Consider the following 56,990-nt stretch of genomic DNA (forward strand, 5'->3'; position numbering starts at 1 on the left):
GACCGTGCCGGCGGGGAACGGTCGCGAACCCGCGAAGCGGGCGCGACCGTTCACGGGCCCCGCCGGGCAGGGGTGGGGCCCCAGCAGCTCCCGCGGAGTGGTTGGACCGGGCCAATCGCCGAGGGAGGGCCCCGCCGAGCAGGGGTGGGGCGGGGACGCAGTCCCCGTCAGATCAGAACGCCCGTTCGGTCAGCGACCCCGCCGCCTCGAGCAGCGCCCGGCGGTGCACGCCGTCGGGCACCTCCTCGAGCGCGGCGAGCGCGGCGCGGGTGTGCTCGCGGGCGAGCGCGCGCGCGTCGTCGACGCCGCCGACGCGCTTCACCACCTCGACGACGTCCGCGGCCACGGCGTCGCCGTCGTCCTCGCCCTCGACGAGGGCGGCGAGCCGCTCGCGCAGCCGGGGCTCGGCCTCGCAGGCGCGGATGAGCGGGAGCGTCGCCTTGCCCTCGATGAGATCGGTGCCGAGGCGCTTGCCGAGGAGCTGCGGATCGGCGGCGTAGTCGAGCGCGTCGTCCACGAGCTGGAACGCGATGCCGATGCCCTCGCCGAAGCGGACGAGCGCGTCCGGGACGTGCCCGACCTGTCCCGCCGCCCACGCGCCGGCCGCGGCCGCCCAGCCGAAGAGCGAGGCGGTCTTGCCGATCACGACGTCGAGGTAGTCCTTCTCGGTCGCGGAGAAGGAGCTGCGCAGCGAGAGCTGGAGCACCTCGCCCTCGACGAGCCGGCGCATCGTGGCGAGCAGCGTCGGGAGCGCCGCCGAGCGGGCCGGCTCGGCCGAGACGATCTCGAGCGCGCGCGTGAGGAGCCAGTCGCCGGACAGGACCGAGACGGCGTTGCCCCAGATGACCCGCGACGCGGGCTGGCCGCGCCGCAGCGGGCCGTCGTCGATCACGTCGTCGTGGAGCAGCGTCGCGGAGTGGGTCAGCTCGGCCGCGACCGCGTACGGCACCGCGGCGCGCATCTCGCCGCCGCAGGCGCCGCAGGCGAGGAGCGTCACCATGGGCCGGATGCGCTTGCCGCCCGCCGAGACGAGGTGGCGCGCGGCGGCGCGGAGCTTCTCCTCGGCGTCCTCGGTCGCGCGGGTGAGCTGCTCCTCGAGCGCGACGAGGCTCTCCGGGAGGGCCGGGACGTCGGCGAGGGCGGCCTGCGCACGCTCGGGGCGGACGCCGCGCTGCGCGCTCGCGTCGAGCTGGGACAGGATGGCCTGCTCACTCGCTGCCACGGGAGCCTCCGGGGACCGGCACTTTCAACGAAAGTTGAACGGCATATAACGCGGGCGGCGCCGCGCGGTCAACGAATGCTGGACCCTATTGGTAGTGGCGCACCGTCGGCCAGACGTCCGCGAGGGGGCGCGTCGCGCCGCGGCAGATCCAGATCCAGCGCGCGTCCTCGTAGGGCATCACCCACGGGCTCGACGGCAGCCTCGCGGCGAGGGTGCGCTCGCGGTACAGGTCGCCGCCGCAGTCCTCCTGCGCGTCCGAGACGACGATGACGGGATCTCCGCGGCCTTCGGGAGGGCCCCACAGAAAGTACTGGTTGTGGCCCGAGACGACCGGCACGCCGAGCCCGGCGGCGTGGACCTCGATCGCCGCCGCCTCGCCGTAGTTCTGCGCGAACACCGCCGCGTGGGTGCGTTCCTCGGGCGGCAGGCTCCGCACCACGGCCGCCACCGCGGCGGCGAGCGCCTCCCATCCGTGCTGGTCCGCGAAGATCTGCGGCAGCACCCCGTACGCGTGCCGCTCGAGCGGCTCGGAGCTCACTCCGAGGGCGGCCTGGTAGCGGACGAAGATCTCGACCGGCAGGAGCGGGATCGCGAGCGGGAGCCCCACCGCGCCGGTGACCACGACGCTCGAGAGCGCCGCGAGGCGGAGCGCGCCGGGCCGGAGCGCCCGCTCGATCGCGACGCCGCCCGCGGCGAGCAGCATCGGCAGCGCGGGCGCGGCGTAGTACGCCTTCCCGCGCGTCGCGACGAGGAGCGCGAGGTACAGGGATCCCCCGAGCGCGAGGAAGCGGAAGGGGCGCGCGCGCTCCGCGAGGAGGAGCCAGGCGAGCCCGCCGAGCCAGACGGGCGCGGCGAGCGGGCCGAACTCGAGGAGGAGCGCGCGCGCGAAGCCTCCGAGCGAGAAGGGCGCGTTCTTCTCGAGCTGCCCGTTCCGGACGAGCTCGAGGAACGGGAGGCCGTGCGCGGCCTGCCAGAGGACGTTCGGCAGGACGAGGGCCGCGGCGAGCGCGGCGCCGGCGAGCGTCCAGCGCGTCCAGAGCGCGCGCCGCGCCGGCGTGGCGACGAGGCCGGCGAGGAGCGCGAGGGCGAGTAGCACGGAGGTGTACTTGAGGAGCGCGCCGGCCGCGGCGAGCGCGCCGGCGAGGAGCCAGAGCCGCGGCGTGTCGCCCTGCACGAGCCGCGCGAGGACGCACGCGAGCGCGACGATCGCGAGCGGCTCGAACGCGTTCATCGTGAGGTAGTGGCCGAGGCCGGCGAGGAGCGGCGAGGCCGCGAGGACGAGGCCGGCGAGCGCAGCCGCGAACGCGCCGCCGCCGAGGCGCCGCGCGAGCCGCGCAGCGAGGAAGACCGTCGCGGCCGAGGCGAGCCACGCGGGGAGGCGCAGGCCGGGGACCCAGGTGCCGAAGAGCGCGTGCGCGCCCCGGGCGATGAGCGCGATCCCGGGCGGCTGATCGACGTAACCCCACCCGAGCCGCTCGCCGCAGACGATGAAGTAGAGCTCGTCGCGGAAGATGCCGTAGCGGCCGCCGGCCGCGGCGTGGAGCGCGAAGGTCGCGACGGCGAGCGCGGCGGGGAGGAGGCGCGCCGCGTGGCCGCCCTCGGGTGCGGGGACGGCGGAGAACTCGGAGGGAGGGACCACCGCGGGCGAGCTCACGCGCGCGAGCCTACGGTGGCACCCTCACTCCCGCCACTCCTCGAGCACCACGTCGTCGTAGAAGACCTGACCCTCGTAGTAGTTCACGTGCGGGTCCCCGAACATGAACCAGTCCGGCCAGGTGCCACCTGCCGGCCAGCGCGGGAACTCCGGGCCGACGAAGGAGCCCGTGTCCACGCAGCCCGAGGCGCCGGCGGCCTCGGCGGCGTCCACGGGGTAGTGCCACAGGCACGTCTGAGCGGCGTCCACGCTCGCGCGGTAGGTCTGCTCGCCGCCGTAGCGGAAGCGGCCCGAGACCTCGAGCGTGTAGCGCGGGCCGTCGCGCTCGATCGTCACGCGGTACCAGGTGTCCGGCAGGTACGCGTCGACGGCGCGGATCGCGCCGGACGGCTGCCACGCGCCGTTCGAGAAGGAGAGGAACGCGTTGCCGGTCTTCGCGTCGCCCGGGCGCGAGCCGTCGAGCGCGATCATCATGATCGGGTGCTCGCCCGACGCGACGAAGCCGCTCCCCGTCCAGACCTCCATCCACGGTGGGTAATGGTTGTCCGAATCCACCACGACCTTGCGGTGGTGATGGATCCAGGTGTTGTTGTGCGGCCGCGGCTGCGCGTCGAGGATGGTGAGCCAGTAGAATCCGTTCTGGCTCGTCGCGCTCTCCGCGGGCCACCACGGGCCGGCGGTCTCGTCGCCGCTGTCGTAGCCGTTCAGGCCCGGCTTCCCGTCGCCGAACACGGCGTAGCCCACGCGCAGCGAGATCCGGTAGCGCGCCGGGAGCGGCTGCGTCGGGCGCACCACCGTGCCGTCCGTGTGCTCGGGCGAGCGGAGGCGCAGGACGTGGTTGGTGCCGCCGGCGGGATCGGCCACCACCGCGGCGCGGTCGGCGAGCGCTGCGTCGCCGTGGCGCGAGTACGACTCGAGCGTGAGCCAGCCGTCCGTCCCGAACGGCTGCGTGGCGCGGAACGCGGTGGGCGGGGTCACGCCGCGCGCCACGAAGAAGGCGCCGCCGTCCGCGAACGGCCCGTCATCGGGGACGGGGTCGGGAGAGAACGCGGCCGCGGGAAGCGCGCCGCCCTCGAAGTCCTCGCGCCCGACGACCACCCAGCCCGGCGTCGTCGGGCTGCCGCCGCCCCCGCCTCCTCCACCCCCGCCGCCTCCCCCTCCGCCGCCCGTGCCGCCCCCCGAGGGCTCGCCGGTCGAGCCACCGTTCCGGCAGGCGGCGGCGGAGAGGGCGAGGAGGAGCGTCGCGCAGAGCAGGCGGAGGACCGGCATGGCCGTGGTAGGTTGCGCACGTGCCGGTCGTGAAGCTCGTCCTCGAGTACGACGGGACCCGCTACGTCGGCTGGCAGGTCCAGCCGAACGGCCCGTCGATCCAGGCCGAGGTCGAGCGGGCCCTCGCGACGCTCCACAAGGAGCCGCGGCGCGTGACGGCGGCGGGCCGCACCGACGCCGGCGTGCACGCCCGAGGTCAGGTCGTCTCCTTCCCGGAGGCGCGGCCGCTGCCGCTCTCCGCCTACGTGAAGGGGATGAACGCGCTCCTCCCCGACGACGTCGCCGTCCGGACGGCGAGCGTCGAGCCGGACGGCTTCGACGCGCGCCGGAGCGCGCGTGGCAAGCGCTACCGCTACGTCGTCGAGAACCTCGAGACGCGCGCGCCGCTGTCGCGCCTCCAGGCCTGGCAGCTCTTCGGCGCGCTCGACGTCGGCGCGATGCGCGCGGCGGCGCGCCACCTCCTCGGCCGTCAGGACTTCGCGGCGTTCCAGGCCTCGGACTGCGCCTGCGAGCACGCCGTCCGCGAGGTGCACCGGCTCGACGTGCTCGGCGAGGCGGGAGGGCGGGTCGAGCTCGTGGTGGAGGCGACCGCCTTCGTGAAGCACATGGTGCGGAACTTCGTCGGCACGCTCGTGGAGGTCGGGAAGGGCAGGCGGAGCCCGGACTCGATCCCGGCGCTCGTCGAGAGCCGCGACCGCACGCGCGCCGGCAGGACCGCGCCGCCGCAGGGGCTCTTCCTCGACGAGGTCTTCTATTGAGCGGCGCCGCGTCGGCGGCCCGCGGCGCGCGTTGACTCGCGAGTCGGCGCCTGCCGGGCCCGCCGCCTCGACCGGCCCGTTCCGTGTGCTACGCTTCCCCGCTCATTTCTAAGCGAGGAGTCATGAGCCAGAAGAAGCTGAAGGTGGGCGTGCTCGGCGCGACCGGCATGGTCGGCCAGCGGTTCGTCGCGCTGCTCGAGAACCACCCCTGGTACGAGGTGACGCTCGTCGCCGCGAGCGCGAACTCCGCGGGCCAGAAGTACGCGGAGGCCGTGAAGGGCCGCTGGACGCTCAAGACGGCGATCCCGGCCGCGACCGCCGCCCTCACCGTGAAGAACGCCTCCGCGGTGGACGAGATCGCCCGCGAGGTGGACTTCGTCTTCTGCGCCGTCGACATGTCGAAGGAGGAGACGGCGAAGCTCGAGGAGGACTACGCGCGGCGGGAGACGCCCGTCGTCTCGAACAACTCCGCGCACCGCGGCACGCCCGACGTGCCGATGATGGTCCCCGAGGTGAACCCCGAGCACGCGGCGGTGATCGAGGCGCAGCGCAGGCGGCTCGGCACCGCGCGCGGCTTCATCGCCGTGAAGCCGAACTGCTCGATCCAGAGCTACGTGCCGGCGCTCCACCCGCTCATGAAGTTCGGGCCGAAGCGCGTGGCGGTCTGCACCTACCAGGCGATCAGCGGCGCCGGGAAGACCTTCGAGAGCTGGCCGGAGATGGTCGACAACCTCATCCCCTTCATCAAGGGCGAGGAGGAGAAGTCCGAGCAGGAGCCCATGAAGATCTGGGGCCGGCTCGAGGGCGGCCGGATCGAGAAGGCGAAGGACCCGATCATCACCGCGCAGTGCATCCGCGTGCCCGCCTCCGACGGCCACATGGCGGCGGCGTTCGTGGCGTTCGACCGGAAGCCCGACCGCGCCGAGGTGATCGAGCTGTGGCGGAGCTGGGAGCCGAAGCCCCAGAAGATGGGGCTCCCCTCGGCGCCGAAGCCGTTCCTCACCTACTTCGAGGAGGACGCGCGGCCGCAGACGAAGCTCGACCGCGACATCGGCGGCGGGATGGGCGTCGCCGTCGGCCGCCTCCGCCCCGACGCGCTCTTCGACTACCGGTTCGTGTCGCTCTCGCACAACACCGTGCGCGGCGCCGCGGGCGGCGCGGTGCTCACGGCGGAGCTCCTCACCGCCGAGGGCTGGATCCAGGCGAAGTAGTCGCCGCGGGTCGCACGCGCGGCGCCGTGTCGTCCCGCTCGCGGGGCGCGCGGCGCCGCGGCGCGTTCAGCGCGCCATCAAGCGTGCGCGGCGTGGTGCCTGAGCCACGGCACCTGCAGCCGGCTCTCGGGCTTCATGAGCCGCTCGTCCACCGAGAGCGGCCCGGCCCCACCGATGAGGAGCGCGAGCAGCCCGGCCAGGAAGAGGAGGTTCACCTCGATGCCCGGCATCCCGAACACCGGGCCCTTGTCGGTCATCCCGGTGATCTGGATGTAGCCGAAGCCGAACGGTGCGTGAACCCGGAGCATCGCGACGAGCATCTCGAGCGAGAGCAGGATCGTGACGAGCCAGGTCGCCGCGCCGACGATGAGCGCGATCCCGCCGAAGAACTCGACGATGCCCCCCGCCCACGCCATGAGCGCGGGCAGCGGGATCCCGAGCTGGGCGAGCATGCCCTGGAACTGCGCGTGCCCCGCCGCGGTGAGCTTCGGGGCGCCGTGGTACATGAACGAGATCCCGAGCAGGATGCGGAGCGGAAGCGGCCAGTAGTGTTCGAGGTGGCGATTCATCGCAGCGACCTCCGGGCGGCGAGGGAGTTGCCTCCCACCCGATCCATAGCGGCGCCGGTCTCCGCAGCAACCCCGAGTCAACGCGGTCGGCGCGCTCCGCTCGCCCTGCGCCGGGGCGCGGGACCGCGTGAGGGGCGCGCGGCGGGCCGCTCCCCGGTCTCCCGATCGACGAGCCGTGCGCCCACAGCCGATCGCCGAGTTGCCGTGCGGACGCCGCGTCGGTAGAGAAGGACGGCCCGTCCCCCGGAGACCCCCATGCGCCTCGACCCCGCCCGCGAGATCGCCCCCGGCGTCGTCCTCCTCGACTCGGGCTACGTCCGCCCGAAGCTCGCCGCCTGCTACGTCGTCCGGGGCGGCGCGTCCGCCGCCGTGATCGAGACCGCCGCCTCCTCGTCCGTGCCGCGCATCCTCGAGGCGCTCGCGGCGTTCCGCATCGCGCCCGCGGACGTCTCGCACGTCGTCGTCACGCACGTGCACCTCGACCACGCGGGCGGCGCGGGGAAGCTCATGGAGGCGCTCCCGCGCGCGACGCTCGTCGCGCACCCGCGCGGCGCGCGCCACCTCGTCGACCCGTCGAAGCTCATCGCCGGCACCGCCGAGGTCTACGGCGAGGCGCGCTTCCGGGAGCTCTACGGCGACATCCCGCCCATCCCGGCGGCGCGGGTCGTCGAGGCGCCGGACGGCTACGAGGTGGATCTCGGCGGCCGCGTGCTGCGCATGCTCGACGCGCCCGGTCACGCGAAGCACCACCTCGTGGTGCACGATCCGACGACGCGCGGCTTCTTCACCGGGGACGCGTTCGGCCTCTCCTACCGCGAGGCCGACTCGGCGAAGGGGCCGCTCGTCTTCCCGACCACGACCCCGGTGCAGCTCGATCCGGCCGCGCTGCGCCGGACGGTGGAGCGCATGCTCGCCGAGAATCCCGAGCGCATGTACCTCACCCACTTCGGCATGCTCGAGGGGGAGATCCCGCGCGCCGCCGCCCAGCTTCTCGAGGGCCTCGACGAGCACCTGCGGCTCGCGCGCGCCGCGCCCTCCGGGCCGGGGCGTCACGCCGCCCTGCGCGAGGCGCTCGCGGGCCAGCTCCTCCGCGGCCTCGCCGCGCACGGCGCGCCGCTCGGCCGCGAGGAGGCGCTCGCGGTGTACGGGGTCGATCTCGACCTCAACGCGCAGGGGCTCGAGGTCTGGCTGGACGCGGGCGGGAACGCCTAGCACTCCGGGCCGCGAGCAAACGGACGTCTCTCGTTCGCGCGCGTCGCGTCGGATTCTCGCGCACATCGAGCGACGTGGTGCGCTCTCGAGTACCTGGCCGCACGTCTCCCCACGGTGCGTTGGAGGGTTTTGACGCCTCCTGACCCTGGGTACAGTGTCACCCGGTCAAGGTTCACGGGCGGCCGCCAGGGCGATCCTCCGATCGGTCGAGCTTCCCGCGCAGTGGGGACCGCTCCTTGTCTCGTGCGGTCCTCGAACGCTCCACCGATGGGCAGCCCCGCGCTGCAGGAGGCAACACGATGACGAAGCCGTGCCCCGGTCCGATGCGGAGCGCGCTGCTCCTCGCCGGGATCGTCGCCCTCGCCGCGTGCGGCGGGGAGGCCGCCGCTCCCGCCCAGCAGACGAGCGAGGTCCGTGCCTGCAACGGGCGCAACAAGGACTGCGTCGCGCCCTCGCTGTCGGTCACGAGCCCGAACGCGGACGCATCGGTGAGCGGCACGGTAGCCGTCGCGGGCACGGCCGCGGACGACGTGGCGGTGAGCAAGGTCGAGGTCGCGGTGGACGCCGGCGCGTTCCAGGTCGCCTCCGGGACCACGAGCTGGTCGTTCCCGCTCGACACGCGCGCCCTTCCCGACGGTGCCCACGCGCTCGCGGTCCGCGCGACGGATGGGGCTGGCAACCGGACGACGACGAGCGTTCCGTTCACGTCCACCAACGCGGTGTCGTCGCCCACGACGCCGCCCCCGAACGCGCCGCCGAGCGTCTGGATCGACGCGCCGGCGAGCGGGGCCACCGTCTCCGGCTCCATCGCGGTCTCCGGTCGGGCGTCGGACGACGCCGGCGTCGCGCGCGTGGAGCTGAGCGTGGACGGCGGCGCGTGGACGCTGGCGAGCGGCACGAGCGCGTGGAGCTCCTCCGTCGACACGCTGACGCTCGCGAACGGGACGCACACGATCGCGGCGCGCGCCACGGACTCCGCGGGGGCCCAGACGACCACGAGCGTGTCGCTGTCGGTGTCGAACGCGCCGCCGCCCGCCGGGCTCGCGGTGGCGATCACCGCGCCCTCGAACGGCGCCACCGTGAGCGGGAAGGTGACGGTGACCGGGACGTCGGCCGGCGCGAGCCGCGTCCAGGTCCGGTTCGACGCGATGGCCTACCTCGACGTTCCTCCCGGCCCGACGTGGAGCTACACCTTCGACTCGGTGGCGCTCGCCAACGGCGCGCACACGCTCGTCGCGCGGGCGCTCGACGCGTCGGGCACCGCGGTGACGACGCAGATCGGCTTCACGACCTCCAACGTGAACACGCCGCCGAACGTGGTGTTCGCAGCGCCCGCGGCCGGCTCGAACGTGTCCGGCCTGGTCGAGGTGAGTGGCTTCATGAGCGACCTGAACGGCGCCGGCCAGGTGCAGCTCTCGGTCGACGGCGGCGCGTACGTGTACACGACGGGATTCGGACGCTTCACGTACGACCTCGACACCTCGAAGCTGACGAACGGAACGCACACCCTCGTGGCCCTCGCCACGGATGACCTCGGGGCGACCTCGACCGCGACGCGTTCGTTCGTGGTCTCCAACTCGGACGTCGTCGCGCCCAGGGTGACCGTCACCTCGCCTGCATCGGCGGCGACCGTCTCGGGGACGCTCACCGTCACCGGGACGGCCTCGGACAACATCGGGCTGGCGCGGGTCGAGGTGAAGGAGAGCAACGCCGCGTACAGCGCCGCGACGGGGACGTCCGGGTGGAGCTTGTCCCTCGACACGCGTGGCCTCTCGAACGGGTCCCACACGTTCGTCGCGCGCGCCGTGGACACGACCGGGAACGTCGCGACCACGTCCTTCACGGTGACCGTCGCGAACGGCTACTCGAAGGAGTCGCTCGTGACTCCGGAGGGCATCCACATCTACGTCGACAGCGCGTCCGGCTTCAGCGCGGCGGAGGTGTACCGCATCCTGAAGGACAACGCGCGTGATCTGGCGCTCGTCGGCCCCACGCTCACGGTGCGCGTCGGCGATGGAACGGGCAGCAGCGAGCAGACGAGCTGCTCCTCGACGAACGGATGCAGCGCGATCATCAATCTCGACGGAGGACCGACGTCCGGGTTCAGCAGGCGCCCCGACGAGGTGATCGCGCACGAGTACGGACACGCCTGGTCGCTCTACCACCTCAACGTCACGCACGCGGGCGATTGGTCTGCGTACCTCGTGGCCCGCGGCCTCGACGCGGATCCCAGGCTCGACAGCGTCTACCCGACGTTCGACCGCAGGGAGGACATCGCCGAGGACTACCGCGAGCTGTTCGGCAGCGCCTCGGCCCGTGGCTGGGCAAACCGCATGCTCGCGCACCCGCTCACGGTGCCGGGCCTGCAGCAGTTCCTCGCGACCGGCTGGTGACGGACTCGCGCGGAAGAGAAAGGGGGCGGCGTGCCGGCCGCCCCCTCTTTTCAGCCACGTCGCGCGCCGCCGCCTACTTCTTCTGGAGCGCGAGCCCGTTCTCGTTCGAGTCGGTCAGCGTCCCGTTCGCGAACGTCTGGAACTTGTAGTTGACGGTCGTCGGGGCCGGAACCGGCAGGCCGACGATGCCGTCGGACGTCCCGTACTTCACGCCGACCACGTACCTCTGGTCCTTGACCGCGCCCGCGTACGTGAACGTCGCGTTCGCGGGGTTCGTGCTCACGATGGTGATCGGGAGGATGTTGCAGTTCAGATCGTACAGGCGGATCTGCGCCTGCTGGATCTGGAACAGCGGAGGCGTCGACGAGTTCCACGGTGCGTTCGTGTGGGTGCTCGTCATGAACTCCGTGATCTGCCCCGTCAGCGTCCCCGTGGCGGGGGCGGTGACGTAGCTGTAGTAGAAGAAGACGCCCGGAGCAGTGTTGTTGATCTTGTTCCCCTTGACCCCGTACAGGATGGAGTCGAGCGTGTAGAGATCGGGCGTGGTCACGAAGTTCTGGCACGTCGTCTGGGTGGGCGCGATGCGGCCCGTGACTGCCATGTTCGTGTAGGTGCAGGAGAACGTCTTGTCCGCATCGGCCGGGTAGTTGACGGTGAAGCTGCACCCGCTGCTGCTCACGAACTCCCAGCCGCTCTTCAGCGTCTCCTCGATCGTGTAGCTCCCCTCCTCGAGGTCGGTGGTGAACGAGACGTAGCTCGCATCCGTCGTGGTCTTCGTCTCGATCGTCGCGGTGCCCTTCTTGAGCGTGAACGTCCAGTTCCCCTCCGACCCGGCAGGCTGCGTCACCTTGCGAGCCTGAGCGTGCGCAGGCGCGAAGGTGTTGGTGAAGGTGACGGACCCCGAGCAGCTCGGGAGCGTGATCGTGACGGTCTGGTCCGCCTGGGCCTTCCACTTGCCGCTGGTCGACCCGGTCTCCCTCACGACGAAGCTGCCGGTGCCGTTCGTGATCGAGAGCCCGCTGACCGTCGCCGACTTCGTCGTGTCACCCGCGGCGAAGGCGATCGACTTGGTCGCGAGCGGCGTCGCGTCGGGATCCGCGTCCAGCGCCGCCTTGTCGAAGATCGAGAAGTCGAACGTATCGGACTCGCCCGTCTGCAGGACGTTCGGGATGGTCTTGTTGATCGTGATGCTGACCAGCGCGTCGGCGTGGATCTTGACGTCCAGCGGAGCATTGTCGGGCGCGAAGCCGTCCGACCCGAGGAGGCTCGCCACGTCGTGCAGCTTGCCGTCGCCCTGCGTCGGGCCGTTCAGCGTCACCGTCTTGTAGAAGGTGGCGGATCCGCTGTCACCCTGCGAGCCGGACACCCACTTCACGGCGTCGGTCGTGAGCGTACCGAACGTGTACGAGCTGCCGAAGTTGAGGCCGGTCGTGTAGGTCCCGGCGGCGCTCGAGAGCAGCCCGTCGGGGCTCTTCGCGTTGACGGAGTACTTGAAGAAGTCGCCCGACGTGATGCTCTCGATGTCCGTGATCGTCGCGCTGTCGTTCCCGGTCGTCCCGTCGAGGTAGGTCGCGGGGACGTTCAACGTGGTCGTGCCCGGCACCGGGATGTTGGTCACCTTGTCGATGTAGGTCGCCGTCACGGTGTCGTTCAGGTTGGTCGTGCCCTGGGGGACGGTGAACTGGAGCGTGCAGAGGTTCTGGGTCGCTCCCGCAGCCACGTCCACGGGGCCGCACGCGAGGCTCCCGTTCGTGCAGGTGCCGGAGACGCAGGTCACGTTCGACGGCGTGAGCGCCGTCGTCCCGGTGAACACGGCGTCCGTCGTGCTCACGGTGATGACCCGCGACGCGGGGTTCTTGGCGCTGACGACGACCTGGACGTTGAGATCACCCGTGGGCGTGGCGGTGAACTTCGTCCAGTTCACCTTGATGCTCACGTTCTTCGAGAGCGCGCCCGTCGCGGTGCTGCACGTGTCGTTGAAGTTGAGCTCCGCGGGCGTCGCCTCCTTGCTGATCGTCCACGGGTGCGAGAGGTCCTGCGTCGCCTGCATCGTCTTGAAGATCTCCTGCGGGGCGATCTGGTTCACGGGTAGCGGCACGGTCTTCTTCGAGCCGCTCAGCCCGGCCTGCGTGAAGAGGTACGCCTGGAGCGACGAGCCCGGGTACAGGTGCGAGCCGAGCGCGAGCCGCTGGTTGAAGTCGAAGACGCAGGTCGTACCCTTCGCCTGGTGGATGGTGAGCTGCCGGTACGCGACCGTGTCCGTACCGCTGCCGAACGGGTCGGTCGCGGTGCCTTGGGTCATCTGCGAACCCGCGACGATGGTGCAGGAGGCGTCCGACTCGTCCAGGTTGACGACGGGCGCGGAGATCACGTCGTAGCCGAGGTGGCCGCTCGTCATGTAGTCTTCCGCGATGTAGACGTCGTAGTCGGTCGTGGCCCCGGTCTGGTTGCCGAGATCGCTGGACAGCCGGAACGGCACGAGGTCGAGCTCGTTCCAGCCCTTGCCGAGGTTACCGGTCGTGTAGGCTGCATCCGGACAGACGAACTTGTTGTTGATGGGGAGGATGATGCTGCCGTCGTTGCGGCAACCCTCGAGCGTCAGCGTGACCGAGGCACCCTCCGTGAACGCAACGAGCGCCGTTACAGGCTGTGCCTGCTTCACCGGCGCTCCGTCGGCGCGCTCTCCGGTACCGCAGCCCGCCATCGCGACGACGGCGAGGATCAGTCCCATTGACGACACGGCAACTGCACGTGCGGCATGACGCATGTGACCCCCCATGAATTTGTGCGCTGCGAGACGCACGGTACGGCCGGCCGCGTTTGCGACGACATGGGCATTTTGTCGAGACGAGCGGCGGCGACCTCCGGGGCTCCCGCGGCGTCCGGGGTGCGAGGAGGGGACGACGGGCGGGCTTCCCGCTCTCACGGGACGCACGGACGGAGCGCGGAACCCTCGCGCACGGCGCGGCGGCGAGGATGGACCGGGGCGAGCGCCCCGCCTCGCGCTCCGGTCGGTCCCGCGGGGAAGTGAGCTTCAAGAGGACGACGGGGCGCTGCGCGGCGCCCGGTCACGCGCGGCGGCGAAGAGCTCGATGAGCGAGCGCCGGCTCGGCGCGCGAAGCTTCTCGCCCGCCGCCCGGAGGTGGGTCGCGACGGTCGTCACCCCGATCCCGAGCGCGTACGCGATCTCCTTGTTCGAGAGCCCCCGGACCGCATGGGCGACGACGTCGCGCTCGCGGGGCGTGAGGGCCAGCGGATCGTGCTCCGGCGCGCGCCGGAGGAGGAGCGTGCGCCGAGCCCCGTCCTGTCGCTGATCGACCACCGACCACCGCCCGGCGAGGAAGGCGTCCCAGAGGGCGTGGGCGTCGAGCGCTTCCACCGGACGGGGCGCAGCCCACCCCTCGCCGCGCATCGCCGCGGCGAGCCCACCCGAGGCGCCTCTCGTGGCGCCGAGCGCCGCCGGGAGAGAGCGGCGGAGGCGCAATGCACAGGAGAGGTGCGCGACGACGGGGCGCACGGTTCGAGGCGCCAGCTCGCCATGCTTCAGGGTGGGGACGGCGATCGCGAGGGTCGTCGCCGCGCCGTCGTCGCCGCGGATGAGCAGCATGTCCGCGGCGCCGAACGCCGCGCACAGCGCACGCAGCGCGGAAGCGATCGCACGCGGCGTCCTTGCGATCCGGGCCGACACCAGCTCGGCCCCTCGGCCGCCGGTGAAGATCCCCTGTACGAGCGGCGCACCCACCGGCGCGCCTCCGATGAGGGCGGTGACCGCGATGGGAAGCGCGATGCTGCTCGCGACCGCGCGGCACGAGCTGCCCGCGGGGTCGCGGTCGAGCCGCAGCGCGTGGACCCCGAGCGCCGGGCCGAGCGGGGCGAGCGCCTCCACAACGCCACGGGCCCAGGACTCGTCGGTGCCCGCGGAGTAGCACGCGTGGACGACGCGCGGCAGGCTCACCGTCATGGCGCGGCCGTACCCCGGGGAGCGCCCCCGGATGCCAGCTTCGCGTAGAGCTCGCTCCGCGAGCGGACGCCGAGCTTGCGAAAGGCGCTCGAGACCTGCTTCGCGACGGTCCCGAGGTCGCGCCCGCGACCGGCGGCGATGGCCGCGTTGGATGCGCCACCCAGCACGAGGCGCGCCACCTCCGCCTCCGCCCGGGACAGGGGCGAGGCGCTCGACGAGAACGCCGTCGTCCACTCGAGGAGTACGAGCTCCTCCCCGTCGATCTCCAGCCGCGTGGCGGAGAGTCGCCACGGTGGCCGGAGCGCCATGCCGTCGCTGTCACCGCCGCCGCCGCCGCCTTCGCGCGTCCTCATGGGACGAGCCCCCCGCCCTCACGCGGTGCATCGTTCGCCTCACCGCACGTCACCCGCCGTGCACCGAAGCGACACCGTCCCCCTGATCGTGCGACCGCACGATAGCGCGTTCAACGTGCGATCGACTGGGCATGTGTGGCCCTCCAGAGCGAGTGACACGAGCGCCCGCTCGTGCGGCCGGCATGCAGGCGCCACCCCGTGGCGACGCCGTGCTTGCGTACGCTCGGGCTGCCGTCCGCACCGCCGAGGCTCCGGGTGACCTCGCCGAGGGGCGTCCGGAGCCGCCAAGGCTTCACCCGTCGCGCGCCCTCCCCCGGCCCGCGGCCCGTCGCCACCGGGCGCACCCGGGAGGCCTAGTGCACCACCACCTCGCCCTCGACGGCGCGGGCACCCTTCGCGAACGTGATGTTCCCGTCCGGCCCCTCGTCCACCACGACGTGGTCGCCGGCCTTGAACTCACCGCGCAGGAGCTTCGTCGCGAGCGGGTCCTGGATCATCCGCTGGATGGCGCGCTTCAGCGGGCGCGCCCCGTAGACCGGGTCGTAGCCCGCGTCGGCGATCGCCTCGCGCGCGGCGGGCGAGAGCTCGATCGTGATCCGCCGCTCCTCGAGCAGCTTGCGCAGGCGCGCGAGCTGGATCTCCACGATGCGCCCCACGTGCTCGCGGCTGAGCGGGCGGAACACGACGATCTCGTCCACCCGGTTCAGGAACTCCGGCCGGAACTCGGCGCGCAGGTTCTCGAGCGCCGCCTCGCGGATCGCCGAGACGTCGGCGCCGGGGCGGCCGGCGAGGCGCTGGATCTCCTGCGAGCCGATGTTGGACGTCATGATGACGACCGCGTTCCGGAAGTCGACGGTGCGCCCCTGGCCGTCGGTGAGCCGGCCGTCGTCGAGGATCTGGAGGAGCACGTTGAAGACGTCGTGATGCGCCTTCTCGATCTCGTCGAAGAGGATCACCGCGTACGGCCGGCGGCGGACCGCCTCGGTGAGCTGGCCGCCCTCCTCGTAGCCGACGTAGCCCGGGGGCGCGCCGATGAGCCGCGACACGGCGTGCTTCTCCATGTACTCGCTCATGTCGAGCCGGACCATCGCGCTCTCGTCGTCGAACAGGAACTCGGCGAGCGCGCGGGCGGTCTCCGTCTTCCCGACGCCGGTGGGTCCAAGGAAGATGAACGAGCCGATCGGCCGGTTCGGATCCTGCAGCCCGGAGCGCGCGCGGCGCACCGCCGCCGAGACCGCCTGCACTGCCTCGTCCTGGCCGACGACGCGCTCCCGCAGCCGGTCCTCCATGCCGAGGAGCTTCTCGATCTCGCCCTCCATGAGCTTCGAGACCGGGATGCCGGTCCACTTGGAGACCACCTCGGCGATCTCCTCGGGCGTGACCTCCTCCTTCAGCATCGCGCCCTCGCGCTGCAGGCCCGCGAGCCGCTCCTGGAGGCCCGCCACGCGCCGCTCCACCTCCGGGAGCCGGCCGAACTTGATCTCGGCCGCCTTCTGGAAGTTCGCCTCGCGCTCCGCCTTGGTCTGCTCCTGCTTCAGCGCGTCGATCTCCTGCTTCGCCTGCGCGAGCTCCTGGATGACCGACTTCTCCGCGTCCCAGCGGCTCTTCAGGCGCGCGAACTCCTCGTTGAGCGCGGCGAGCTCCTTCTCCACCTGCCCGAGCCGGTGGCGCGAGGCCTCGTCCTGCTCCTTCTGCAGCCCCTGCCGCTCGATCTCGAGCTGGGCGATGCGGCGCCGCACCTCGTCCACCTCGGTGGGCATCGAGTCGATCTCGATGCGCAGCCGGCTGGCCGCCTCGTCCACGAGGTCGATCGCCTTGTCGGGGAGGAAGCGATCGGTGATGTAGCGGTGGCTGAGCCGCGCCGCCTCCACGAGCGCCGCGTCCTGGATGCGGACCTTGTGGTGCAGCTCGTAGCGATCCTTGAGGCCGCGCAGGATCGAGATGGTGTCGGCGACCGACGGCTCGCCCACGAACACCGGCTGGAAGCGCCGCTCGAGGGCGGGATCCTTCTCGACGTGCTTGCGGTACTCGTTGACGGTGGTCGCGCCGATGGCGTGCAGCTCGCCGCGCGCGAGGGCGGGCTTCAGCATGTTGCCCGCGTCCATCGCGCCCTCGGCGGCGCCGGCGCCCACGAGCGTGTGCATCTCGTCGATGAAGAGGACGATCTCGCCCTCGGAGTCGACGACCTCCTTGAGGACGCCCTTCAGCCGCTCCTCGAACTCGCCGCGGTACTTCGCGCCGGCCACCATCGCGCCGAGGTCGAGGGCCAGGAGCCGCTTGCCCTTGAGCCCCTCCGGCACGTCGCCGTCCACGATGCGGCGAGCGAGCCCCTCGACGATGGCGGTCTTGCCGACGCCCGGGTCGCCGACGAGCACGGGGTTGTTCTTCGTGCGGCGGGAGAGGATCTGGATGACGCGGCGGATCTCGTCGTCGCGCCCCACCACCGGGTCGAGCTTGCCCGCCTTCGCGAGCGCGGTGAGATCCTTCGTGTACTTCTCGAGCGCGCGGTACTGGCTCTCGGCCTCGGGCGACGTCACGCGCGCCCCGCCGCGCACGTCCTGGAGCGCGGCGCGGATCCGGTCGGCGCTCGCCCCGGAGGCGCGCAGCGCCTCGCCCGCGCCGGTCTTCTCCTCGGCGGCGGCGAGCAGGAGGTGCTCGGTCGAGACGTACTCGTCCTTGAGCCTCTTCGCGGCGTCCTCGGCCCGGTCGACGAGCTTCGCGAGCCGGTTCGCGAGGTAGGGCTCCGCGCCGGAGACCTTGGGGACCGTGCGCAGCTCGTCCTCGACGCGCGAGGCGACGAGCGAGGGCTCCGCGCCGATCTTCTCGAGGATCGGCGCCGCGGTCCCCTCCGGCTGGGAGAGGAGGGCGAGCACGAGGTGCTCGACGTCGATGGCCTGGTGGTCGCGGCGGCGCGCCTCGCTCTGCGCGGCGGCGAGCGCCTCCTGGGCCTTCACGGTGAGCTTTTCCATTCGCATTGCGCGAACGTAAGACCGCGGGGGGGCTTGGCAAGCAGCGCGCCAGCCCGCCTGAAAGGCGGAATGGCCGCACCGGCGCTCGTGTAGATTGAAGGCTCGCCCGGGGAGGGGGGCCCTGTCTTGAACGAGCTGACCCTGCGCGCGACCTCGCGATCGCCCACCGCCTCGTCCGGGCTGCGGCTCGCGTGGCTCGGCGCGCTCGCAGCGCCGCTCGCCGTCCTCCTCGCGCTCCCGGCGCTGCACGAGCCGCTCCTCGCGAACCAGTACCTCCCCGTCCACACCATCCTCGAGCTGCTCGTGGTGGGCGTGGCGTTCGCCATCTTCGGCGTGCAGTGGTTCGCGGCGCGCGAGTTCCCTGAGGCGCGCGCGCAGGTGATCGGCCCGGCGTTCCTGGCGGTGGGGCTCTTCGAGGCGCTGCACCTGCTCACCTTTCCGGGCCTCCCCGGCTTCGCGGGCCCGGGAACGACCGAGCGGGGGATCTACTACTGGTTCCTGGCGCGGCTCTGGACGGTCGGCACGCTCGTCTGGGTGGCCCGCGTCCCGCCGGGCGCGATGAGCGCGCAGCCGGGGAGGGTGCGCCTGCTCGCCCCCCACCTCATCGCGGTCGCGGCGTTCGTCGCGCTCGACGTGAGCCTGCCGGGCGACCGCGCCGTCTTCTACGTCGAGGGACGCGGGCTCACGTCCCTGAAGGTCGGGCTCGAGATCCTCGTCGCGGCGGTGGCGCTCGCGGGCGCTCTCCTCCATCACCGCGCCTCCCGCGCCGGCGACCGGGGCGCCCGTACGCTCGCGGCGGCGCTCGCGGTCACCGTCCTCTCGGAGCTCTCCCTCACCCTCTACGCGCGCCCCTTCGATCCCGTCCACGTGCTCGGGCACGCGTACCTCGTGCTCACCTTCTTCCTCATCTTCCGCGCGCTGTTCGTGGGCGCGGTCGTGGCGCCGCACCGCGAGCTCGTCGCGCTCCGGGGCCACATCGAGAACGAGCTCCAGGTCACGATCGCCGAGCTCCGCGCGACACAGGAGAGCCGCGAGGACCTGCTCCGCGCCGTCTCGCACGACCTGCGCAACCCGCTCCAGATCGTGCTGCTCAAGGCGCAGCTCCTCGGGCGCCACGGGGAAAAGCCTGGGACCGCCGAGAAGGCCGCGCGCGACATCGCCGTCGCGGGCCGGCGCATGGAGCGGATGCTGCGCGACCTCGCGGACTCGGCGCGGCTCGAGAGCGGCGCCATGCTCGCGCTCCAGCTCGCCCCCGTCGACGTGCGCGCGTTCGTGGCGGAGGCGATCGATCTCACCCGCGGCGTGTTCGACCCCGCCCGCCTCGAGCTCGCCGTGCCGGACGGGCTGCCGCCGGTGCACGCCGATCCCGACCGGCTCGACCGGATCCTGGTGAACCTCGTCGGCAACGCGCTCAAGCACACGGCCGGTCGCGTCGTCGTGAGCGCTGCGCGGGACGGCGGGCTCGTGCGGATCTCCGTCGCGGACGAGGGGCCCGGGCTCGCCCCGGATGACCACGAGCGGATCTTCCAGCGCTACGTGCGAGGCCCTGGGCGCGAATCCGACGGGCTCGGCCTCGGGCTCTACATCGTGCGGCGGCTCGTGGAGGCACACGGCGGCAGGGTCGAGCTCGTGAGCGCTCCCGGAGAGGGCAGCACCTTCAGCTTCACGCTGCCCGTCGCGACGCCCGGCTGACGGCGCTGCGTCCGGGCGCCACGGCCCCCGGCCGGACCTTGCGGCCGTGCGCGCGGGGTCACATGCCTGCCGCTGGCACCCCGGAACCACATGACGAGCACGCCCCCCGCGATCCTCTCCGTCGGCCGTGCGCTGCCCCCGAACTTCGTGGACCAGGAGACGCTCATCGCGGCCCTGTCCGCGTTCTGGGGCGCGCGCCACTTCAACATCGAGCGGCTCGCCGACCTGCACCGCGCCGCGCGGGTGGGCGGCCGCCACCTCGCCCTACCGCTCACCGAGTACCCGGCGCTCGACTCGTTCCAGAAGACGAACGACGCGTTCATCCGGGTGGGGAGCGAGCTCGGCGCGGCGGCCGTGTCGGAGGCGCTCTCGCGCGCGGGCGTCACCCCTCGCGAGGTCGATCATCTCTACTTCGTGACCGTCACCGGCGTCTCCACGCCCTCGCTCGACGCGAAGCTCGTGAACCGGCTGGGGATCTCGCCCGCGGTGAAGCGAACCCCGATCTTCGGCCTGGGCTGCATGGCGGGCGCGGCGGGGCTCGCCCGGGCCTCCGACGCGCTGCGCGCGTTCCCCGGAGAGGTCGCGGTGCTCGTCTCGGTCGAGCTCTGCTCGCTCACCCTCCAGCGCGAGGACACCTCCATCGCGAACGTCATCGCGACCGGTCTGTTCGGCGACGGCGCGGCGGCGGTGGTGCTCCAGGGCGGTGAGCGCGCTCCGGCGCCCGGCCACGCGCCGCGCGTCCTCGCGACCCGCTCGGTCTTCTACCCGGACACGGAGTGGGTGATGGGGTGGGACGTCGGCGACAGCGGCTTCAAGGTGGTGCTCTCGGCGAAGGTGCCGGAGGTGATCCAGGCGAACGTGGGCGGAGACGTCGATCGCTTCCTCGCGGCGAACGGGCTCGCGCGCGGCGACGTTCGGCACTTCATCGCCCACACCGGCGGGCCGAAGGTGCTCGAGGCGTTCCGCCGCGCGCTCGACCTGCCCGAGGCGGCGCTCGCCCGTTCCTTCCGCTCGCTCCAGGAGGTCGGCAACCTCTCCTCCGCGTCGGTGCTCTTCGTCCTCGGCGACCTGCTCGACTCGGGGGAGGCCCGCCCGGGAGACCTCGGCCTCCTCGCCGCGATGGGCCCGGGCTTCTCGGCCGAGCTCGTCCTCCTCCGGTGGTGACCATGACGGAACGTGAAGCCCTGGTGGCGTACGAGATCCTCCGCATCGCGCGCGACGAGCTCCGGCTGGGCGACGCCACCCCCGCGCCCGACGCCTCGCTCGCGGGCGCGCTCGACTCGCTCCAGCTCCTCTCGCTCGTCGTCGCGGTGGAGGACCGCTTCCGGATCGTCCTCGAGGACGACGACGCGGCCGGGACCCGCACGCTCGCGGACCTGGCCCGCCTCGTGGCGGCGCGCGCGGACGCGGCGCTCATCCCCTCCACCGCGCCGGAGCCGGCCCGGTGAGGCTCGTGGGTCCCCCGGCGCCCGCGCCGCGCTTCCGGACGCTCGCGCACGCGCTGCGCGCGGCGGTGGGCCACCCGAGCGGCGTCACGTTCGTCGATCTCCACGAGCGGGAGCGCACGCTCTCCTGGGCCGACGTCGTCGCCCGCGCGGAGCGGGCCGCCGCCGGGCTCGCGGCGCGCGGCGTCGCCCCGGGCGACCGGGTCGCGATCGTGCTCCGCACCGAGCCCGCCTTCCTGGACGTGTTCTTCGGGGCGTGGCTCGCGGGGGCGGTGCCGGTGCCGCTCTATCCGCCGGTGCGGCTCGGCCGCATGGAGGAGTACCTCGCGCAGACCGCGCGGATGCTGGAGGTGTCGGGCGCGCGGCTCGTCGTCTCCTCGGGCGCGGTGCGGCGCCTCCTCGGCGGCGCGATCGCCCGGGCCGCGCCGCCGCTCGGCTGTGCCGACGCGGCGGAGTGCCTGCGCGAGACCGGTCGGCTCGCGCGCGCGCCCCCGCCCGACGCGCTCGCGCTCGTGCAGTTCTCGTCCGGCTCGACGGTGGATCCGAAGCCCGTCGCGCTCACCCACGCCGCGCTCGAGGCCCAGATCGACGCGCTCTTCGAGCGGGTCCGGCCCGACGCGAACGACGCGCTCGTCTCCTGGTTGCCGCTCTACCACGACATGGGGCTCATCGGCTGCCTGCTCGCCGCGATGAGCTACCCGGGCCGGCTCGTGCTCATCGCGCCCGAGCACTTCCTCGCGCGGCCCGCGCTCTGGCTCCGCGCCATCGCGCGTCACCGCGGCACGATCTCGGTCGCGCCGAGCTTCGCCTACGCGTACTGCGCGGACCGCGTGAAGGACGCCGACCTCGCCGGCCTGTCCCTCGGGAGCTGGCGCCTCGCGCTCGACGGCGCCGAGCCGGTCTCGGCGGACGCGATGCGAAGGTTCGCGGCGCGCTTCGCGCCGCACGGCCTCGACCCCGCCGCGCTCGTCCCCGTCTACGGGCTCTCCGAGGCGGCGCTCGCGGTGGCGTGGAGCCCGCGCGGGCGGCCGCTCGAGGGGCACCGGATCGATCCCGCGCGCCTCGCGCGCGACGGCACCGTCGCGGACGGTCCGCGCGAGCTCGTCTCGGTCGGCTCGCCCATCGCCGGCGTCGAGGTGGAGATCCGCGGCGAGGACGGCGCGCTCGCCGGGGAGGGACGGCTCGGGCGCGTGTTCGTGCGCGGGCCGTCGCTCATGCAGGGATACCTCGGCGATCCGGCCGCGACGCGGCGCGCGCTCGCGGGCGGCTGGCTCGACACGGGCGACCTCGGGTTCTCGCTCGGGGGCGAGCTGTACGTGCACGGGCGGGCGAAGGACGTGGTCATCGTGCGCGGCGCGAACCACGCCCCCGACGAGTTCGAGGCGGCGCTCCTCGGCGTCGGAGCGGTCCGGCCGGGCTGCGCCGTGGCGGTCGGCTTCGTCCCCGGCGGCGAGGAGAATGGCGACGGCGGTGAGGCGCTCGCCATCCTCGCCGAGCGCGCGCGCGGCGCTCCGGACGACGCGGCGACCGAGACGGAGATCAGGCGCGCGGTGCTCGAGCGGACGGGGATCGCGCCGCACACGGTGCGCCTCCTCGAGCCCGGCACGCTCCCGCGCACCTCCTCCGGCAAGCTGCGGCGCCAGGAGGCCCTGCGGCGCTTCCTCGCGGGCGCGCTCGCGCCGCCACGCCGGGTGACTGCGCTCCGGCTCGCGCTCGAGCTCGTGCGCGGAGAGCTCGCCCTCGTCCAGGCCCGCGCGCGGCGGCGGCCCGCGTGAGCGGTTCCCTGCGCGACGCGGTGGTGGTCGGCGGCGGCCCGGCGGGGCTCGCCTTCGCCATCGCGGCGGCGCGGAGGGGGCTCTCGGTGACGGTGCTCGAGAAGCGCGAGGGGCCGGTGGACAAGGCGTGCGGGGAGGGGATCCTCCCGGCCGGCGTGCGGGCGCTCGCGACCCTGGGGGTCACCGGCCGGCTCGACCCGGAGCACGCCGCGGCGATCCGCGAGATCCGGTGGATCGAGCGGCGCGACGCGGCGCGGCTCAGGCTCCCGGAGCCGGGCGGGCTCGGCGTGCGCCGGACCGCGCTCTCGGCAGCGCTCTCTGCGCGGGCGCGCGAGGCGGGCGCGGAGCTCGTCCAGGCCGAGGTACACGGCCACCGGCGCGAGGGCGACCGGATGTGGGCGCTCTCCTCCGCGGGCGACGTCGCCGGCAAGGTGCTCGTCGCGGCCGACGGGCTCGCCTCCGCGGTGCGCCGTCGCGAGGGGCTCGAGCTCCCCGCGAGCGGTCCCGCCCGCTACGGCGTACGGCGCCACTTCGCCGTCCCGCCCTGGGCGGAGGCGGTGGAGGTGCACTTCGGCCCGGGCGCGGAGGCCTACGTGACGCCGGTGGGCGCCCAGCGGGTCTGCGTCGCCTTCCTGTTCGAGCGTCAGGGGCCGGTCGAGTTCGAGGCGCTCCTCGCCCGCTTCCCCGCCCTCGCGCACCTGCTCGAGGGGGCGTCCGCGATCACCGCGCCGCGTGGCGCGGGGCCGCTCGCGCGGCGGGCGCGCGCGCGGATCGCCGACCGGCTCGTGCTGCTCGGCGACGCCGCGGGCTACCTCGACGCGGTCACGGGGGAGGGGCTCTCCCTCGCGTTCGGCTGCGCGATCGAGCTCGCGGCGCTCCTGCCGGCCGCGCTCGGCGAGGGTGCGACGCGCGCGGCGCTCGCGCCGTACGAGCGCGCCTGGCGGCGCCGGTTCGTCCCGTACTGGGCGTGGACGCGGATCGTGCTCGGCCTGACGCGGCGCCCGGCGCTCCGGCACCGGATGCTCGCGCTGGCCGCCTCCCGCCCGGCGGCGTTCGAGCGGGCGGTCCGGCTGGCCGTGGGGTAGCCTCCGGCGGGCCTCGAGACGTGCACACCACGAGCGCCTGGTCGGGCGGCGGGAGTCCCCCGGCGCCGCGCCCACCCCGCGGCGCCCGGTCGCCACCTCGACGGTGCGCCGCGTTCGGGGTATGTCCCCCGTCCCCGCGGGCCCCGGAGTTCCCGGCGTCCGTCGGGCCACCCGCGGCATACCATCCGCCGCAAGGAGGGCTCATCATGCGCTGCACCGTCCTCGGCGCCGGCTCCTGGGGCACCGCGCTGGCCTCGCTCCTCGCGTCCAAGGGGTACACCGTCACGACGTGGGACAAGGACCACGCCATCATCGACGACATCGCCAAGAACCACCGCAACGACCGCTACCTCCCTGGCACGCCGCTGCCGCCCGCGCTCCTCGCCACCCCCGACATCGCCCGGGCGCTCGAGGGGGCTGAGCTGGTGGTCGTCGCCGTGCCCTCGCACGCGGTGCGCCAGGTGGCCATCGAGGCCAAGCGCCACGTGCACGCCGGCACGCCGGTGGTCTGCGTCGCGAAGGGCATCGAGCTCGACACGCTCATGACCATGAGCGAGGTGCTCGAGGACGTCCTGCCCGTGCCGCTCCACCCGTACATCGCGGTGCTCTCCGGCCCGTCCTTCGCGAAGGAGGTCGCGAAGGGGCTCCCCACGGCGGTGACCGTGGCGGCGCGCTGGGATCGGGTGGCGAAGCAGGTGCAGGACGCGTTCCACACGCGCACCTTCCGTCCGTACACCTCGAGCGACGTCGTCGGGGCCGAGATCGGCGGCTGCGTGAAGAACGTGGTCGCGATCGCCGCCGGCATCTCCGACGGCCTCGAGTTCGGCGCGAACGCCCTCGCGGCGCTCATCACCCGCGGCCTCGCCGAGATCACCCGCCTCGCGGTCCGCAAGGGGGCGAACCCGCTCACGCTCTCCGGGCTCTCCGGGCTCGGCGACCTCGTGCTCACCTGCTCGTCGGACCTGTCGCGCAACCGCACCGTGGGGCGCGGGCTCGCCGCCGGGAAGACCGCCGAGCAGATCCAGAAGGACCTCGGTCAGGTCGCCGAGGGCGTCCGCAACGCCAAGAGCGCGCGCGACCTCGCGCGGCGGCTCGGCGTCGACATGCCCATCACGGACACCGTGTACCGGGTCCTCTACGAGGGCGTCCCGCCGCGCGACGCGGTCACGGCGATCATGATGCGCGAGACGAAGCCGGAAATGTGACTGACCGGCCGGGCGCCGCCGCCCCGCCCTCGCCGCGGCCGCGGTGCGGGCGGGAGCGCCGCCTTCGTGCGTCCGGCCGGCGCCTCCCTTACCCTATGCCAATGAGCCCCGACGCCTCCCGCGCGCTGTGCGGGACCCCCGACGAGTTCGAGCGCGGCTGCCGCCGCGACATGGATCGCGCCCGCGCCGAGGCCGACCGGCTGAAGGCGATGTCCCCTCCGCGCGCCGCGCCGGCGGCGCTCGCCGCCTTCGACGCCGCCTTCGGCGCGCTCTCCGACGCCGCCTCGCGCGCGAGCCTCGCCCGCAACGTGCACCCGGACCCGCGCATGCGCGACGCCGCCGAGCGCTCGGAGCAGGAGATCGACGCGCTCTCGACCGAGCTCTCGCTCGACCGCGGACTCTACGACGCGCTCGCGGCGCTCGACGTCTCCGCGGAGGACGGGGCGACCCGCTACTACCTCCAGAAGAGCCTGCGCGACTTCCGCCGCGCGGGCGTCGATCGCGACGAGGCGACCCGCACGCGCGTCCGGGCCCTCCGCGAGGAGCTCGTCCGGATCGGCCAGGAGTTCGGGCGGAACATCAAGGACGACGTGCGGCGGATCGAGCTCGAGCCGACGGACCTCGACGGGCTGCCGGAGGACTGGCGGCGCGCGCACGCGCCCGGCCCGAGCGGCAAGGTCGTCGTCACGACCGACAACACCGACTACGTGCCGTTCATGACGTACGCGCGGAGCGAGCGGGCCCGCGAGGCGCTCTGGCGCCTCTACCGGCTGCGCGGCCACCCGAAGAACCTCGACGTCCTCGCGCGGATGCTCTCGCGCCGCGCCGAGCTCGCGCGGCTCCTCGGCTACGAGAGCTGGGCCGCGTACGTCACCGAGGACAAGATGATCGGCAGCGACCGCGCCGCCGCCGAGTTCGTCGAGAAGATCGCGCGCGCCGCCGAGCCGCGGATGCGCCGCGACTTCGGGCAGCTCCTCGCCCGCAAGCGCGAGGACGTCCCGGGCGCCGAGCGCGTCGAGCCGTGGGACAGCGCCTGGCTGCAGGAGCGCGTGAAGGCCGAGCAGTACGGCTTCGACTCTCAGTCGGTGCGGCCCTACCTCGACTACGCCCGCGTGAAGGAGGGCGTCCTCGACGTCACGGGGCGGCTGTTCGGCATCGAGTACCGCCGCGTGCCCGACGCGCAGGTCTGGCACGCGGAGGTCGAGGCGTACGACGTCGTCGAGGGCGAGAAGCCCCTCGGCCGCGTCTACCTCGACATGCACCCGCGCGACGGCAAGTACAAGCACTACGCGCAGTTCACGCTCGCCTCCGGCCAGGCCGGGCGGCAGCTGCCGGAGGGCGTCCTCGTCTGCAACTTCCCCCGCCCGCAGGGCGGCGCGCCCGCGCTCATGGAGCACGGGGACGTGAAGACGTTCTTCCACGAGTTCGGCCACCTGCTCCACCACGTCCTCGGCGGCCACACACGCTGGGCGGGGCAGTCGGGCGTCGCCACCGAGTGGGACTTCGTCGAGGCGCCCTCGCAGATGCTCGAGGAGTGGGTGTGGGATCCCGGCGTGCTCGCCGGCTTCGCGCGCCACGTCGAGACCGGCGCGACGCTCCCCGCCGAGGCCGTCCGGCGCATGAAGGCCGCCGACGAGTACGGCAAGGGGCTCATGGTGCGGCAGCAGATGTTCTACGCCGCGACGAGCCTCGAGCTGCACCGGCGGGATCCCGAGGGGCTCGACACGACCGCGCTCGTGGCGGAGCTGCAGGAGCGCTACACGCCGTTCCGTCACGTGGACGGGACCTACTTCCACGAGTCCTTCGGCCACCTCGACGGCTACTCCGCCATCTACTACACGTACATGTGGTCGCTCGTGATCGCGAAGGACCTGTTCGGCCCGTTCCGCGAGAAGGGCCTCATGGACCCGGGGCCGGCCCGCCGCTACCGCAGGGCGATCCTCGAGGCGGGCGGCTCGAAGCCGGCCGCCGAGCTCGTGAAGGACTTCCTCGGGAGGCCGCACGCGTTCGACGCATACGAGCAGTGGCTGAACGCCTGAACGGGGGCTGCGCCCCCGCCCCGCCGAGCAGAGCTCCGCGCGCTCGTGCGCGCATTCAGTCGACGCACCACCCCGCCAGCCGGGTCCCTTGCGCCAACGCGATCGGTTCGCCGATTCCGCGTCGGCGCCCCGGCGGGCTCGCTTCGCTCGCCTGTTCGCGAATCACGCTCCCCGTTCATGCGCCTCGGCTCGAAGACTGCGGCGCCCACGCGGTCGGGAGGGGGGACCGCGTGGGCGCCTTGCTGCGCCTGCGACGCTGCTGCCGCTAGAACCTCACGCTCACCGAGCCGAACAGCCCGAGGTCGTTGCGCGCGGTCGAGTCGGCCTCGCCGGCGAGGCCGTCGTACGCGGTGACGTAGTCCCGCGCGGTGAGGCCGACGGCGAGCATTCCGCGCTCGACGTTCGCGCCGGCCGAGACGTAGCCCGCGAAGTCGGTCTCGGCGTCCACGTCGAGGTCGCGGAAGTTGTAGGTCCGCGCGCCGGCGCCGACGCCCAGGAACGGCTTCAGCGTCCAGCCGTCAGCCAGCGCCACCGGGTACTGCCCCTGGAGGCCGAGGTCGTACTGGAAGAGGTCGAGGTCCTCGCCGAGCCCCTTCACCTGCGTGGGCGACCAACCGAACGCGCCGACGACCGCGACGTACCGGTGCAGCTCGTACGTGGCGGTGAGGCCGGTGAGCACGGAGTCGTCGAGCAGGTCACGCTGGTCGCCGGTCCCGACGAACGCGCCGACGAACGGCGCGACGCTGAGCCTCCGCGAGGGCTCCTCGGCGCGCGCGGAGGTCGACGCGAGGCCGATGACGACGGCGGTGATGACAAAGAGCTTCTTCATCGAGTGCTCCTCTGGAGTGAACGAGATGGCCAGCCCCCGGTGCAAGGTGCGCGCCCGGCGTCGCGCACTGGGCCCGCGCGCCGAGACGCCCGGAGATTCGTCGCGAGCGGGCATCGCCGCGCGCGGCGGCGTCGGGATCGGCGACAGGCGCGAGCGCGCCGCTGTCGGAGCTCCGCACAGCGGACGCCGCGACCGCGATCAGAGGTCGAACGTGGCGGAGAGGCCGGCGAACGCGAAGAGGCCCATCGACGGGCTCGGCACGTCCTCCGCGCCGCCACCCGGGCGCACGTGGCGCGTGAACCGCGTGAGGGCGACGGCGATGACGGGCCCCACGGTCGAGCGCGCGCCGAGGCGCCGGTCGCAGCCGAGCCGGAGCCGCAGGACCTCGTGGCCGTCGTACGACTCCGTCCCGCCGTCGCGCTCCGCGACGTGGCGCCGGAGGGCCGCGCCGAGGGCGATCCACGGATCCCAGCGCTCGTCCGGCGCGATGTGGAGCTCCGCCTGCGCTCCCACGGCGGCGCCCCAGATCCTCGCGCCCTCGGGCGCGGCGCCGCCGCGCGCGTACAGCCCGCCCGTCCCGAAGACGCCGACCGCGAACGCCGGTGCCGGACGCCACGCGAAGGTCAGGTCGAGCGCCCCGCCCGGCCCGCCGTAGTCGCCGAGCGACGGCACCGCGTAGCCGATGTCGCCGAAGGCCTGCTCGTAGCCCGACGAGAGCCTCACCTCGAGGGACGCGTCCGGCGGGCGCCGCTGGAGGTCCTGGGCGTCGGCGACGAGCGCGGATCCGGCGAGGGCGGCGGCGGCGAGCGCTCGGACCGCTCTGGACATCGTCTCTGCCCTCGGAGGCGCGTCGTGGATCTGCGGCCGCGCGTGCTCCGGCGATCGCGCCGGGACGCTCGCGCTCACTCGCCCAGGGATGGACCGATCGCCCGGGTTGCGGGCTCGAGCTCCTCGGTGGGCCGGGCCGCGCGGGCCCCGTGCATCGCGGGCGCGCTCTCCGGACGCGCGCTCTCGTCCGCGATCGCGCTCCTGTACTCCGCGCCGATGAGCGATAGTCCCAGCAGCGACGCCGCGAGCCCCAGCTTCTTCATGATCGCGTTCCTTCCATGCCCGAGGTTCGCGGGCCCCGCGTCCGCGCTGCCGAGGGAGCAGGCGCCACGCAGGCGGTATGCCTCGTTACACGGCCCGTGCCACGGTGGCGGATCGCGTGCCCGCCTGGAGCGGGGCGCGCTCGCTCGCGACCAGGTGTCGGCTTCGCGAACAGGTCCGGGCGGCGATCGTCCGGGAATCCGGCAGCATTGGCGGCGGCCGGGAGGGCGCGGCATGATGGCGAACCCATGCACGCTCCTGCCCCCGTCCCAGGCCCGGATCTTGCGACTCCACAGGGAGTCATGCCGGCCCGAGGGGACGCCGCGCGCTGGAGGCGCGTCATCACCGCCAACGTCGAGTGCCGCTGGAAGCGCACGCGGTGGTTCCTGTTCGCTGCTTTCTACGCGGTCTGGCTGGCGTTCTGCGCCGCGCTCGCGGTGATCGGCTATCCCGCGTGGCGCGTCGCGGCGCTCGCGGGGGTCCTCGTCGCGCTGCTCGTCTCGCACGTGGCCCGCGCGGTGAGCGAGCGGGTCGCGAGCGCCTGCGAGGGCGACGAGCGCCAGCCCTTCGCCTTCATCGTCATCGCCATCGCGATGACCGGCGGCCTGCACAGCCCGGTCCTCATCGCCCTCATGGGAGCCGTGACGCAGTTCACGATCCGCCGCGGGATCTGCCGGGCGACGCTCGCCACGCTCGCGGCGCTGGTCGTGCTCGTCGCCGCGATGGTCGTCGTCCCGCAGGGCTGGATCGGCCCGGTCATCCCGGATCCGCTGTACAGCGTGAGCGCGCTCGGCTTCCTCGTCATGTCCGTGGTGCTGCACACCGACTACATGTCCCTCCTCGCGCGCACCGTCGAGACGACCCTCGGCCAGATCTTCCGCTCCCGCGAGGAGATCGCCGGCCAGGCGCTCGAGCGCGCCCGCGAGCTGGAGCTCCTCAGCTCGAAGCTCTCGCACGAGCTCCGCAACCCCCTCGGCGCGATCAAGGCGCTCGTGCAGCTCTCGGCGCGCGAGGCGAACGAGCCCGAGATCCGCGAGCGGCTCGAGGTGGTCGAGGGCGAGGTCGAGCGCATCCAGGCGATCCTCCAGGGATACCTCTCCTTCTCGCGGCCGCTCGACACCCTGCGCCCGGAGCCGGTCGCGCTCGGCGCGCTGGCGGACGACGCCCTGGCAGTCCTCGAGGCGCGCGCGGAGAGCGCGGGCGTGTCGCTCCGGCGGCGCGGCGACGCCCGCCTCGTCGCCGATCCGCGGCGCCTCAAGGAGGCGTTCCTGAACCTCGTCGCGAACGCCATCGAGGCGACGCCGCGCAAGGGCCACGTGGAGGTCGAGATCGGGGAGCGCGACGGGCAGGTGCGGGTCGCGGTGAGCGACACCGGCCGCGGCATGCCGCCGGAGGTGCTCGAGCGCCTCGGGACGCCGTTCTTCACCACGCGTGACGAGGGGACCGGGCTCGGCGTGCTCCTCGCCCGCGGCGCGTTCGTCCAGCACGGCGGCACGCTCGAGTACGAGAGCGCGCCCGGCCGGGGCACGGTCGCGACCGCCGTCCTCCCGCGTGAGCCCACGGGGAGGTGTGTCGATGGCGCGCTTGCTGCTCGTGGATGACGACCCGCCCGTCCTGTACGCGCTGAAGGAGCTGGTCCGGTCGCTCGGCCACGAGCCGGTGCTCGCCCGCTCCGGGAAGGAGGCGCTGGAGCGGCTCGAGGGCGTGGACGCCGTGGTCACCGACTACGCGATGCCGGAGATGGACGGCCTCGCGCTGGTCCAGGCCATCCGCGAGCAGGACGAGGCCCTCCCGGTCGTCCTCCTCACGGCGCAGGGCTCCGAGCGCGTCGCGGTCCGGGCGATGAAGGCCGGGGCGTACGAGTACGTGACGAAGCCCTACGACATCGAGGAGATGTCGCTCGTCATCGACCGCGCGCTCGAGGCGCGCGCGCTCCGCACCCAGAACCGGCGCCTCACCGCGGAGAAGGCGATCGGGAAGAGCCTCGTCGCGGAGACGCCCGCCATGCGCCGCCTGCTCGACGCGGTCGGGCGGCTCGCGCCGAAGGACATCACCGTGCTCGTCCGCGGCGAGACGGGCACCGGGAAGGAGCTCGTCGCCTCGCTGCTCCACGCCGAGAGCCGGCGCGCGGGGGGGCCGGTCGTGCGCTTCAACTGCGCGGCGATCCCGGCGGAGCTCGCCGAGGCCGAGCTGTTCGGCCACGCGCGCGGCGCGTTCACCGGCGCGGCGCAGGCCCGGCGCGGCTTCTTCGCGCAGGCCGACGGCGGGACGCTCGTCCTCGACGAGGTGGGCGAGCTGCCGCTGGCGCTGCAGGCGAAGCTCCTGCGCGCGCTGCAAGAGGGAGAGATCCAGCCCGTGGGCGCCGGCCGCGTGGAGAAGGTGGACGTGCGCGTCGTCGCGTGCACGAACCGCGACCTGGAGGCGGAGGCCCGCGCCGGGCGCTTCCGCGAGGACCTCTACTACCGGCTCGCGGTCGTCGAGCTCATGGTCCCGCCGCTCCGCGAGCACCGCGACGACATCCCGGCCCTCGCCGCCGAGTTCACGCGGCGCTACGCGGAGCGGTTCGGCATGGAGGACGTGCGCCTCTCGCCCGAGCTGGTCGAGGTCCTGCGGACCGCGGACTGGCCGGGAAACGTGCGCCAGCTCGAGAACGCGATCGCGCGCATGGTCGCGCTCGGCTCGAGCGGCGAGCTCGGGGTGGACGCCTTCGCCCGCGCGCCCGGGGTCCGCGCCGACGAGCCCGACGTGGAGCCTCCGCCCGAAGGGACCCTGTCGCTCCGCGAGCACCTCGAGGCCGTCGAGCGCAGCCTCATCGTGAAGGCCCTCGCCGCCACCGGCGGGAACCAGTCCGAGGCCGCCCGGCGGCTGGGCGTGAGCCGCTCTGCGTTCATCGACAGGCTGAAGAAGTACGGCCTCGCGTGACGGGGCTCGTTCGCGCTCAGCGCGCGAGCGCTGCCCAGGCGAGCGCATCGTCAGCGCGGCAGCCGCGACGGGCCAGGCGACGAGCGTGAGCCGACCACGCGCACCGTCAATCCCGACCGGGAGGTAGCTCCGGTTCGATCCGCACGAAGCGTAGTTGCGCTAGGATGCGAGCCGTCGAGTTCCGCGGCCTTTCGGAGGCGTCATGCGCACCTCACTCCTCGTCCTCGTCGCCCTCACCGTGGCGGCGTGCGCCGCCGAGCGCGAGCACCTCGACTCCGGCTCGGACGGCGTCACGGTCCTGTGCGATCCCTCCGCCTGCGGCCCCGCCCTCGGCATGCCAAACCAGATCTGCGCCGACGGGAGCACGGGCGGGCCGACGGGCCGCTGCGTCGAGCACGCCGGCGGGCAGTGCGGCTGGGAGATCCGTGAGTGCCCGTCGCGGGTGCGCTGCGGCACGGAGGCCGGGCGCGAGTGCCACGGGGGGTTCGTGTGCGTGGACCTGCCCGGCGACGGCTGCACGTTCCCCACCGACGCGGGCTGCGACGGCGTCTGCGTGGCGCCGGTCTTCTGCGGCGGGATCGCCGCCATCCGTTGCCCGGACGGCCGCGCCTGCGTGGACGACCCGCGCGACGAGTGCGCGCCTCCGAGCGGCGCGGACTGCGGCGGGCTCTGCGCTCCGTAGCGCTGGCTCGTTCACGTTGCCAGGGAGAGCGCCGATGACCCTCACGATCCGTCACCTCGAGCCGGCGGACTACGGCCCGATCATCCGCGTGCTGGACGCCTGGTGGGGCGGGCGCCGCATGGCGGACATGCTGCCGCGGCTCTTCTTCGTCCACTTCCGCCCCACGAGCTTCGCCGCCGAGGCGGACGGGAAGCTCGCCGGCTTCCTCGCCGGCTTTCGCTCGCAGACGCACCGCGAGCAGGCGTACATCCACTTCGTCGGCGTCGATCCCGCGTTCCGCGCGGCCGGCGTGGGCCGCGCGCTCTACGAGCGGTTCTTCGAGGCGGTCCGGGCGCTGGGCGTGAGCGAGGTGCACGGCGTCACCTCGCCCGTGAACACGGGCTCGCTCGCGTTCCACGCCGCGATGGGCTTCGAGCTGCTCACCGGCGAGGCCGGGGCTGCCTACGACGGCCCGGGCGAGCCGCGCGTGCGGCTGCGGAAGCGGATCTGACCGGCCCCGCACGCGACGTCGCTCCCAGGCCCGCGCACGGTGTCGCACTCGAGGTCACATGCGCTCCCCGATCGAGTGCCGACGAAACGCTCGCGAACGCGCCGGTACCGTGCTCTCCTCCGCGAGGAACCCGGGGGAAGACATGACACGCTGGCTCGCGCTCTGCGCCGCTGTGCTCGTCGCGACGGCCTGCAGACAGGCGGGTCGGGATCCGCGTGATGCCGCCGACCTGCCCCCACCCGGCGACGGTACGCCCTCGGACCCAGCCGATCCCACCAGCAACCCTCCACCCCCGGTCACGAATGAGCCGTCCCCGGCGCCGGCACCGCTGGCGTGGTACGGCGCCCGTGCGCGGACCGCCCGCGTGCTCGTCCGCGGAAAGGGGACCGCGGTCCTCGACGGGGTGATCTCGCCCGGCGAGTGGGACGGTGCCGCGCGCCTGGACTTCGACGCGGCGCTGCCGCCGGCGGACGGCGGCGGGACGACCCCCGCGTCGCTCCTCGTGATGAGCGACGCCGTGAACCTGTACGTGGCCGTGCTCGTCGCGCGCCCCTCGTATGGAGGGGCGACGAATCCCTCGCTGGAGCTCGACCGCGACGCGGACGGAGAGATCGCCGACGGGGACGACGTGATCGGCGCGGCGGTCGGCCTCTATCAACCCGTCGACTTCGTGGACGCCTACCGCTGGAAGTGCCCCGGCGATCCCTCAGGCTCCGCGACGTGCGGGCTCGCGGACACGGCGCTCCTGGAGGGCTTCCCGGAGCCGGGCACGGTCGACGGCGCCGCCGCGGCGGGCTCGGACGGCACCGAGGTCGTGATGGAGCTCTCTCACCCGCTCACCTCGGGCGATGCGCGAGACATGGCGCTCGATCGCGACGACGTCGTCGCCTTCCGGTTCGACCTGCGCCTGTTCGCGCTCGATCCGATCTGCAACTTCGGCCCGACTTGCTACGCGGACCGCTCCGTCGTCTTCCCACCCGAAGAGCCGGGGCTCGTCGAGATCGGCGACGGTCCCGCCGAGATCGCGATCGACGTGAAGCCCGGCAGCGCCGAGAACCCGGTGCAGCCCGGCGCGAGCGGCACGCTCCCCGTCGCGCTCCTCTCGAACGAGGCCTTCGACGCGCGCTCCGCCGACGCGCCCACGATCCGGCTCGGCGGAGCGGGCATCGCGCGCCTGCCGGACGGCTCGTTCCAGGCGGCGCTCCAGGACGTGGACGCGGACGGCGACCTCGACGTGGTGGCCCACTTCACGCTCGCCGACCTCGCGCTCGCCTCCGACGCGACGGACATCGTCCTGACCGGTCGCACGCTCGCCGGCGTACCGTTCCGCGGGCGGGATGCGATTCGCCTCGTGCCGTGAACGATCGCGTGCCCGCGCTCACGGCCTCACGACGCGCCCCAGGAACACCAGGGCGCCGGTGGCGTGGTCGCGGATGGCGAACACGAAGGGCCGGTCGATCGCGACCGTCCGGACGATCGGCGCGCTCGTCGGCCCGATGATCACCGCCGTCGCCGCGGCCGCCTCCGTGCCCGCCTCGTTCACCTTCACGAACGCCTGGTGGACGACGTCGGAGACGAGCAGGTCCACCTCGCTCGACATGCGAGAGAAGTCGGCCAGCTCCCCGAACGCGACCCCGAGGCCGAGCGCGGCGAGCGGCGGCTTCAGCCCGAGCGAGCTCCGCACCTCGAACCTCGGGAGGGTGAGCGCGAGGTGCTCGCCGTGGAGCGCCGCGACGTACTCCTGGAGGCGCGCCGGCGTGAGCTGCTCCTCGAGCGTCGCGAGCCCGCCTGCGGGCGGGACGAGGAGCAGCATCGAGAGCTCTCCGCCGTCGTAGGGGAGCTCCACCACCTCCACGCCCGCGACCTGCGCGGCCCGGGCGGGCATATCGCCGCTCGCCATCGTGGGCACGAGGATCCGCGACCCGTCGAGGAGCGTGAACTCGCGGTCGCGGGTGAGGGCCGGATCGAACGCCTTGGCCCACGCGGCGTTGAAGTAGATCGCGTTCACCAGTACCGCGACGGTGTCCGTCGCGATCGTCCCGGCCGGCAGCAGCTCACGGATGCGGTCCTCGGTCTCCTGCTCCACCCAGCCGTTGATGGCCGCGCGCGAGGGCTCCGGCGCGCTCGCGAAGTCGAGGAGCCGCACGTCCGCGCCGTACTCCTCGGCGAGCGTGTCGAGGAACGGCTGCTCGAACCCGAAGCCCTTCCGCGCGAAGAGCTGGTTCACGAGCCGGAGCCGGAACGGCTGGCCGTCGGTGCCGGAGGCGCCCTCGCCGCGCGACCGGAGCTGCCGGTCGAGGTCGTTCATCGCGCGGTGGTATTGGGGCTCCGGGATCGAGACGTGGAGGGTCTGCTCGAACGCGGCCGCGGTCGAGCCCGCCGCTCCCGGGTAGGTCATCGAGAGCGCGAAGGCGATGCTCTGCGGCGAGAAGAACAGGTTCTCCTGCGCGTCCGCCGCGAGGACCCGGTACAGGTCGAGCGCGAGCGCGCCGTTGCTCGCCACCGCGGCGGCGAGATCGGCGGCAGGAGCAGAGGCCGTCACCCGCGCCTGGGTCGAGCCGATCCGGTCGCCCGGCGGCGGCGCGGGCGCGGGCCTCGACCCGCCGCCGCAGGCGGTGGAGAGCGTGAGCGCCGCGGCGACGAGCGCGGCAGAGCGGGACTGGAGCATGAGGCGGAACCTCCGGACAGGAGCGTAGCAGAGCGGAGGGGGGAGTTCACCGATCGTGCGCAGGGTACCCTGTCGGCGCGGCCGCTCACGCGGGAGGCCGCGAGCCCGGTTCGGGGCCGCGCCACGGGGAGAGGCGCGGGAGCCAGCGCGGGACCGCCCCCGCGTAGACGGCCCACTCGGCGGGGAAGCTGCGCGCGAGGACCGGCTCCTCTCCCAGGACGACGCGCAGGTGGAAGACGAGCGCCAGGACGAGCGCGTAGGCGAGGGTCGTCGGCGAGCCCCTCCACGCGGCGATCCCGGCCACGAGCGTGAGCACGGACAGGTACATGGGGTTCCGCGCGAACCGGTAGAGCCCCACCACCACGAGCCTCCTCGGAGGGGCCCACGGCGCGAGCGTCCCCTTGCCGATGGCGTAGAAGTCGCGCACGCACCAGAGGAGCCCGGCGAACCCGATCCCGGCGAGCAGGAGGCCCGCGGGGTGGTCGGGCCCGCGCGAAGGATCTCGGCTGGCGATCCAGAGCGGGACCCCGATCCCGACCACCGCCGGCATCGCCAGGAATGCGATCACCGCGCGTGCGAACATCCGAGCCTCCCTCCGCCCTCGTTCGTGCGGTCCTCGCGAGGACCTCGAGCGCCTCCTCGCGCGCGCCATCCGGCGGAGCCCGCCGGGACGCCTCGTCACCGGCGCCCGGGCCCCTCGCCCTCGCCGATCCGCCGCCGCAGCGCCTTCGCCTCCGCGAGCAGCGGCAGGTCGGGATCCGCGTCGCGCAGCAGCTTCACCAGGTGGTCGACGCTCTCGCGGGCGCGCGCGCGCTGGCCGAGCCGGTCGAGGGCCAGCGCCTCGAGGTAGAAGCTCCGGGGGTACATCCAGCTGCGAGGCATGCCGCCCGGCATCCTCCGCAGCGCGCGCAGCGCCGCGATGGCCGCCTCGTCGCGGCCGGCCTCGAACGCGACCGTCGCCCCGATCCACGTCGCGCCGGCCGCGAGATCGCCGCCGCGGCGGGGATCGTCGAGCAGCGGACGCAACAGCTCGAGCGCGCGCTGGCGGTCGCCCCCCCGCCACGCCGCGACCGCCTCGTACAGCGCGCGTGCCGGTCCCGGTTGAAGTGCGCGCGCCTGCGCCGCGGCGGCCTCCGAGGCGCCGGTGAGCGCGAGCACGGTGGGGAGCCCGTCCCAGCGCGACCCGGAGGCGACGAGCCGCTCCGCCTCGGCGCGTGCGGCCTCGGGAGATTCCTCGCCGAGGAGGTGCAGCAGCCGCACGGTCGGCTCCGTCGGCGGGCGGGCGTGCGAGGGGAGCCCATCGAGCAGCTCGAGCGCCGCGCGGCGCCGGCCCTGGTAGGCGAGCGTGGTGGCGAGGGCGACCGTGGCCTTCGTGCGATCCGACGGGTTCGCGCCCTCCGCGATGGGGCGCACGAGCGCCTCGGCCTCGCCGTAGCGCTCCTCGAGCTGGAGCGCCTCGGCGAGCGCGACGCGGGAGAAGACGTTCCCGTCGAGCTCGAGCGCGCGGCGGGCGTTGCGCTCGGCGTCCTCGACGCTCCCGGCGAGCATCTCGGCGAGCGCGAGCGAGCGGTACGATGCTCCCCCCGGGACCTTCTCGACCCAGCGGCGGCTCCGGGCGAGCATCTCGTCGACGCGGCCGAGCTTGCCGAGCGCGTCGGTGACGTGCATGAGCGCCGGCTCCCACGTCGGGTCGAGCGCCAGCGCGCGCTCGAAGAGCGCCAGCGCCGGCGTGAGCTCCCCGTCGTGGAAATGGAGGTCGGCCGCCATGTACAGCACCTCCTTGTCCTGGGGGTACGCCTCGACGGCGCGCGCGTAGAGATCGTGGGCTCGCGCCTGGTCGCCGTCGACGTGCGCCTTCCAGGCCTCGATGAGCAGCCGCTCCTTCTCGGGGACCCGGCCCGCGCCGCGCACCGCCGCCTCGATGGCGGCGCGCCGCGTCGCGGAATCGAGCCCGGTGAACTCTCCCAGGTACGCGATGCGGTAGTTCGCCAGCGCGAACTCGGGATCGACGTCGAGCGCGACCCGGTACTCGCGCAGCGCCTCCTCGTAGCGCGTCCCGTCCATCGCCTGCTCGCCGCGGAAGAAGTGGGCGTACGCCTCGAAGCTGGCGGTGGTGGCGGAGGCGACGAGGACCCGCGAGGCGATGACCTCCGCGGGGCTCTCGCGCAGCCGCTGGCGCGTCTCCTCGGAGAGACGATCGATCATCGGGGGCACGCTCGCCTTGCCCCGGCCCGTCTCCTTGAGGGTGAACAGGTACTCGCTCGTGAGCGGGTCGAGCGCCTTCAGCTCGATGGCGTAGAGCTCGTCGAAGCGCCGGATGGAGGCGAGGACCAGGGCGCGCGCGCCCGCGCTGCGCGCCACCTCGCGGCCGAGCGGCTCGTCCACCGCGGTCACCTTCTCGCGCCCGAGCTGGCGGAGGATGTCGAGCATCCGCACGCGCGTCAGCACCGAGAGCCGGCGCGACTGCTCGAGCGAGGTGATGAGCATGCCGGAGAGGCCGCCCAGCTCGGGCTCGCCGGTGAGGTTCTCGAAGTCGGCGACGGCGATCGTGACGCGCGCCTCGCCCGCCCCCGCGGCGGGCGGCGACGCGGCCTCGCGCGCGCGCAGCGCGAGGACACCTCCGACCAGCGCGAGCGCGAGGAGGGCGACCGCAGCCGCGATCCACCGCCTGCGGGCGGGTCGACGACGCCGACGGGCGGGCGTGGGGGCAGCGCCGGGCGTCCGCCCGGGCTCGCTCCGGAGCGCGTCCAGCGCGGCCGCGACCTCCGCGCCGTCCCGGGGTCGATCGACCGGGTCCTTCGCGAGCATGCGCGCGACGAGCGCGCCGATCGCGGGCGCGCCCGGGACGCGGAGCGCCGGCGCAGGCTTCGGGCCCGCGGTGGCGACTCCGTCCTCGTCGTCCGGGAACGGGAGCGCCCCCGCGAGCATCCGGTAGAGGAGCACCCCGAGCGCGTAGACGTCGGTGCGCTCGTCCTCGGGCGCCCCTCTCCACTGCTCGGGCGCCATGTACCCCGGGGTGCCTCCGCTGATCCGCCGCCGCCCGAACGCGTGCGAGAGCCCGAAGTCGAGCACCTTCACCCGACCATCGTCGCAGACGAAGACGTTCCCGGGCGCCAGGTCGCGATGCACGACGCCTCGCGCGTGCGCGTGCTCGAGCGCGCTCGCGACCTCCGACGCGATCCGCAGCGCGTCGCGCGGCGCGAGGGGCTCGCCGGAGAGGCGCGCCGCGAGCGTCTCGCCGCGGAGGAGCTCGAGCACGAGATAAGGACCGTGCTCGCAGCGCCCGGCGTCGAAGAGCGTGACGATGTTCGGGTGTGACAGCCGCGCCGCGGCCTCGGCCTCGCGGAGGAGCCGCTCCTCCTGCAGCGACGCCCGCTCGCCCGCGCGGACCGCCTTGAACGCCACGGAGCGCCCGAGCTCGCGGTCGCGGGCCTCGTACACCACCCCGAAGCCGCCGCGCCCGATCTCGCGCACGAGCTCGAACCGACCCACGACCGCGCCGGGCCTGAGCACGTGATCCCAGGCAGACCCGAGCTCGACGTCCGGGGCGCGCGCCAGCTCGCCGAGCAGCGCAGACACTCCGCCGTGCGCGGCGGCGACCCCGCCCGCCCCGTCCTCATCCGCTCTCAGGGGACCTTGATCACGCGCCACGCGAGGCTCCGGGAAACCTCATACCAGTTACCCGGCGTGGGCGCAGGCGCGGCGGCGGAGTCGCTGCTCGGAGGGGGGCGCCCGTGCGGTCGGCCGGATCCAGCGAATCCCGGGCCCCTCGTCAGCGCTGACCGCTCGCCTCCAGGAACCGGACGGTGTCCGCCCAGAACGGCTGCCTCGGCGACAGGTCGAGGCCGTTGTGCGTCGCACGCGGCTGCTCGACGAGGCGCTTCGGACCCGGGAGCGCCGCGAAGAGGAGCCGTCCCTGCTCTGCCGTGACGACCTCGTCGCGCCCCGCCACGAGCAGGACGACGGGGGAGCTGGCCCCGGCCAGATCTCGAGCGGGCGCGAACCGATCCCGGAGCAGCGCCGCGGGCACGAACGGATAGTGATGGCGGGCGACCGCGGAGAGATCGGCGTACGGCGTCACGAGGAGGAGCCCGCGGACGACCCCCGGCCTCAGCCGCGCGGCGCGCGCGGCGACCCCGCTCCCGAGGCTCTCCCCGACGAGCCAGACCGGGCCCCCCTCGCGTCCGAGCGCGTCCACCGCGTCGAGCGCGGCCGCGGTGAGCGCCTCGAGCGTCGGTTCTCCTGGCCGCGCGCCGTAGCCGGGATACTCGAGGAGCGTCACCTCCGCGCCGAGGGGCGCCAGCGCCTCGGCGTAGTAGGTCCGATCGAGCGCGCTGCCGGCGTTCCCGTGGAGGACGAGCACCCGCGCGCGCGGCTCGCGTGTCGCCGGGGCGCGCCAGCCGCGCAGCGCTCCGTCGGGTCCACGCCACGGCGCGAGCCCGAGCCGCTCGGCGCGCGCGAGCGCCTGCCCCTCGGTCATCCGGTCCGGGAAGTAGAGCAGCCGCCGCTGGAGCGCGAACGCCGCGACGAGCACGGCGGCGGCGAGCACGGCGAGGACCACGAGCGCTCCGATGAGTGCGCGCACGTCCGGATGCTAGCACCCATCGCGCGCGCGCGGCGGCGCGCCGATCTCACCAGTACCGCTCCACGTGGATTTCCCCCGGCTGGCGCGGCGCGTGCTCGCGGAAGCCCTCGCGCTCGAGCAGGAGCGTCATGTCGTCGATCATCGCCGGGTTCCCGCACAGGAAGACGTGCGTGTCGGCCGGCGTCGGCTTCGAGCCCCACGCCCGCGCGAGCGCGCCGTCGGTCCAGAGCGCCTGCACGTAGCCCGTGGCGCCGCCCCACGGCGCGGGCTCGGCGTCCGGGCGGCTCACCGTCGGCAGGTAGGTGAAGTTCGGGCAGAGCCGCGCCATCGTGATGAGCTCGGCGGAGTAGCCGAGGTCCCAGGAGTGCCGCGCCCCTGCGAGCACCGCGAAGCGCTGCGGCCCGCCGCAGGCGAGCTCGGTGCGGAGCATGCTCATGTACGGCGCGAGCCCGGTGCCGGTGCCGACGAGCACGACGTGGCGCTCCGGCGGCACGTCGCGCAGCGTGAACATGCCCGCGGGCTTCGGGCCGAGCCAGAGCCGGTCGCCGGGCGAGAGCGCGAAGAGCCTCGGCGTGAGCTCGCCCGAGCGGACGAGCGTCACGTAGAGCTCGAGCTCGCCGCGCTCGAGCGACGAGGACGCGATGGAGTAGGCGCGCCGGATCATGCGGTCCGGGTCCTCGGGTGCCGGCTCCGGGTCGGAGAGCGCGACGCGCGGGGCGCGGGCGGGGAGGCCCAGCACCGCGAACTGGCCTGGGCGGAACTGGGGGTAGGTCCAGCCGTCCGGCGCGACGCGCAGGATGACGAGGCCGGGGGCGGCCTCGATCCGGCGGGTGAGGATGGCGTTCGGCTCGAGCTTTCCCACGCCGGGGGTGTAGCGGGCGCGCGCCGGCGGTGCCCGGTCCGGGAAGGCCGCCGCCTGCACGCGGCACGCGCCGCGCTCAGGCGGCGGGTCGCACGCCGCGGACGAGGGCGCGGACGCAGCGCAGGGTGATGCCGCCGTCGTCGCGCGGCACGGGCTCGAAGCCGCGCGCGCGTCCGGCGAGGACGCGGCGGCGGACCTCGTCCTTCGGCAGGGTGGGCGTGCCGCGGTCGAACCACTCGTCGAAGTCGAGCTCGAACGGCTCCTCGAGGAGGCGGAGCTCCTCGAGGCCGGCGCGCGCCAGCACGTCGACGAGCTCCCCCGCGGTGAGGGTCCGGACATGGGTCCGATCCCGGGCGCGCTCGATCTCGTGGTGCCAGCGGGCGCGCTCCGGCTCGGGATCGGTCGTGTGGTCGGACACGATGACGACACCCCTCGGCGCGACGAGCGCGACCTGGGCGCGCACGAACGCGAGGGGGTCCTCGACGTGGTGGACGACGAGGCGCGAGACCGCGGCCTCGAACGGCCCGGCGCGGAGGTCGAGCACGGAGCCCACCTCGAAGCGCGCGTGCTCTCCGAACCCCTCGCACCGCTGCCGCGCGCGCCGCACCATCTCCGGCGAGAGGTCGACGCCGTGCACGGAGTGGCCTCCGGCGAGGAACGCCTCGGCGACGATCCCCGGCCCGCAGCCCGCGTCGAGGAGCCGCGCGCCGGGCGGGAGCGCCGCGAACGCGACGAGCGCCCCGAGCGCCGCGGGGTCGGTCTGCACGGGAGCCCGCTCGAACTGCTCGGCCTGGCCGTCGAAGGCGCGCGAGAGCTCGCGGTCGTGATCGCTCATGCCGTCGATCTAACGTCGCCCGGCCCGCGCGCTCCTCGGAGCTCCGCGCCCTCGAGGACGGTCGGCTCGCGGCGGGCCACGCCGGGGTCCCGCGGGGGCGCCCCGGCCCGTGCCCGGTCGGGAAGCCCGGTCCGCCTCGACGCTCGGACCGGGCGAGCGCGGCCGTTCCGCGTTACCGTAGGCCCGTGCGCCGCACCCTCCGCGCCATCCCCACGCTGCTCCGCGTCGGCTTCGCCGAGTCGGTCGCCTACCGGGCCGAGATGTTCGTGTGGCTGCTCTCCACGACGATGCCGCTCGTCATGCTGGCCCTGATGAGCGCCGTCGCGCGGGAGGCGCCGGTCGGCCGCTTCGGCCAGGCGGAGTTCGGCGCGTACTACCTCGCGGCGCTCGTGGTCCGGCTCAACGCGGGGGCGTGGGTGATCTGGGAGGTGAACTTCGAGATCCGCCAGGGGACGCTCGCGTTCCGCCTGCTCCGGCCCATCCACCCGCTCGTCTCCTACGCCTGCTCCAACGTCGGCGCGATGCCGCTCCGGCTCCTCGCCTCGCTCCCCGTCGTCGCGGCCGCGCTCCTGACGCTCGGTCCGGGCCGCTTCACCCACGACCCGCTGCTCCTCGCGCTCTTCCCGCTCACCGTCGTCGGCGCCTGGCTCATCACCTTCCTCGCCATGGCCGTCATCGGCGCGCTCGCCTTCGCGATCGACTCGTCGTCCTCGGTGTTCGAGCTGTGGCTCGGGCTCTACGGCGTCTTCTCCGGCTACCTCATCCCGCTCGAGCTCTTCCCGCGCTGGCTCGAGGTCACGGCGAAGCTCCTGCCGTTCCGGTTCATGCTCTCCTTCCCGGTCGAGATGGTCATCGGCATGACCCCGCGTGCGGCTGCGCTCCGCGAGCTCGCCATCCAGTGGACCTACGTGGCGGTGCTCGCGCTCGCGGCGCGGATCACCTGGCGCGCCGGGCTGCGCCGCTTCGCGGCGTTCGGAGGGTAGGGTGCGCCGCTACCTCACGCTCCTCGCGATCCAGCTCCGCGCCTCGATCGCGGTGGCGATGCAGTACCGGGTGGACTTCCTCGTCCAGGGAGGGCTCGCGCTCTTCTGGACCTCCTGGTCGCTCGTCCCGATCCTGGTCGTCTACGGCCGGCGCTCCTCGATCGCGGGCTGGTCGTTCGAGGAGGCGCTCGTCGTCATCGGCTGGTTCACGGTGATGAAGGGCGTGCTCGAGGGGGCGGTGAACCCGTCCCTCACCGCGGTCGTCGAGCACATCCGCAAGGGCACGCTCGACTTCGTGCTCCTCAAGCCCGCCGACGCGCAGTTCCTCGTCTCGACCGCCAAGTTCGCGCCGTGGCGCTCGCTCGACGTGGTGGGCGGGATCGCCATCTTCGCCGTGGCGTTCGACCGGATGGGCCGCTGGCCCTCGGCCGGCGCGGTCCTCGCGTCGCTCGTGCTGCTCCTCTGCGCCACGCTCATCCTGTACGCGCTCTGGATCCTGGTCGTCTCGTCGGCGTTCTTCGTGGTGAAGGTGGACAACCTGTCGTTCCTGCTCCTCTCCATCTTCGACGCCGCCCGCTGGCCCGCCGACATCTTCCGCGGCGCCCTGCGCGTCGTCTTCACGGTGATCATCCCGCTCGCCCTCATGACCACCTACCCCGCGCGCGCCCTCCTCGGCACGCTCGCCCCGTCGCACGGCGCGCTCGTCCTCGTCGGAGCCCTCGCGTTCTCCGCGTTCGCGCGCTTCGTCTGGCTGCGCTCCATCGGGCACTACACGTCGGCGTCGTCCTGAGCGTCGCGCCGCCTGACCGAACCGGTTGGCGGCGGGTGGCTGCCGACGCCGCCGGCGAAGCGTGAGCCGGCGCGTCACCTCGCGCCGGCCTGCGTCAGCGCGCGTATCGCCCAGCGGTCGTCTGCCTCGGTCGCATAGTCCAGCGCGGACTTCCCGAAGCGGTCCTTTCGGTCCAGCTCGGGTCGTGCCTCCAGCACGGCGTCGACCATCGCCCCGTTCCCGTTCCGGACCGCGATGATCAGAGCAGTGGAGTCGCCCATCGCCCTGTCGGTGGCGTTCACGTCGGCTCCGTGCGCCAGCAGCAGCCGAACGAGCCGCGCATGGCCCATGGTGGCGGCGAGTGTCAATGGCGTGGCGCCGTTGACGTTCACGGCCTCCAGGTCTGCGCCGTGGTGGAGCAGGACCCGGACGATCCGGACATACCGATCGAACACTGCACCCCGCGTGACGGCGGGACGCCCGAAGGCTTCCCTGACCTCATCCCAGGCTCTTCGCGGGAAGTAGCCGACGCGCCTGGCCTCGTCCAGGACGTCTCTGAGCGAGGGGGCAAGCCGGAGCGCACGCATGAGCGCCGTGTCTCCGTTCGGATGACGTCCGGCGTTCACGGACGCTCCACGGCGAAGCAGCAACCCGACCACCTGTTCGAGGCCGCGGGCAGCGGCCATGACGAGGGCCGTCTCGCCGCGTCCGTCGGCCGCGTTCGCGTCAGCGCCGGCGTCCAGCAGAAGCTCGACGAACTCCGAGCGTTCGCTCGCGACTGCCATCATGAGCGCGGTGCGTCCAGTCGCCGTCTGCGCGTCGACGCTGGCGCCATGGGCGATGAGGAGCCGCGCGACCGCGGGGCTGCCCGGGAAGTGCGCGTGCCGAGGCCATTGGGGCGGCAGCCCCGCGGCGAACATGAGCGCGGTCCAGCCGGAGGGGTTGCGCTCATCGACGTCGACGCCGCGCTCGAGGAGCGTCCGAGCCGCAGCGACGTCCCCTCTGAAGGCGGCCATCATGAGCGGCGTCGTGCCGGGCTCCTCCGGGGCCGAAGCCTCGGCGCAGCGCTCTTCGCGGCAGGAGCACAGGACGACGGTCGCCACGAAGGCCAGCAGTCGAAGATCACCGCGGCCACGTGCGCACGCGCTCATCGTGAAGGTCCTCCGAGCGCGAAACGATCCGTGAACCGGCGCAGCGCTGGCAACGCGCAAGAAGGGGTGTCCGCGAGACGCGGGCGCACGTGATGCCGCGAGGGGCTCGCCCGTCACTTCGCGCGAGCGCGGAAGGCCCGGACCGAGAGTTCCGCCTTTCGTCCCGTGAGACTCGCGTTCGCCGAGGTCATGAGCCGGATCTCGGTCGGGGCCGGCGACCGGGCCGCGTAAGGGCAGCACCCGACCGAGCGCTCCGGCCGTCACGCGGGCTTCGTGAGCCGCAGCTCGAAGCCCACGCCGTCGGCGGCGATCTCGCAGGTCCGGAAGCGGCTCCGGGCGGACATCTGCTCGAGATCCTCCCGCGAGTAGGCGCTCTTCAGCAGCATGTGGCGGAAGGTCCACCTCGTGAGGAAGGCGTCGAGGCGGGTCAGGTTCATCCGTCGCACCTCCGCGTCGATCGCGTCGAGGGGCGCGTCCCTCCGCAGGTCGAAGATCGACGCCCGCGCGCCCGGTCGCAGGACGCGGTGAAGCTCGTCGAGGGCGCCGACGGGGTCGGCGAAGTTCTTGAACGCGGCCATGCACACCGCGAAGTCGAAGGACGCCTCGGGGAAGGGGAGCTCGGACGCGTTGCCGTGCCGGAAGTCGATCGAGACCCCCGCCCGCGCCGCGTTCTCGCCGGCGATCCGCACGAAGGACCGGCTGATGTCGAGCCCGGTGACCGCGTAGCCCCGCTTCGCGAGCTCGATGGCGAGGTACCCGGGCCCAGGGGCGACCTCCAGCACGCGCCCACCCGGTGCCGCCCGGGCGACGACCGCGTCCGCGGCGGAGACGAAGCGCCGCCAGTCCCGCCCGGTGTTCCGCGTGTACCAGCTCGCGATGAACCCCTCCATCGCCACGCCCTTGTACGCCTTCGCTCCCACTGCCATGTCGCCGTCTCCTCGGGCCGCGCGGGCCCAGCTAACAAGAGTCGCTGACAGCTAACGGCGTTAGCCTAATGCGACCCGCGTTGCGGGATCAAGGGGCCTGCGCGTAGGATCGGCGTCGCCAGGGAGGCGTCGTTGAGCTTCGTTCCGTACCGCGACAGCAGGGGCCCTCCCCGACGCAAGCCGCTCGACCGGGCGCAGGTGGTCCGGGCGGCGCTCGACCTCCTCGACGAGGTCGGGCTCGACGAGCTCACGATGCGCCGGCTCGCGGAGAAGCTCGGGGTCAAGGCGGCCTCGCTCTACCGCCACGTGCGCGACAAGGACGAGCTGCTCGTGCTCGTCGCGGACGAGATCGCCGGCGAGATCCCGGAGGTGCCGCCGACGGGATCGTGGCGCGAGCAGCTCACCGAGATGGCGCGGGTCAACCGCCGGGGCCTGCTCGCGCACCGGGATGCGGCGCGGGTGCTCGCGAGCACCCCGCCGATCGGGCCGCGGCGGCTCCGCCACATCGAGGCGGCGCTGCGCGTCCTGCGGTCCTCGGGCCTGTCGGACCGGGACGCGGCGCGCGCCGCCTACCACCTCAACAACTTCGTGACCGAGTTCGCCGCTGACGAGGCGCGCTACGCGGCGGCCGCGGCGGCGATGGGCGTCACGCGCCGGAAGATGCTCGGCGAGGCGCGCAAGCAGTTCAGGGCGCTGCCGCGCGAGGAGTTCCCGCTCCTCGTCTCGCTGGCGGATCACCTCGCGGAGGACGACTCCGAAGGGCTGTTCCAGTTCGGGCTCGACGTCCTCGTGCGCGGCCTGGAGCGCGTCGCCCGCGCCCGCGACTGACGCGCGGCAGCCCACGCGCAGAGGCGGATGCGCGAGCGAGTCGACTCATCTGGAGAGCCCGGACCGAGAGTTCCGCGCCTCGTCCCGCGAGACCGCAAGTCGGACAGTGTCCACCCCCCTCCGATGCATCGCTGCAGGGCGTGCTTCACATCCTGGCCGGCGGACCGTGCGGCTCCTCGTTCGCGCACGAGCGAGGAGCGCCGTCATCGCGCCAGCGCGAACACCCCGACCCCCACGAGCGCGAGCCCGGCGACGACGAGCACCGCGAGCTGCGTGCTCGGCACGCCCGGGACGAGCACCGCCTGGCGTGGGTCGGCCGGATCGAAATAGACCGTGACCTCGGCGCCGGCGGGGAACCGCTCCACCCACTCCCGCGCCCGTCCCTCGTCGTCGTACTCGGCCGCCGCGGCGGAGCCGATCCAGACCTGCTCCGACTCGAGCGTCCGGCCGCGCGCCTCGTAGGCGTAGCGGATCACGAACCCCCACCGGCGCGAGCGCTGCTCGTCCGCCTCCGAGAGGAGCCGCACCCGCGACTCGACGACACGCCCCGGGGTCCGGGTGAAGTGGCGCGTCTCCCGCCCGCGCGCGGACTGCCGCACCCCCAGGGCGAGCAGGACGGCGCCGAGGCCGCAGAGCGCGAGGGCGAGCCACCTGGGCATCCGGTGATCTTTCGCCGCCCGCCCGCCCCGCGGCAACCACCCCTTCCGGCCCGCCCGCCGACCGGGGCCCCTCCGCGGCCCGCCTTCCGTTACATTCCCGCCCGATGCTCCGCCTCACCTTCCTCGGCACCTCGGCCGCCCAGCCGACCATCCACCGGAACCTCTCCGGCCTCGCGGTGCGCCGCGACCGGGAGCTGTTCCTCGTCGACTGCGGGGAGGGGACGCAGCGGCAGATGATCCGCTTCGGCACCGGCTTCGACGTGGACGCGATCTTCTTCACGCACTTCCACGCAGACCACTACCTCGGCGCCATCGGCTTCCTGCGCACCCTCTCCATGCAGGGCCGCACGACGCCCATGGACGTGTACGGCCCCCGGCCGGCGAAGCGGCTCCTCGACGTGATGCTCTTCACCGGGACCGAGCGGCTCGCGTTCGACGTCCGCATCCACGAGGTCGCGCCGGGCACGGAGGTCCGCCGCGACGGCTGCGTCATGCGCGCGTTCGCGACGGAGCACCGGATCCCCTCGGTCGGCTGGGCGCTCGTCGAGGACGAGCGGCCGGGGCGCTTCCACCCGGAGAAGGCGGCCGCCCTCGGCGTGCCGATGGGGCCGCTGTACGGCGCGCTCCAGCGCGGCGAGGCGGTGACGCTCGCCGACGGCCGGGTCGTCCGGCCGGAGGAGGTGGTCGAGCCGCGCCGCCGGGGCCGGACGATGGCGGTGACCGGCGACACGCGCCCGTGCGCGGGGACCATCGCGGCGGCGCGCGGCGCGGACCTGCTCGTGCACGACTGCACCTTCGGCGACCCGGAGCAGGCGCGCGCCGAGGAGACGATGCACTCGACCGCCCGCGAGGCGGCGCGGGTCGCGCGCGAGGCGGGCGTGCGCGAGCTCGTGCTCACGCACCTCTCCACCCGCTACGACCGCGAGTGGCAGCCGCTCGTCGACGAGGCGCGGGCGGAGTGGCCAGGGCCGCTCTCGGTCGCGAGCGACGGCATGACGATCGAGGTGCCGCTCCCGCACGATCTGGCCCGCGCGCCCTCTCCGGGTTAGAACCGCGGACCCGTGCCGCGCTCGCCCGCCGAAGATCTCGCCCGCTGGGTCCCGCACCTCCTCCGCGTGTGGCGCGAGGATCGCGGCGCGCAGTCCCGGTCCGGCGGCGCGCACGGCCAGCGCGGCCGCCACGGCGGTCACGCGCCTCGCGGCGGCTTTCCCCGCGGCGAGCGCGGTGGCCCGCCCGCGCTGCTCGCGCCCGACGAGCTCAGGGAGGTCGGCGCCGCGGTCGCCCGGCTGTCGAAGGGGCTGACGCGCGAGCGCGAGCTCGCCGGCGCGCGCTACATGGACGAGGGGCGGCTCCTCGGCGCCTACCTGCTCTTCTACTGGCCGGTCTCCTACCTCCAGGCGCGCGGCATCCTCTCCGAGCTGCCGCGCCGCCCCCGCACCGCGCTCGACCTCGGCAGCGGTCCCGCGCCGGTCGCGTTCGCGGCGCTCGACGCCGGGGCCGCCGAGGTGGTCGCGGCCGATCGCTCCGCGCGCGCGCTCGCCGCCGCCCGCTCGCTCGCCGCCGCCGCGGGCGAGCCCATCGCGACCCGCGAGTGGAACCCGACCCGCAACCGGCCGCTCGCGGAGCTCGCCGGAGGCCGGAAGTTCGACCTCGTCACGATGGGTCACGTCGTGAACGAGCTCTTCCCCGGCCCCGACGCCGACGCGCGCCGCGCGAACCTGCTCGAGGAGGCGCTCGCGCTCGTCGCGCCGGGCGGCTCGCTCGCGATCTTCGAGCCCGCGCTCCGCGACACCTCACGCGCGCTCCTCCGCGTCCGCGATCTGCTCGTCGCGCGCGGCTACGCGGTCCGCGCGCCGTGCCTCTTCCGCGGGCCGTGCCCCGCGCTCCTACGCGAGACCGACTGGTGCCACGCGGAGCGGCCCATCGAGCCGCCGCCCATCGTCGCCCAGCTCGGCAAGGCCGCCGGCCTGCGGAAGGAGTCGGTGAAGATGAGCTACCTCGTCCTCGCGCCGAAGGGCGAGGGCTGGGCCGAGCCGCCTGCGGGACGCGTGTTCCGTATCGTCTCCGAGCCGCTCGCCTCCAAGGGCCGGCTTCGCTACATGGGGTGCGGCCCGGAGGGGCGGGTGGGGCTCTCGCTCCAGGAGAAGCACGTCACGGACGCGAACCGCCGCTTCGGGGAGCTCCTCCGCGGCGACGTCGTCGAGATCTCCGGCGCCGAGCCGCGGGGCGACGGGCTCGCGCTCGGCGAGGGCTCGGCGGTGAAGGTCCTCGCGCCGGCCGGCCGTCCCGTGCCGCCGGGCGAGCGGCCGGCGGGGGGATGATCTTGCGCCCGCCCGCGGTTCCATGGTGAGGATCCCCCGGATCGAGGACTTCCCGCGTGTTCAAGCTGTTCAAGTCGAGCCCCGCGCCCGAAGCCGCCAAGCCCGAGCCGACGTCCGCCCCGTGTGACACCGGCTGCGGCGACGGCTCCGCGGCGAGCTCCGCCTCCGACGACGCTCCGTTCACCGGGTGTCTCGTCTGCGGCGAGGACCTCGTCTACCTGCCGGCGTCCACCGAGATGGCGTGCGTCCTCTGCGGCGCCGCCAAGGTGGGCTCCGCGCGCTGCAAGTCCGGGCACTTCGCCTGCGACGCCTGCCACGCCGCCCCGGCGATGGACGTCATCGAGAAGGTCTGCGCTTCCACCGACGAGCGCGATCCGATGGCGCTCGCGCTCCGGATGCTCCGCAACCCCGCCGTGAAGCTGCACGGCCCGGAGCACCATTTCCTCGTCCCAGCCGTCCTCCTCGCCGCCTACTCGAACGTGAAGCGGGAGCCGCAGAAGCGGGCCGAGCGCGTCGCCGAGGCGCGGCGGCGCGTGGAGCCGATCCAGGGCGGTTCCTGCGGGTTGCTCGGCACCTGCGGCGCGGCCATCGGCACCGGCGCGTTCGTCTCGATCGTCACCGAGGCGACGCCGCTCAAGGGCAAGGAGCGCGGCCTCGCGAACCGGATGACCGCGCGTGCCCTCACCGTGATCGGCGCGACCGACGCGGCCCGCTGCTGCAAGCGCGACTCGATGCTGTCGATCCTCGCGGCCGTGAAGTTCGCGCGCGAGCACCTGCGCGTGGACCTCTCCGCGCGCGGCCCGGAGTGCGAGTGGCGGTCGGTGAACAAGCAGTGCGGCGGGACCGCCTGCCCGTTTCATCGTTGATGGGGGAACCTCGTCGGCCGGGGTCGCTGACGCGCCCGGCCTCCTCGGCTCCCCCATGCCCCCTGCTCGCTCCGGGGCAGGCTCATCCGCCTGCCCCTGCGCTCGCGACGAGTGCCGTGCTTCAGCCTCCCGGCCGGCGCCGCTGACGCGGCGGGCAGGACTCACCCCTCCGCGGCCCGCTCGCGCGAGGCGCGGAAGAGTTCCGACATCACCTCCTCGAGCGGCGGATCCTCGACGGTGAGGTCCGCGACGGCGAGCGCGCCGAGCATCCGCGCCACCGCGCCCGAGACCTCCTCCGCCGCGACCTGGATCGTCGCCTGCCCGGGCTCGCTCGACACCACCTTCCCGAACCGGCCGAGCTCCCTGGGCGCTCCGCCGCCGTTCGGGTCCTGGAAGCGCACCACGATCCGCTTGTCGGGGCGGACCTTGAGCGCGAGCGCGCGCAGGTCGCCGTCGTAGATGAGCCGGCCGCGGTCGATGACGATGACGCGCGGGCAGAGCTGGACGACGTCCTCCATGTAGTGGCTCGTGAGGAGCACCGTCGCGCCGAACCGCTCGTTATAGGCGCGGACGAAGCTCCGCACGGTGGCCTGCATCGAGACGTCGAGGCCGATGGTGGGCTCGTCGAGGAAGAGCACGCGCGGCCGGTGGAGGAGCGCCGCGGCGAGCTCGCACTTCATCCGCTCGCCGAGGGAGAGCTGCCGGGTCGGCTTCTGGACGAGCTCGCCGAGCTCGAGGAGCCGGACGAGCTCCTCGAGCGTCTCGTCGAACTGCGCGCGCGGGATGTCGTAGATCGCGCGGTTCATCGCGAACGTCTCGGCGGGCGGCAGGTCCCAGAGGAGCTGCTGCTTCTGCCCCATGACGAGCGTGATCTGCTTCAGGAAGGCGGGCTCGCGCCGGCGCGGCACGTACCCCGCCACGGTCACCTCTCCCTCCGTCGGGTGGAGGAGGCCGGAGAGCATCTTGAGGGTCGTGGTCTTCCCTGCGCCGTTCGGGCCGAGGAAGCCGACGCGCTCGCCTTCACCGACCGAGAAGTCGATCCCGTCGACCGCGCGCACCGTCTCGTAGCGGCGGCGGAAGACCGAGCGCAGCGCGGCGCCGAGGCCGGGCGGGCGGCGGTGGACCTGGTAGTGCTTGCGGAGGCCGCGGACGTCGATCACCCGGGGGATCTAGCGGCAGCGCCCTCGACGGGGCAAGCCCCTCGTCGCGAGCCCGCCGTTACAATGCGTTCATGGCTCAGAAGAAGCGCCCGGTGACGAAGAGCGGGCGGCCGCGCGCCCGCAAGGGGGTGAAGCTCACGCCGACCGAGCTGACCCCGCCGCAGCTCGCCCTCGCCGAGCGGCCGCCGGAGCTCGAGGAGCTCGCCGGCGAGATCGAGCGGGACGGGGGCGCGGTGCTCGCCACCTACCGCGAGCCGCTCGGCGGCCACGCGCTGCTCTTCGCGGCGCTGCCCGTCGACAAGGTCGAGCGCACGCCGTTCCAGCGCGACGTCTCCGACGCGCACGTGCGCAAGCTCACCGTCGCGATGGACAAGACCCGCCGCTACCTCGACCCGATCATCGTCGTGCGCGAGAAGGACGCCTGGCTCACGCCGAACGGCGGCCACCGCCTCACCGCGCTGAAGGAGCTCGGCGCGCGGAGCGTCCTCGCGCTCGTGGTGCCGGAGCGGCAGGTCGCCTACCAGATCCTCGCGCTCAACATCGAGAAGGCCCACAACCTGCGCGAGAAGGCGCTCGAGGTCGTGCGCATGTACCGCGACCTCGCGGGCTCGGTCGATCCGAAGGAGAGCGAGATGGCGCTCGAGTTCGAGGAGGCCGGCCTCGTCACGCTCGGCATCGCCTACGAGCAGCGCCCGCGCTTCTCAGGCGGCGCCTACGCGCCCATCCTCAAGAAGGTGGACGCCTTCGTGGAGGAGAGGCTCTCGAAGGCGCTCCCCGAGCGCGAGCGGCGCGCCAGGGCCGTGCTGGAGCTCGACGACGCCGTGTCCGAGGCGGTGGCGCGGCTCAAGGAGCGCGGCTTCGACTCGCCCTATCTCAAGGCGTTCGTCGTGGCGCGCGTGAACCCGCTCCGCTTCATGAAGGGCGGCGCGCCGCCCTTCGACGAGCTCTTCGCGCAGATGACGAAGCGCGCCCGCGGGATGGATCCGGCCAAGATCCGCGGGGAGGACGTGGCGCGCTCCGGCGGCGCCGCAGCGGAAGCGGAATGATCGGCGTCCCCGGGATCGTGCGCCGAGCTCAGCGGCGCGCGCTCTTCGCCTCGCTCCGCGCCAGCACGAGCCGCTTCTCGAGCTCGCCGCCGATCGTCGCGAGCGCCTCCTCGTCCACGTGCAGCTCGGCGTACGGGAAGAGGTCGCGCTCCTCCCAGCGCACGTGCCGCTCGAGCAGCTCCGCGAACGCCGCCAGATCGGCCCGCTGCTCGCCCGGCCGTGCGCCCCGCGCGGCGTCGAGCAGCCGCTGCAGCTCCGCGTGCTCCCCGCGCAGCCGGCGCAGGTCGCTCTCGGTCAGGTGCCGGCCGATGAGCTCCTCCTCGGCGCGGCAGTGCGGCCGGAGGATCTGCTCCTCGAAGCGGCGCGCGAGGGCCATGAGGCCGGGCAGATCCTTCGGTGCACCCGCCGACTCCGGATGGCCGGCGAGCCCCTGCTTCAGCTGGAAGGAGATCAGGAGCGCCTGCTGGTGCTCGCTCGAGAGAGGCTTCAGCGCGCGCGACCGCTTCATGAGGGGATGGTGTCGGAGAACCCAGGGACACGCAAGGGAACCCTCCTCCCGCGGGCGGGCGTGCGAGCCCGGCCGGGGGGAGGCCCTCGGCGTCGTTGACGCTCCGCGCCAAGCTCCTTACAACTCGCCGAGCAGCCGACCGATTCCCCAGTCAATCGGAGAGAGATCCATGGGCATGAACGGTACCGTTCCTCCGGGCCGCCGGGCGGCCGTCGTCGCGGGCCTCCGCACGCCGTTCGTCAAGGCGGGCACGGACTTCAAGGACCTCTCCGCCGTCGAGCTCGGCGCGCTCGTCGTGAACGAGCTCGTCGCGCGCAGCGGGATCCCGCCGAAGGAGTTCGACTCGGTGGTGTTCGGCCAGGTGATCCCGTCGCCCACCGTGACGCTCATCGGCCGCGAGATGGTGCTCCGCACGCAGCTCCCGCGCAGCGTGCAGGCGCACACCGTCGCCCGCGCCTGCGCCACGTCGATCCAGACGACCACCGACGCGGCCGACCAGATCCTGCTCGGCCACTCCGACTGCGCCATCTCGGGCGGCGCCGAGTCCCTGTCGGACGCGCCCATCTTCGCGACCCGCGCGCTCGCGCAGGCGCTCGTCGAGCTCTCGCGGGCGAAGACCCTCACCGACCGGCTCCGGCTCCTCTCGACCCTGCGCCCGAAGGACTTCGCGCCCCAGCCGCCCGCACTCAAGGAGCCGACCACGGGGCTCACCATGGGCGAGAGCGCCGAGCTCATGGCGCAGCGGAACGGGATCTCGCGCGAGGCGCAGGACCGCGTCGCCTACGAGAGCCACCGCCGCGCCGCCGCGGCGTGGGAGGGCGGCAAGTTCGACGGCGAGGTCATGCACGTCCCGGTGCCGCCGCGCTTCGAGCGGGTCGCCGCGAAGGACAACGTCGTCCGCAAGGAGACGACCCTGGAGGCGCTCGCGGCGCTCAGGCCCGTGTTCGACCGCAGGTACGGCACCATCACCGCCGGCAACGCCTCGCCGCTCACCGACGGCGCCGCCGCGCTCGTGCTCATGAGCGAGGACAAGGCGCGCGCGCTCGGGATGAGGCCGCTCGGCTTCGTCCGCTCCTACGCCTACGCGGCGCTCGATCCGCGCGACCAGCTCCTGCAGGGGCCGGCCTACGCCGCGCCGGTGGCGCTCGACCGCGCCGGGCTCCGGCTCGCGGACATGGACCTCGTCGACATGCACGAGGCGTTCGCGGCGCAGGTGCTCTCCAACCTGAAGGCGTTCGCCTCGAAAGACTTCGCGGCGAAGGAGCTCGGCCGCCCGGAGCCGCTCGGCGAGATCGACCCCGCGAAGCTCAACGTGAACGGCGGCTCGATCGCCCTCGGCCATCCGTTCGCCGCCACCGGCGCGCGGATGATCGTGCAGACGCTCCGCGAGCTCTCGCGCCGCAACGGCCAGTACGCGCTGCTCACGGTGTGCGCGGCGGGCGGCCTCGGGGCGGCGCTCGTCCTCGAGCGCGAGTGAGCACGGGCCCGGACATCGCGGAGGGACGCACATGATGACGGCACAGGCGGCGCAGCAGCAGGCCCGGAACTTCCGGGTCGACGTGGCGGATGGGGTCGCGACCCTGCTCCTCGACGAGCCGGGGGAGAGCGTGAACGTGATCGAGCCGGGCGCGGTGGAGGAGTTCTTCCGCCTGCTCGACGGCTTCGCGGTCGACGACGCCGTGAAGGCGATCGTCCTCGCGAGCGGCAAGAAGGACGGCTTCGTCGCCGGCGCCAAGATCGACCTCATCCAGTCGATCACCGAGGCGGCCGAGGCGGAGAAGCTCGCGCGCGACATGCAGGCCGGCCTCGACCGGCTCGAGCGCTACCGCAAGCCCGTGGTGGCCGCGATCCACGGCGCCGCGCTCGGCGGCGGGCTCGAGTGGGCGCTCGCCTCTCACTACCGCATCGCGACGAGCGATCCGAAGACCCAGCTCGGCCTGCCGGAGGTCCAGCTCGGCCTCATCCCCGGCGCGGGCGGCACGCAGCGGCTCCCGCGGCTCGTGGGCATCCAGGCGGCGCTCGACCTCATCCTGGCCGGCAAGACGGTGAAGGCGAGGAAGGCGCTCAAGCTCGGCCTCGTGGACGAGGTGGTCCCGCCGGAGCTGCTCCTCACGATCGCCCGGCAGCGCGCGCTCGCGCTCGCGGCCGGCAAGCTCCGCCGCGAGCCGCGGCGCAAGGCGAGCGCGGTCGAGCGCGCGACCCGGATCGCCCTGGAGGAGAACTTCATCGGGCGCGAGGTGCTCTTCCGCCAGGCCCGCAAGGCGGTGCTCGCGAAGACGAAGGGCATGTACCCCGCGCCGGTCCGCGCGCTCGAGGCCATCGAGCACGGCTACCAGAAGGGCTTCGCGCGCGGGCTCGAGAAGGAGGCCCAGCTCTTCGGCCAGCTCGCCGTCTCGGAGGTGGCGCGGCGGCTCATGGAGATCTTCTTCGCCACCACCGCGCTCAAGAAGGACACCGGCGTCGACGATCCCTCGGTGAAGGCGCGGCCGGTGCGGCGGGTGGGCGTGCTCGGCGGCGGGCTCATGGGGAGCGGCATCTCCTTCGTCACCGCCAACGCGGGCGTCCCGGTGCGCATCCGCGAGCGCGACGACGGCGCGGCCGCGAAGGCGCTCGCGAGCGTGAAGGGGCTCCTCGACGAGCGCGTGAAGCGGCGCTCCATCGACCGGCTCGAGCGCGACGAGAAGGTGCGCCTCGTCACCGCCACCACCGACTGGTCGGGCTTCGCGGGGGTGGACGTGCTCATCGAGGCGGTGTTCGAGGACCTCGCGCTGAAGCAGGAGATGGTCCGCGCCTTCGAGGCGGTGAACCCCACCGGCATCTTCGCCTCCAACACCTCGTCCATCCCCATCACCCAGATCGCAGAGGCCTCCCGGCACCCCGAGACCGTGCTCGGCATGCACTACTTCTCGCCGGTGCAGAAGATGCCGCTCCTCGAGATCATCGTGACCGAGAAGACGTCGCCCGAGGCGACGGCCACCGCGGTCGCGCTGGGCAAGAAGCAGGGCAAGACCGTCATCGTCGTCGGCGACGGGCCGGGCTTCTACACGAGCCGCATCCTCGCGCCCTACATGAACGAGGCGGCGGAGCTCCTCGTGGAGGGGGCGGCGGTCGAGGACCTGGACCGGGCGCTCGTGCAGTTCGGCTTCCCGGTCGGCCCCATCACGCTCCTCGACGAGGTCGGCATCGACGTGGGCGAGAAGGTCGGCAAGATCCTGCACGGTGCGTTCGGCGCGCGGATGGCGCCGCCGGCCGCGCTGCACGACGTGGTCGCGGCCGGGCGGCTCGGCCGGAAGAACAAGAAGGGCTTCTACACGTACGGTGACAAGAAGGAGAAGCGCGTCGACGTCACCGTCTACGACCTCCTCCCCGGCGGCCGCAGCCGCAAGACCTTCCCGCAGGACGAGATCCGCGAGCGCGTCGTCCTGCAGATGGTGAACGAGGCGATCCGCTGCCTCGGCGAGGGCATCCTCCGCAGCGCCCGCGACGGCGACGTGGGGGCGGTGTTCGGGCTCGGGTTCCCGCCGTTCCGCGGCGGCCCCTTCCGCTACGCCGACAAGGTCGGCGCGAAGGAGCTGCTCGCGCGGCTGGAGCGGCTGCGCGCGCGGCACGGCGAGCGGTTCGAGCCGGCCCCGCTCCTCGTCGAGCACGCCGCCTCCGGGAAGCCGTTCCACCCGTAGCTCCTGCGCTCCCGGCGCGACGTCCCCGAGGCCCCGCGACGCCCCGCTGCGTCGCGGGGCCTCTTCGTTTCGGAGCGTCGAGCGGCTCGACGAACCTGCGCGGGCCACCGCGACCATCGGTGCGGGTCCCGCGACGGCACCCGGGTCCCGCAGGACCGTGGCCTGTCTGACGCGCAAAGGGATTCCGCGAAGCGAGCAATTACGCGCAACAGCGCGGAATGGTTGCCCCAGGTCAAGATTCGCGCTTCGGGCGTTGTCTGGCATGGAGCGTCGAGCGGGGGATTCCATGATCGCCGCTTCGTGGAATTTCGCGCGCTGGAAT

The 56,990-nt window shown here is 73.7% G+C and carries 47 protein-coding genes; 25 read left to right on the forward strand and 22 right to left on the reverse strand.

Annotated features, from left to right (window positions below; genetic code table 11):
• Positions 1 to 172: 172 nt before the first annotated feature.
• The 3 genes from MNY62_RS00480 to MNY62_RS00490 all read right to left on the reverse strand — a co-directional run bounded on the left by MNY62_RS00480 (position 173) and on the right by MNY62_RS00490 (position 4,145).
• On the reverse strand, positions 173 to 1,222 hold the full coding sequence (locus MNY62_RS00480; RefSeq protein ID WP_242342122.1) for a polyprenyl synthetase family protein: 1,050 nt from the start codon (positions 1,220 to 1,222) through the stop codon (positions 173 to 175).
• Between the two features lie 85 nt (positions 1,223 to 1,307).
• A complete protein-coding gene (locus tag MNY62_RS00485) occupies positions 1,308 to 2,876 on the reverse strand; it encodes a glycosyltransferase family 39 protein (RefSeq protein WP_242342123.1) in 1,569 nt (522 codons plus the stop codon).
• A 24-nt stretch (positions 2,877 to 2,900) separates the two neighbouring features.
• Positions 2,901 to 4,145 carry a hypothetical protein gene (locus MNY62_RS00490; RefSeq protein WP_242342124.1) on the reverse strand — a complete coding sequence of 415 codons (1,245 nt, stop codon included), beginning with the start codon at positions 4,143 to 4,145 and terminating at the stop codon, positions 2,901 to 2,903.
• Positions 4,146 to 4,165: 20 nt separating this feature from the next.
• Here MNY62_RS00490 and truA point away from each other — a divergent pair, with 20 nt between their 5' ends.
• Positions 4,166 to 4,903, forward strand: a complete 738-nt coding sequence (truA, locus tag MNY62_RS00495) for a tRNA pseudouridine(38-40) synthase TruA (RefSeq protein ID WP_242342125.1) — start codon at positions 4,166 to 4,168, stop codon at positions 4,901 to 4,903.
• 122 nt (positions 4,904 to 5,025) lie between these two features.
• Positions 5,026 to 6,114 (forward strand): aspartate-semialdehyde dehydrogenase, encoded by a 1,089-nt coding sequence (gene asd / locus MNY62_RS00500; RefSeq protein WP_242342126.1) that lies wholly within the window; start codon positions 5,026 to 5,028, stop codon positions 6,112 to 6,114.
• 77 nt (positions 6,115 to 6,191) lie between these two features.
• On the opposite strand, the gene MNY62_RS00505 is transcribed toward asd, so the two are convergent.
• On the reverse strand, positions 6,192 to 6,683 hold the full coding sequence (locus tag MNY62_RS00505) for a DoxX family protein (protein ID WP_242342127.1): 492 nt from the start codon (positions 6,681 to 6,683) through the stop codon (positions 6,192 to 6,194).
• A 255-nt stretch (positions 6,684 to 6,938) separates the two neighbouring features.
• Between MNY62_RS00505 and MNY62_RS00510 the strand changes: the two genes are divergently transcribed.
• Both MNY62_RS00510 and MNY62_RS00515 read left to right on the forward strand, forming a co-directional pair.
• The gene (locus MNY62_RS00510; protein WP_242342128.1) at positions 6,939 to 7,895 is read left to right on the forward strand and encodes an MBL fold metallo-hydrolase; all 957 of its coding nucleotides are present in this window, start codon (positions 6,939 to 6,941) and stop codon (positions 7,893 to 7,895) included.
• Between the two features lie 299 nt (positions 7,896 to 8,194).
• Positions 8,195 to 10,288 (forward strand): Ig-like domain-containing protein, encoded by a 2,094-nt coding sequence (locus tag MNY62_RS00515; RefSeq protein ID WP_242342129.1) that lies wholly within the window; start codon positions 8,195 to 8,197, stop codon positions 10,286 to 10,288.
• Between the two features lie 73 nt (positions 10,289 to 10,361).
• On the opposite strand, the gene MNY62_RS00520 is transcribed toward MNY62_RS00515, so the two are convergent.
• From MNY62_RS00520 to clpB, 4 genes are all read right to left on the reverse strand, one after another.
• Entirely contained in the window at positions 10,362 to 13,019 is a 2,658-nt protein-coding gene (locus tag MNY62_RS00520; RefSeq protein WP_242342130.1) for a hypothetical protein, read from the reverse strand.
• 303 nt (positions 13,020 to 13,322) lie between these two features.
• Complete coding sequence (locus MNY62_RS25530) at positions 13,323 to 14,249, reverse strand: helix-turn-helix transcriptional regulator (RefSeq protein WP_279426186.1); 927 nt, start codon at positions 14,247 to 14,249, stop codon at positions 13,323 to 13,325.
• Entirely contained in the window at positions 14,246 to 14,602 is a 357-nt protein-coding gene (locus tag MNY62_RS00530) for a helix-turn-helix domain-containing protein (RefSeq protein ID WP_242342131.1), read from the reverse strand. Before MNY62_RS00530 ends, MNY62_RS25530 begins: the two co-directional genes overlap by 4 nt.
• 353 nt (positions 14,603 to 14,955) lie before the next feature.
• Positions 14,956 to 17,577, reverse strand: a complete 2,622-nt coding sequence (clpB, locus tag MNY62_RS00535; RefSeq protein WP_242342132.1) for an ATP-dependent chaperone ClpB — start codon at positions 17,575 to 17,577, stop codon at positions 14,956 to 14,958.
• Between the two features lie 120 nt (positions 17,578 to 17,697).
• Between clpB and MNY62_RS00540 the strand changes: the two genes are divergently transcribed.
• The 7 genes from MNY62_RS00540 (at position 17,698) to MNY62_RS00570 (ending at position 26,812) form a co-directional block, all read left to right on the forward strand.
• Positions 17,698 to 19,263 carry a sensor histidine kinase gene (locus tag MNY62_RS00540; RefSeq protein WP_242342133.1) on the forward strand — a complete coding sequence of 522 codons (1,566 nt, stop codon included), beginning with the start codon at positions 17,698 to 17,700 and terminating at the stop codon, positions 19,261 to 19,263.
• 90 nt (positions 19,264 to 19,353) lie between these two features.
• Positions 19,354 to 20,427 carry a type III polyketide synthase gene (locus MNY62_RS00545; protein WP_242342134.1) on the forward strand — a complete coding sequence of 358 codons (1,074 nt, stop codon included), beginning with the start codon at positions 19,354 to 19,356 and terminating at the stop codon, positions 20,425 to 20,427.
• 2 nt (positions 20,428 to 20,429) lie between these two features.
• Positions 20,430 to 20,711, forward strand: a complete 282-nt coding sequence (locus MNY62_RS00550) for an acyl carrier protein (protein ID WP_242342135.1) — start codon at positions 20,430 to 20,432, stop codon at positions 20,709 to 20,711.
• Positions 20,708 to 22,483, forward strand: coding sequence for an AMP-binding protein (locus MNY62_RS00555; protein ID WP_242342136.1), 1,776 nt, complete (start codon positions 20,708 to 20,710; stop codon positions 22,481 to 22,483). Before MNY62_RS00550 ends, MNY62_RS00555 begins: the two co-directional genes overlap by 4 nt.
• The gene (locus MNY62_RS00560; protein ID WP_242342137.1) at positions 22,480 to 23,568 is read left to right on the forward strand and encodes an NAD(P)/FAD-dependent oxidoreductase; all 1,089 of its coding nucleotides are present in this window, start codon (positions 22,480 to 22,482) and stop codon (positions 23,566 to 23,568) included. The genes MNY62_RS00555 and MNY62_RS00560 overlap by 4 nt, the downstream gene beginning before the upstream one ends.
• Positions 23,569 to 23,774: 206 nt before the next feature.
• On the forward strand, positions 23,775 to 24,773 hold the full coding sequence (locus tag MNY62_RS00565) for an NAD(P)H-dependent glycerol-3-phosphate dehydrogenase (protein WP_242342138.1): 999 nt from the start codon (positions 23,775 to 23,777) through the stop codon (positions 24,771 to 24,773).
• Between the two features lie 95 nt (positions 24,774 to 24,868).
• Positions 24,869 to 26,812, forward strand: a complete 1,944-nt coding sequence (locus MNY62_RS00570) for a M3 family metallopeptidase (RefSeq protein ID WP_408628807.1) — start codon at positions 24,869 to 24,871, stop codon at positions 26,810 to 26,812.
• Between the two features lie 265 nt (positions 26,813 to 27,077).
• Here the strand turns inward: MNY62_RS00570 and MNY62_RS00575 are convergent, their stop codons facing one another.
• The 3 genes from MNY62_RS00575 to MNY62_RS00585 all read right to left on the reverse strand — a co-directional run bounded on the left by MNY62_RS00575 (position 27,078) and on the right by MNY62_RS00585 (position 28,732).
• Entirely contained in the window at positions 27,078 to 27,641 is a 564-nt protein-coding gene (locus MNY62_RS00575) for an outer membrane beta-barrel protein (protein WP_242342140.1), read from the reverse strand.
• Between the two features lie 198 nt (positions 27,642 to 27,839).
• Positions 27,840 to 28,469 carry a hypothetical protein gene (locus MNY62_RS00580; protein WP_242342141.1) on the reverse strand — a complete coding sequence of 210 codons (630 nt, stop codon included), beginning with the start codon at positions 28,467 to 28,469 and terminating at the stop codon, positions 27,840 to 27,842.
• A 74-nt stretch (positions 28,470 to 28,543) separates the two neighbouring features.
• A complete protein-coding gene (locus MNY62_RS00585; RefSeq protein ID WP_242342142.1) occupies positions 28,544 to 28,732 on the reverse strand; it encodes a hypothetical protein in 189 nt (62 codons plus the stop codon).
• Positions 28,733 to 29,032: 300 nt separating this feature from the next.
• Between MNY62_RS00585 and MNY62_RS25535 the strand changes: the two genes are divergently transcribed.
• From MNY62_RS25535 to MNY62_RS00615, 5 genes are all read left to right on the forward strand, one after another.
• Positions 29,033 to 30,331, forward strand: a complete 1,299-nt coding sequence (locus MNY62_RS25535) for an ATP-binding protein (RefSeq protein WP_279426187.1) — start codon at positions 29,033 to 29,035, stop codon at positions 30,329 to 30,331.
• On the forward strand, positions 30,306 to 31,652 hold the full coding sequence (locus MNY62_RS00600; protein WP_242342143.1) for a sigma-54-dependent transcriptional regulator: 1,347 nt from the start codon (positions 30,306 to 30,308) through the stop codon (positions 31,650 to 31,652). Before MNY62_RS25535 ends, MNY62_RS00600 begins: the two co-directional genes overlap by 26 nt.
• A gap of 202 nt (positions 31,653 to 31,854) precedes the next feature.
• Entirely contained in the window at positions 31,855 to 32,334 is a 480-nt protein-coding gene (locus MNY62_RS00605; protein ID WP_242342144.1) for a hypothetical protein, read from the forward strand.
• A 34-nt stretch (positions 32,335 to 32,368) separates the two neighbouring features.
• Positions 32,369 to 32,824: a GNAT family N-acetyltransferase gene (locus MNY62_RS00610; protein ID WP_242342145.1), complete on the forward strand. Its 456-nt coding sequence runs from the start codon at positions 32,369 to 32,371 to the stop codon at positions 32,822 to 32,824.
• A 364-nt stretch (positions 32,825 to 33,188) separates the two neighbouring features.
• Positions 33,189 to 34,184, forward strand: a complete 996-nt coding sequence (locus tag MNY62_RS00615) for a hypothetical protein (RefSeq protein WP_242342146.1) — start codon at positions 33,189 to 33,191, stop codon at positions 34,182 to 34,184.
• A gap of 18 nt (positions 34,185 to 34,202) precedes the next feature.
• On the opposite strand, the gene MNY62_RS00620 is transcribed toward MNY62_RS00615, so the two are convergent.
• From MNY62_RS00620 to MNY62_RS00645, 6 genes are all read right to left on the reverse strand, one after another.
• A complete protein-coding gene (locus MNY62_RS00620) occupies positions 34,203 to 35,492 on the reverse strand; it encodes a serpin family protein (RefSeq protein ID WP_242342147.1) in 1,290 nt (429 codons plus the stop codon).
• Between the two features lie 85 nt (positions 35,493 to 35,577).
• Positions 35,578 to 36,075 (reverse strand): methyltransferase family protein, encoded by a 498-nt coding sequence (locus tag MNY62_RS00625; RefSeq protein ID WP_242342148.1) that lies wholly within the window; start codon positions 36,073 to 36,075, stop codon positions 35,578 to 35,580.
• Positions 36,076 to 36,170: 95 nt separating this feature from the next.
• A complete protein-coding gene (locus MNY62_RS00630) occupies positions 36,171 to 39,071 on the reverse strand; it encodes a protein kinase domain-containing protein (protein ID WP_242342149.1) in 2,901 nt (966 codons plus the stop codon).
• Positions 39,072 to 39,264: 193 nt separating this feature from the next.
• Positions 39,265 to 40,077 carry an alpha/beta hydrolase gene (locus MNY62_RS00635; protein WP_242342150.1) on the reverse strand — a complete coding sequence of 271 codons (813 nt, stop codon included), beginning with the start codon at positions 40,075 to 40,077 and terminating at the stop codon, positions 39,265 to 39,267.
• Between the two features lie 46 nt (positions 40,078 to 40,123).
• Entirely contained in the window at positions 40,124 to 40,939 is an 816-nt protein-coding gene (locus MNY62_RS00640; protein WP_242342151.1) for a ferredoxin--NADP reductase, read from the reverse strand.
• A gap of 76 nt (positions 40,940 to 41,015) precedes the next feature.
• On the reverse strand, positions 41,016 to 41,774 hold the full coding sequence (locus MNY62_RS00645; protein ID WP_242342152.1) for a class I SAM-dependent methyltransferase: 759 nt from the start codon (positions 41,772 to 41,774) through the stop codon (positions 41,016 to 41,018).
• 185 nt (positions 41,775 to 41,959) lie between these two features.
• On the opposite strand from MNY62_RS00645, the gene MNY62_RS00650 reads away from it, so the two are divergent.
• Together MNY62_RS00650 and MNY62_RS00655 are read left to right on the forward strand one after the other, a co-directional pair.
• Positions 41,960 to 42,757: an ABC transporter permease gene (locus MNY62_RS00650; RefSeq protein WP_242342153.1), complete on the forward strand. Its 798-nt coding sequence runs from the start codon at positions 41,960 to 41,962 to the stop codon at positions 42,755 to 42,757.
• Position 42,758: 1 nt separating this feature from the next.
• A complete protein-coding gene (locus MNY62_RS00655; protein ID WP_242342154.1) occupies positions 42,759 to 43,547 on the forward strand; it encodes an ABC transporter permease in 789 nt (262 codons plus the stop codon).
• 74 nt (positions 43,548 to 43,621) lie between these two features.
• Here MNY62_RS00655 and MNY62_RS00660 read toward each other — a convergent pair whose 3' ends face one another.
• Both MNY62_RS00660 and MNY62_RS00665 read right to left on the reverse strand, forming a co-directional pair.
• Entirely contained in the window at positions 43,622 to 44,677 is a 1,056-nt protein-coding gene (locus MNY62_RS00660; protein WP_242342155.1) for an ankyrin repeat domain-containing protein, read from the reverse strand.
• Positions 44,678 to 44,937: 260 nt separating this feature from the next.
• Positions 44,938 to 45,603 (reverse strand): class I SAM-dependent methyltransferase, encoded by a 666-nt coding sequence (locus tag MNY62_RS00665; RefSeq protein ID WP_242342156.1) that lies wholly within the window; start codon positions 45,601 to 45,603, stop codon positions 44,938 to 44,940.
• A 132-nt stretch (positions 45,604 to 45,735) separates the two neighbouring features.
• Here MNY62_RS00665 and MNY62_RS00670 point away from each other — a divergent pair, with 132 nt between their 5' ends.
• Positions 45,736 to 46,431, forward strand: a complete 696-nt coding sequence (locus MNY62_RS00670) for a TetR/AcrR family transcriptional regulator C-terminal domain-containing protein (RefSeq protein ID WP_242342157.1) — start codon at positions 45,736 to 45,738, stop codon at positions 46,429 to 46,431.
• Positions 46,432 to 46,634: 203 nt separating this feature from the next.
• Here the strand turns inward: MNY62_RS00670 and MNY62_RS00675 are convergent, their stop codons facing one another.
• Positions 46,635 to 47,090, reverse strand: a complete 456-nt coding sequence (locus MNY62_RS00675; RefSeq protein WP_242342158.1) for a DUF3592 domain-containing protein — start codon at positions 47,088 to 47,090, stop codon at positions 46,635 to 46,637.
• Between the two features lie 104 nt (positions 47,091 to 47,194).
• Here MNY62_RS00675 and rnz point away from each other — a divergent pair, with 104 nt between their 5' ends.
• The 3 genes from rnz to MNY62_RS00690 are packed head-to-tail and all read left to right on the forward strand — an operon-like array spanning position 47,195 to position 50,277.
• The gene (gene rnz / locus MNY62_RS00680; protein WP_242342159.1) at positions 47,195 to 48,139 is read left to right on the forward strand and encodes a ribonuclease Z; all 945 of its coding nucleotides are present in this window, start codon (positions 47,195 to 47,197) and stop codon (positions 48,137 to 48,139) included.
• A gap of 12 nt (positions 48,140 to 48,151) precedes the next feature.
• Positions 48,152 to 49,411 (forward strand): small ribosomal subunit Rsm22 family protein, encoded by a 1,260-nt coding sequence (locus MNY62_RS00685; protein ID WP_242342160.1) that lies wholly within the window; start codon positions 48,152 to 48,154, stop codon positions 49,409 to 49,411.
• 56 nt (positions 49,412 to 49,467) lie between these two features.
• Positions 49,468 to 50,277 (forward strand): DUF5714 domain-containing protein, encoded by an 810-nt coding sequence (locus MNY62_RS00690; RefSeq protein ID WP_242342161.1) that lies wholly within the window; start codon positions 49,468 to 49,470, stop codon positions 50,275 to 50,277.
• 161 nt (positions 50,278 to 50,438) lie between these two features.
• Here the strand turns inward: MNY62_RS00690 and MNY62_RS00695 are convergent, their stop codons facing one another.
• Complete coding sequence (locus tag MNY62_RS00695; RefSeq protein WP_242342162.1) at positions 50,439 to 51,437, reverse strand: ABC transporter ATP-binding protein; 999 nt, start codon at positions 51,435 to 51,437, stop codon at positions 50,439 to 50,441.
• Between the two features lie 71 nt (positions 51,438 to 51,508).
• Here MNY62_RS00695 and MNY62_RS00700 point away from each other — a divergent pair, with 71 nt between their 5' ends.
• Complete coding sequence (locus MNY62_RS00700; RefSeq protein ID WP_242342163.1) at positions 51,509 to 52,483, forward strand: ParB N-terminal domain-containing protein; 975 nt, start codon at positions 51,509 to 51,511, stop codon at positions 52,481 to 52,483.
• Positions 52,484 to 52,511: 28 nt separating this feature from the next.
• On the opposite strand, the gene MNY62_RS00705 is transcribed toward MNY62_RS00700, so the two are convergent.
• A complete protein-coding gene (locus MNY62_RS00705) occupies positions 52,512 to 52,991 on the reverse strand; it encodes a hemerythrin domain-containing protein (protein ID WP_242342164.1) in 480 nt (159 codons plus the stop codon).
• Positions 52,992 to 53,160: 169 nt separating this feature from the next.
• Here MNY62_RS00705 and fadI point away from each other — a divergent pair, with 169 nt between their 5' ends.
• On the forward strand, positions 53,161 to 54,468 hold the full coding sequence (fadI, locus tag MNY62_RS00710) for an acetyl-CoA C-acyltransferase FadI (protein WP_242342165.1): 1,308 nt from the start codon (positions 53,161 to 53,163) through the stop codon (positions 54,466 to 54,468).
• Between the two features lie 31 nt (positions 54,469 to 54,499).
• Complete coding sequence (gene fadJ / locus MNY62_RS00715) at positions 54,500 to 56,668, forward strand: fatty acid oxidation complex subunit alpha FadJ (protein WP_242342166.1); 2,169 nt, start codon at positions 54,500 to 54,502, stop codon at positions 56,666 to 56,668.
• Positions 56,669 to 56,990 lie beyond the last annotated feature (322 nt).

This window comes from Anaeromyxobacter terrae, assembly GCF_022690685.1.
Taxonomy (GTDB): domain Bacteria; phylum Myxococcota; class Myxococcia; order Myxococcales; family Anaeromyxobacteraceae; genus Anaeromyxobacter; species Anaeromyxobacter terrae.

Excerpts from the sequence above, each read along its gene's own strand:
- MNY62_RS00490 (WP_242342124.1), bottom strand. The coding sequence starts at position 4,145 with ATGCCGGTCCTCCGCCTGCTCTGCGCGACGCTCCTCCTCGCCCTCTCC.
- asd (WP_242342126.1), top strand. The coding sequence starts at position 5,026 with ATGAGCCAGAAGAAGCTGAAGGTGGGCGTGCTCGGCGCGACCGGCATG.
- MNY62_RS00505 (WP_242342127.1), bottom strand. The coding sequence starts at position 6,683 with ATGAATCGCCACCTCGAACACTACTGGCCGCTTCCGCTCCGCATCCTG.
- MNY62_RS00510 (WP_242342128.1), top strand. The coding sequence starts at position 6,939 with ATGCGCCTCGACCCCGCCCGCGAGATCGCCCCCGGCGTCGTCCTCCTC.
- MNY62_RS00515 (WP_242342129.1), top strand. The coding sequence starts at position 8,195 with ATGACGAAGCCGTGCCCCGGTCCGATGCGGAGCGCGCTGCTCCTCGCC.
- MNY62_RS00520 (WP_242342130.1), bottom strand. The coding sequence starts at position 13,019 with ATGGGACTGATCCTCGCCGTCGTCGCGATGGCGGGCTGCGGTACCGGA.
- MNY62_RS25530 (WP_279426186.1), bottom strand. The coding sequence starts at position 14,249 with ATGACGGTGAGCCTGCCGCGCGTCGTCCACGCGTGCTACTCCGCGGGC.
- MNY62_RS00530 (WP_242342131.1), bottom strand. The coding sequence starts at position 14,602 with ATGAGGACGCGCGAAGGCGGCGGCGGCGGCGGTGACAGCGACGGCATG.
- clpB (WP_242342132.1), bottom strand. The coding sequence starts at position 17,577 with ATGCGAATGGAAAAGCTCACCGTGAAGGCCCAGGAGGCGCTCGCCGCC.
- MNY62_RS00545 (WP_242342134.1), top strand. The coding sequence starts at position 19,354 with ATGACGAGCACGCCCCCCGCGATCCTCTCCGTCGGCCGTGCGCTGCCC.
- MNY62_RS00550 (WP_242342135.1), top strand. The coding sequence starts at position 20,430 with ATGACGGAACGTGAAGCCCTGGTGGCGTACGAGATCCTCCGCATCGCG.
- MNY62_RS00565 (WP_242342138.1), top strand. The coding sequence starts at position 23,775 with ATGCGCTGCACCGTCCTCGGCGCCGGCTCCTGGGGCACCGCGCTGGCC.
- MNY62_RS00570 (WP_408628807.1), top strand. The coding sequence starts at position 24,869 with ATGCCAATGAGCCCCGACGCCTCCCGCGCGCTGTGCGGGACCCCCGAC.
- MNY62_RS00575 (WP_242342140.1), bottom strand. The coding sequence starts at position 27,641 with ATGAAGAAGCTCTTTGTCATCACCGCCGTCGTCATCGGCCTCGCGTCG.
- MNY62_RS00580 (WP_242342141.1), bottom strand. The coding sequence starts at position 28,469 with ATGTCCAGAGCGGTCCGAGCGCTCGCCGCCGCCGCCCTCGCCGGATCC.
- MNY62_RS00585 (WP_242342142.1), bottom strand. The coding sequence starts at position 28,732 with ATGAAGAAGCTGGGGCTCGCGGCGTCGCTGCTGGGACTATCGCTCATC.
- MNY62_RS25535 (WP_279426187.1), top strand. The coding sequence starts at position 29,033 with ATGCCGGCCCGAGGGGACGCCGCGCGCTGGAGGCGCGTCATCACCGCC.
- MNY62_RS00600 (WP_242342143.1), top strand. The coding sequence starts at position 30,306 with ATGGCGCGCTTGCTGCTCGTGGATGACGACCCGCCCGTCCTGTACGCG.
- MNY62_RS00605 (WP_242342144.1), top strand. The coding sequence starts at position 31,855 with ATGCGCACCTCACTCCTCGTCCTCGTCGCCCTCACCGTGGCGGCGTGC.
- MNY62_RS00610 (WP_242342145.1), top strand. The coding sequence starts at position 32,369 with ATGACCCTCACGATCCGTCACCTCGAGCCGGCGGACTACGGCCCGATC.
- MNY62_RS00620 (WP_242342147.1), bottom strand. The coding sequence starts at position 35,492 with ATGCTCCAGTCCCGCTCTGCCGCGCTCGTCGCCGCGGCGCTCACGCTC.
- MNY62_RS00625 (WP_242342148.1), bottom strand. The coding sequence starts at position 36,075 with ATGTTCGCACGCGCGGTGATCGCATTCCTGGCGATGCCGGCGGTGGTC.
- MNY62_RS00645 (WP_242342152.1), bottom strand. The coding sequence starts at position 41,774 with ATGAGCGATCACGACCGCGAGCTCTCGCGCGCCTTCGACGGCCAGGCC.
- MNY62_RS00660 (WP_242342155.1), bottom strand. The coding sequence starts at position 44,677 with ATGAGCGCGTGCGCACGTGGCCGCGGTGATCTTCGACTGCTGGCCTTC.
- MNY62_RS00665 (WP_242342156.1), bottom strand. The coding sequence starts at position 45,603 with ATGGCAGTGGGAGCGAAGGCGTACAAGGGCGTGGCGATGGAGGGGTTC.
- MNY62_RS00675 (WP_242342158.1), bottom strand. The coding sequence starts at position 47,090 with ATGCCCAGGTGGCTCGCCCTCGCGCTCTGCGGCCTCGGCGCCGTCCTG.
- rnz (WP_242342159.1), top strand. The coding sequence starts at position 47,195 with ATGCTCCGCCTCACCTTCCTCGGCACCTCGGCCGCCCAGCCGACCATC.
- MNY62_RS00700 (WP_242342163.1), top strand. The coding sequence starts at position 51,509 with ATGGCTCAGAAGAAGCGCCCGGTGACGAAGAGCGGGCGGCCGCGCGCC.
- MNY62_RS00705 (WP_242342164.1), bottom strand. The coding sequence starts at position 52,991 with ATGAAGCGGTCGCGCGCGCTGAAGCCTCTCTCGAGCGAGCACCAGCAG.
- fadI (WP_242342165.1), top strand. The coding sequence starts at position 53,161 with ATGGGCATGAACGGTACCGTTCCTCCGGGCCGCCGGGCGGCCGTCGTC.
- fadJ (WP_242342166.1), top strand. The coding sequence starts at position 54,500 with ATGATGACGGCACAGGCGGCGCAGCAGCAGGCCCGGAACTTCCGGGTC.